The organism is Halopseudomonas salina (assembly GCF_008641105.1).
Map to the genome: position 1 here is coordinate 1 of NZ_VTTI01000001.1, position 56,789 is coordinate 56,789.

A 56,789-nucleotide genomic window follows, 5' to 3' on the forward strand; every position below is an offset into this window, starting at 1 on the left:
CTTATTGAGGCCAATACGCTATCACCTGTTACCTATGTGCCCGGTTTGATCTGTAACCCATGTGCCCGGTTAGTACCCCCCATCCAGTCATTCCCGCGAAGGCGGGAATCCATTTTGACCTTGGGGTTTGGGGGTGAGTTTTTTTCTTGCAGCTTGCAGCTTGAAGCTTGAAGCTTGAAGCTTGAAGCTTGGCGTTTCGCTTGAGGCTACCGAGGACACAAGGCCCGATGTCATCCACATATAAAACCTATCTGGTCGGCGGTGCTGTGCGTGACCAGTTGCTTGGACATCCGTTCAGCGACTACGACTGGGTGGTAGTTGGCGCTACGCCAGAGATCATGCTCGATGCCGGCTTTCGGCCAGTCGGCCAGGACTTCCCGGTTTTTTTGCATCCGAAAACCGGTGAGGAATATGCTCTGGCACGCACCGAGCGCAAGAGCGGCCAGGGGTATGGCGGCTTCACCTTTCACACCAGTCCGGACGTCACGCTGGAACAGGACCTGATCCGCCGCGATCTGACCGTGAATGCGATGGCCATGGACAGCGATTGCCAGGTGATAGATCCCTATGGCGGCCAGCGGGATCTGGCTGCGCGCTTGCTGCGCCACGTCTCACCCGCCTTTGTCGAAGACCCCATGCGCGTGCTGCGCGTCGCCCGTTACGCTGCCCGTTACCACCGCATGAGCTTTACTGTCGCGCCGGAAACCATGGCGCTGATGCGTGAACTGGCTGAAAGCGGGGAGCTGCAGGCGCTGACGGCAGAGCGAAGCTGGAAGGAGATCAGCCGTGCGCTAATGGAACCCAATCCGGAAATTTTTATTCGGGTACTGCATGATTGCGGCGCCCTGGCTGAGCTACTACCTGAAGTAGACCGCCTGTTTGGCGTGCCCCAACCCAAGACGCATCACCCGGAGGTAGATACCGGCGAACACCTGCTGTTGGTGCTGCACACTGCCGCCCTGATGCAATTACCGCTGCCTGCCCGCTGGGCCTGCCTGCTCCATGACCTGGGCAAGGGCCTGACTGATCCGGCCCATTGGCCAAAGCACCATGGCCATGAGACCAAGGGCATAGCCGCAGTTAAAGCGGTCAACAAACGCTGCAAGGTGCCCCGCGACTGTCAGGACCTGGCTCTGCTGACGTGCGAATACCATACCCATTGTCATCGGGCACTGGAACTCAAGCCCGGCACCCTGCTCAAGCTTTTCAAGGCCTTCGATATTTACCGCAGACCGGAGCGATTCGAGCAGTTTCTCGGCACCTGCGAAGCCGACGCCCGCGGCCGCACCGGCCTGGAGAACGAGCCCTACCCCCAGGCAGATTACTTACGCGCGGCGGCCCAGGCAGCGCGAGACGTCAATGTCGAATCACTTTTGGCCCAAGGCCTGGAAGGAGCCGAACTGGGAAAGGGGCTGGAGCGAGAACGGGAAAAAGCCATTGCCGACTTCAAGGCAGCTTTCACCCACAACTGAATAACGCAGGTCTCGAAGCAGCTAGCCGCCGATCCGCGCCCGCAGAGCCTGCGCTTCCAGCAATGCCGGCGACGTGAGCGCCCGGCCCTTCCATTCAAAGGATACAGGCCACAATTGCTGCTCCCCCTGCCAGCCAGCCCAAAGCTCGGCATAACTCTGACTACTGCCGGGTAACACCGCGTGGGGCGCCAGCAGGGCCAACGGCCAAAGCACAAAGGCATTGCGCACCACCTCGGGACGCGGCAAGGTCTGGCCTGCGTGCACACCCGTCAGATCCCCAAAGCTGAGAATGTCGATATCCAGGGTGATCCGCCCGGGGGATGGTGAATCCCTCCGTCCACAGGCAGCTTCAATTGCTTTCAGAGCGGCATTCAGGTCAACCAGTGAAAGATGCGTCTCGGCACCGACCACCATATTGTAGAAACGCCGACCCAATACACCGACGGCATCACTTTCGAAAACAGGTGACAGATCCAGCGGGCCCAGCAACTGGTTCAGGGCATCCAGCCCACGGCGCAGATGCTGTTCCCGATCACTATTGCTACCGATGCCCAGGAAGATAACCGTCATGCGGTGCGCACTCCACGTTCGATCAATACACCGACGCCGCCAGACGCCTCGCTGACCGCACCTGGCTTGGTCACCCGCAAGCGCAACCAGGGCACCGAGAACTCCTCCATGATCAGCGCAGCCAGACGTTCAGCCAGCGACTCGACAAGTTGAAATTGACTGGTACCGACGTACTCCAGCACCCGCTGGCTGACCGCCGCGTAATCCAGAGTCGCGCTCAGGTCATCGCCGGCAGCCGCTGCGCGGATATCCCAACCCAGATCAAGGTCGAGCACCAGCGGCTGGAGAATTGTGCGCTCCCAGTCGTAAACGCCAATCACGGCCTCTACCGACAACCCCTTGATAAATACCTGGTCCACACACCACTCCACTGTCGACTACAATCGGGTTTTGATCACGGCCAAGGCCATGTCCATCGAACTCATACTGCTACTGTGCACCTCATATCTTCTCGGGTCGATATCCTTTGCCGTGGCATTCAGCAAGCTTGGCAAACTACCCGATCCACGCAGTTTCGGTTCCGGTAATCCCGGGGCGAGCAACATGCTGCGCATGGGTAGTCGCTCGTTGGCACTGGCCACCCTGCTAGGCGATCTGGGCAAAGGCGCACTCGCCATCTGGCTGGCCAGCCTCTGGAACATGGGCCCGGCCGCTCTCGGCTGGATGGGACTCGCTGCTGTATGCGGGCATATTCTGCCTGTATTCCATCGCCTGCAGGGCGGCAAAGGTGTCGCGACTGCGGCCGGAGTGCTACTGATGCTTTCCTGGCCGGCTGCGCTGATAGCTGCAGCACTCTGGCTAGGCGTATTCGCCTGGCGCCGCATCGCCTCACTCGCTTCACTGGCCGCCTGCGTCGGATTGTTGCCCTGGCTTGCCTGGCAGCAACCCGAACTGCTGCTACCCTGCGGCTTGATGGTCGCACTGATCATGCTCCGTCATCGAGTCAATATCGGTCGATTGCTCGATGGCAGCGAAAATCACTTCAAGCGTTGAGCGGCGGTAGCTGTTCCATAGGCCAGCGCGCTCGGGCTTCAATACCCGCCTGGTCATGCTGCCCGGCCATCAGGCGCTGGCAGCCTGCATAGGCAATCATCGCGCCGTTATCCGTACAGAACGCCGGTCGTGCATAAAACAATTCACCTTTAAGACCGCTGGCCATCTTATCCAGGGACTGGCGCAGTTGCTGGTTGGCGCTGACACCACCGGCAATCACCAGGGTCTTCAAACCGGTCGCCTTGAGCGCACGGCGGCACTTGATTGTCAGCGTATCGACCACTGCCTGCTCAAAGGCCAGGGCTACATCACAGCGCGTCTGTTCGCTGTCATCGGCATTGGTCACGCACTGCTGCCAGGCATTGAGGGTGGCTGTTTTAAGCCCGCTGAAACTGAAATCCAGGCCCGGGCGATCAGTCATCGGCCGCGGGAAGGTAAAACGTCCCGGCACACCCGAGGCTGCCAGCCTGGCGATCTCCGGCCCGCCAGGGTATGGCAGCCCCATCAGCTTGGCAGTCTTGTCGAAAGCTTCACCGGCAGCGTCATCCAGGGATTCCCCCAGAAGCTGGTACTGACCAATGCCATCGACACGCACCAACTGGGTGTGGCCGCCAGACACCAACAGTGCGACGAACGGGAATGCCGGTGGATTTTCCTCCAGCATAGGCGCCAGCAGGTGGCCTTCCATATGATGCACACCCAGCGCCGGCACACCCCAGGCAAAGGCAAGCGCGCGGGCGCATGCACCCCCCACAAGCAGCGCGCCCACCAGGCCGGGGCCTGCGGTATAGACCACGCCATCGACATCACCTTCCTCGACCCCGGCGCTGGCAAACACTTCGCGCATAAGAGGGATCAGCCGTTTGACATGATCGCGTGACGCCAGCTCGGGCACTACCCCGCCATAAACGCGGTGCAGATCGATCTGACTGAACAGGGCGTCAGCCAGCAGGCCTCGCTCGCTGTCATACAGTGCAATACCGGTTTCATCACAGGAGGTTTCAATACCCAGAACGCGCATAGGGTCCTTGCTGCAATCAGCTGTTGGAATGGCTGCGCATGATAATATTCCTGCCAGCTGCGGGCCAGTTTTTCCGGCCTGACATCGCACTCTGAACGCACCGCTCGTCCGGAAGCTGATCAACACTCCCTCGCTTTCATCCAATCTTGTTTTGCATTTCCCGTTTATTGGGGTTAACATCCGCTCCCCTTGAAATGCAATCGCTTCTGGCCAAGGCCCGGAGCATGACTCACAGTTAAACTTTGAGAAAAGGTACGAAATGCCTGCCGTCAAACTGAAAGAGAACGAACCCTTCGACGTAGCTCTGCGCCGCTTCAAGCGCTCCTGCGAAAAAGCTGGCGTGTTGGCTGAAGTCCGCCGCCGCGAGTTTTATGAAAAGCCCACTACCGAGCGCAAGCGTAAGGCTGCTGCCGCTGTAAAGCGTCACGCCAAGAAGTTGCAACGCGAACAGCGTCGCCACGTACGCCTGTACTAAGTACCGGACTATCCGTCTACGGGCCAGAACAGGCCCGCCGAGTCACAGCCCACGCGGCCTGATTCATACGGATTGAAAATATCTGGTTCTGCGCATCTGTCCGGCCTCCCGAAGCATAGGGAAATGGCTGGATTTTTGCGTTGCGCGGCGTTAATGCACTGCTATAGTGCTCCGGCCGGCTCGGGCGCTGCCTGCCTGGCATGCGCTACGACTACCAACTCGACGACTTCGCAGGGCAGCTCCGATGGCGGGATTGATTCCCCAAGGCTTCATTGACGATCTTCTCGGCCGGACTGACATCCTCGAGGTGGTTGGCTCGCGCCTGAAGCTCAAGAAGACTGGAAAGAACTTCTCCGCCCTCTGCCCGTTCCACAACGAAAAGTCACCATCGTTCAGTGTCAGCCCGGACAAGCAGTTCTATTACTGTTTCGGCTGCGGCGCAGGCGGAAACGCCCTGAGCTTCGTGATGGACTTCGAGCGCCTGGACTTCCCTCAGGCAGTAGAAGAGCTGGCGCGACAGGCCGGTGTCGACGTACCCCGCGAAGAAACCCGCCCAGGCTCACGCGAATCACGCAAACCGCGCCAGGATAATCCGCTCTATGCATTGCTTGAGCAGGCCGCGGCGTTTTACCGACAGCAATTGCGCCATCATCCCAAAAAGGAGCGCGCGGTCAGCTATCTGAAACAACGCGGACTCACCGGCCAGATCGCCAAGCGTTACGACATCGGTTTCGCCCCGCCCGGCTGGGACAACCTGATGGGACATCTGACCACAGACTCTACGGAGGTCAAGGCGCTGATTGAAGCCGGCCTGGTGGTCGAAAACCCCGACAGCGGCAAACGCTACGACCGCTTTCGCGACCGAATCATTTTTCCGATTCGCGACAGCCGTGGCCGCACCCTCGGGTTCGGTGGCCGGGTATTGGGTGACGACAAGCCTAAATACCTGAACAGCCCGGAAACGCCGGTATATCACAAGGGCCAGGAGCTGTACGGGCTGTATGAAGCTCGCCAGGCCAACCGGCAACTGGATGACGTATTGGTCGTCGAAGGCTACATGGATGTAATCGCCCTGGCCCAGCACGGAGTGACCAATGCGGTGGCCACCCTGGGCACAGCGACCAGCGAAGAGCACCTCAAGCGGCTCTTTCGGATTGTTAATGCAGTGGTGTTCTGCTTTGACGGCGACCGAGCTGGCGTGCAAGCCGCTTGGCGCGCACTGAATGCCTGCCTGCCGGTGATGGAAGATGGGCGGCACGTGCGCTTTCTTTTCCTGCCCGACGGCCAGGACCCGGATTCACTGATACGCAGCGAAGGTCAGGATGCGTTCCGGGCACGCATGGTGCAGCAGGCACAGCCGCTGACCGACTACCTGTTCCGACACCTGGCAGAGGAGGCCAACCCGGACAGCCTGGAAGGCAAGGCGCACCTGGCCACCCTGGCGTTACCGCTGATCGAGCAGGTCCCGGGCAGCATGCTGCGACGCCTGCTACGCCAGCAACTGGAAAAACTGACCGGCATGGATCTGGATACAGTGCCCCGGCAGCCGACCCCGACTGTCGGTTATGAGACGGGCAATTATGACAACATGCCCGATGCAATGATGGGCGAGCACGATGATGGGGATTATTACTCTCCGCAAGCCTGGCAACCGGCGCCCAGGCAACGCTCCCCTGAAACCCGACCCCCTCGCAAACGCGGTACCGAGCGCAGCGGGGTAGAAAGCCCACTGCTGACTGCCGCCCGCACACTGCTGCACCATCCGCAACTGGCAGGCCTGGTGGAAGGAGCCAGCCAGTTTGCCAATGAAGAGAGCGAGCAGGCGCAATTGCTGGTCGCATTAATTGATGCCCTGCAGAAAACGCCTACACTCAGTACTGTTCAACTACTGGCCCGCTGGCACGGCACCGAAATGGGAGAGCAGCTTGGTCAACTGGCCGAGAAGGAATGGCTCCTGAATATTCCCAGCGCCAACCTTGAACAACAGTTTTTCGACACCATTAACAACCTGGTATCGCAACAAACTGACAGACGTATCCAGAAACTTCTCGACCAGTCTGCGCAAATGCCGCTGACCACCGAGGAAAAGCAGGAACTGCGCGAGCTTCTGACACGAGGCTCCACGCACATCACCGACAAGTAAACCGGCACCCCAACTGGCTTTGCAGCTTGCAATCAGGGTATAATCCGCAGCTTGTTTTTTTGTATACCACGGCATCCACAAGGGTTGTTATGTCCGGAAAAGCGCAACAGCAATCCCGTCTCAAAGAGCTCATCGCACGCGGTCGCGAACAGGGCTTCTTGACCTATGCGGAAGTCAACGACCATCTCCCGGAAGATATTTCCGATCCGGAGCAGGTCGAAGACATCATTCGCATGATCAACGATATGGGAATCACCGTCTTCGAGACAGCACCCGATGCCGATGCTCTGCTTCTGGCAGACAACGACGCCGATGAAGCTGCTGCCGAAGAGGCCGCAGCCGCCCTCGCCGCGGTCGAAAGCGACATCGGCCGGACCACTGACCCAGTGCGCATGTACATGCGCGAAATGGGTACCGTGGAACTGCTGACCCGCGAAGGCGAAATCGAAATTGCCAAACGCATCGAGGAAGGCATCCGTGAAGTCATGGCCGCTATCTCGATGTTCCCCGGCACTGTTGACGGCATCCTCGCCGACTACCATCGCGTAGTCGAAGAGAGCGGCCGTCTGACCGAAATATTCAGCGGTTATATCGACCCCGATGACGACGGCTTGTCCGGCACTGGTGGACCTGCAGCCGAACAGGCTCCAGCACCAGCAGCCAAATCCGACAAGGATGACAAGGACGACGACGAGGAAGATGACGACAGCGCCGAAGAAGAAGGCGATGGCGGCCCGGATCCGGAAGTTGCTCGTCAACGCTTCACGGCGATTGGCGATCAACTGGCCAAAACCAAGAAGGCTCTGAAGAAGCACGGTCGCGGCAGCAAGCAGGCAACTGCAGAGCTGGAAGAGCTGGCACTGCTGTTCATGCCAATCAAACTGATACCCAAGCAATACGAGGCGCTGGTTCAGCGCGTACGTGGCGTCCAGGATCAGATCCGCGCCCAGGAGCGGGCGATCATGCAGCTGTGCGTTCGTGACGTTCGCATGCCGCGTGCCGACTTCCTTCGCGGCTTCCCCGGTAACGAAATCAATACCGAGTGGGTCGACGCATTGCTGGCTGACAAGCCGCGCTATGCCGAAGCCCTTGAAGAGCGCAAGCCCGACATCATTCGTGCTCAGAAGAAGCTGGCGGCACTGGCCCAGGAAGCCGAACTCACGATTTCCGAGGTCAAGGACATCAACCGTCGCATGTCGATCGGTGAAGCCCGCGCCCGTCGCGCCAAGAAGGAAATGGTCGAGGCCAACCTGCGCCTGGTTATCTCGATCGCCAAGAAGTACACCAACCGCGGCTTGCAGTTCCTCGACCTGATCCAGGAAGGCAACATCGGCCTGATGAAGGCCGTCGACAAGTTCGAATACCGCCGCGGTTACAAGTTCTCGACCTATGCCACCTGGTGGATTCGGCAGGCTATCACCCGCTCGATCGCTGACCAGGCGCGCACCATCCGTATTCCGGTGCACATGATCGAGACGATCAACAAGCTCAACCGTATCTCTCGCCAGATGCTGCAGGAGATGGGTCGCGAACCGACACCAGAAGAACTTGGCGAGCGCATGGAGATGCCCGAGGACAAGATCCGCAAGGTGCTCAAGATCGCCAAGGAACCAATCTCCATGGAGACGCCGATTGGTGACGACGAGGATTCGCATCTGGGCGACTTCATAGAGGACTCGACCATGGAATCGCCGATCGATATGGCGACCGTGGAAAGCCTCAAGGAAGCTACCCGCGACGTGCTCTCCGGCCTTACCGCACGGGAAGCCAAGGTCCTGCGCATGCGCTTCGGTATCGACATGAATACCGACCATACGCTGGAAGAAGTCGGCAAGCAGTTCGACGTGACCCGCGAGCGGATCCGTCAGATCGAGGCCAAGGCGCTGCGCAAATTGCGGCACCCCACTCGCAGCGATCACCTGCGCAGCTTCCTCGACGAGTAAGTGCTTAGCAGTAACCAAAACGCCCGGTAATGCCGGGCGTTTTTATTTCCATAGTGCATAACTATGGTCAGCGGCCGCCTCAATACGTATAATTCGCGGCGTTCGTACTTTAGTGGGCCCATAGCTCAGTTGGTCAGAGCAGGCGACTCATAATCGCTTGGTCGTAGGTTCAAGTCCTACTGGGCCCACCACTTTCTACGCTGTAACCCCTCCGTCTTGCCTTTGCAACCATTCCGATAGTCACGGTATCCAACGTCGTGCCAGCTTGGTAGCAGAACCAACGCACAAAAGGATCGGCTCACCGCGTGACGTCTGTCTGCCTGTAAAAATACAAGTCTGCTCTAATGGCCAACCAGCCCAACTGGATAGCTTAATGGACGCGCACTGCTATATTTGATCCAGACAGGCACCTACGGCCACCCCTCCTCCACTCTCCCAGGCCATACGATGAACACTGACGAACTCGGCGAAAAAGGCATCGATGGTAAGCGGGAGGCACTTGACCTCCGAAAGCCCTACAAAAGCTTCCAACTTGGGGCCTGCGGTGAAAAACACGCGCGCAAGAGTATTACGCGCCCCTTTAATCCGGGGACAGGAAAGGGCTTGAAGGCTGGATCTCTATTCGTGTTGCTACCCCTGATCGTGCTGTTGACAGCCTGTGGAGGACAGGCGCGGCTGCCGTCGCAAGCCGTTACCGGCGCCGGGCCGGAACTACCAGAGCCCAGGCCCAGGCTGATTCCTGTCATCAAGATCGCGCCGGCAGTCGGCTGGGAAGATGGCGCCACCCCAACCCCAGCCGCAAACCTGAAGGTGTCGGTCTTTGCCGAGGGCCTCGACCACCCACGCTGGCTGTACGTCCTGCCAAATGGCGACGTACTGGTCGCCGAGACTAATGCACCACCGGGGAAAAGCGGGATCGACGGCATCAAGGGTTGGATGATGAAACTGGTCATGAAGCGCGCCGGAGCGGCAGTACCGAGCGCCAATCGCATCACCCTGTTGCGCGATACAGACGGAGACGGCAAGGCTGACTTGCACGAGGTATTTCTCCAGGGCTTGCATTCGCCATTCGGTATGGCCCTAGTCGGGGACACCTTGTATGTGGCCAATGCCGATGCCTTGTTGAAAGTGCCCTATCAAAGCGGTCAGACGAGCATCACTGCAGTTCCTGCCAAGCTTACCGACCTACCAGGCAAGGGTAATGAGCTGAACCACCACTGGACCAAGAGTCTGCTCGCCAGTGCCGATGGGGAGCACCTGTATGTAGGCGTCGGATCCAATAGCAACGTCGGCGAAAATGGTATGCAGGTAGAGCATATGCGCGCCGTAATACTCGAGGTCGATACTGCTTCCGGCGCTACGCGGGTATTCGCTTCAGGGCTCCGCAACCCGGTCGGCCTGGACTGGGAACCCCACAAAGGCGAACTGTGGGCAGTTGTTAACGAACGCGACGAACTTGGTAGTGACCTGGTGCCCGACTACCTGACTTCAGTCCGTCGCGAGGCTTTCTACGGCTGGCCCTACAGCTACTTCGGCCAGAATATCGACGAACGCGTAAGCCCTCAGCAACCCGAGCAGGTAGCCCGTGCAATCGCCCCGGATTTTGCCCTGGGTACACACGTGGCCCCTCTGGGGCTGGCTTTCAACAACGGGAACGTCACTGGTTTTGATGAAGGTGCGTTCGTTGGTCTGCATGGGTCCTGGAATCGGCGGCCCTTGAATGGCTACGAAGTCGTCTTTGTCCCTTTCGCTGATGGCCGCCCCACAGGCTCCATGCAAACCCTGTTGTCGGGCTTTGTGGGCAACAGCGGCAATGCCCGCGGTCGGCCCGTAGGGGTTATAGCGGATGGACGTGGCGGTTTACTGGTCGCCGATGACGTTGGCAACGCAATATGGCGAGTAACGTCAAAGCTTTAGGCTGATTCCAACAGCCGGCATTCAGAAGGATGAACCAATGATATTTCGACAGTTATTCGAGCCCGTTTCCAGCACCTATACCTATTTGCTGGGCTGCGAAGCTACCGGTAAGGCCGTACTGATCGACCCGGTGATCGCGACCCTGGATCGCGACCTCAGAGAGGTCAGCAGCCTGGGTCTGACACTGGCATACAGTCTGGACACCCACATACACGCGGACCACATAACCGCCGCCCTGGAGCTCAAGAAGCGCGTCGGCAGCAAAATCGCCGCGCCGGCATTCGACAATCTGCCCTGCGCCGACATCGGTATCGAAGAAGGCCGCCCTTTCAGCGTCGGCAGCCTGACCATCGCTCCACTGCACACCCCCGGTCACACCGACGGCCATTTCGCCTACTTGCTGGGTGATCGCCTGTTTACCGGAGATGCCTTGTTGATCGATGGCTGCGGACGTACCGACTTTCAGAATGGCGACGCCAAATCTCTGTACAAGAGCGTTCGGGAAAAGCTGTTCATTCTGCCTGACGATTATCTGGTCTACCCGGCCCACGACTATCAGGACCGGCGTGTAACTACCATCGCCCAGGAGAAAAAGCGCAATCCACGCCTTGGCATGGACAAGACTCTGGAGGAGTTCATGGTCATCATGGCTGACCTGAACCTCCCCTACCCCAAGTTCATCGACCACGCGGTGCCTGGCAACAAACAATGCGGCGTCTGCCCCACCGACCTGCCGGAACACCTCGCACACTATTGCGAACAGATCGCGCAATCACCGCAGGGCTAGTACCCCCGGATCAGCTCATTTGCGGGGGATGAGGTTGCTTGATCGAAGCCGCTCGAAGACATTGAAAAAGGCCTCATCACTTGGCTGATAGGCCAGAAAACCGAGCTTGCGGCTTTTCGACATATCGGTCACTACTTCAATCGGGCGGCCCAGATCAGCATCTGTATGCCATGGCGATATGAGTCTCTGGATATCTGGCTCAGCCAGGTGAAACTGCTTTGACATGTCCTTCCATATGTCAGCGTCGTCGGCCATTTGCTGTTCAAGCGGTGCAGGTGTGCCGTCAAACGGCGCAGGGGCAATGCCGAACCAATCGGCGATACGCGCCCACATCCATTTCCAGCGAAATACATCACCGTTCACTACGTTGAATGCCTCGTTGGCCGCCGCAGGTGTCGTCGCGGCCCAGAGCATGTGTCGGGCCAGCTGTCCGGCATCGGTCATGTCGGTAAGACTGTTCCATTGCACGCCAGAACCCGGGAAGCGGAAGGGCCGCCCGGTGAAGCGGCAAATGGATGCGTAGACCGCCAGTGTCGTAGCCATGTTCATTGCGTTTCCCACCGCAACCCCTGTGACGGTGTGCGGCCGGTGAACACTCCAGGTAAAACCATCACGCTTGGCGGCGGCGAAGAGTTCATCCTCCTGGGCATAATAGAAATTCGGGACATCCAGGCGCCCCTGTTCTTCCCGGAACGGCGTTTGCGGAAGCGCGCCCTGGCCATAGGCTTCGAACGGCCCAAGGTAGTGCTTGAGGCCGGTCGACAGGGCCACATGACGAACCGAGCCAGACCTACCAACAGCATCAAGCACATTCCTGAGCATTTCTGCGTTGACCCTAATATTCTCGGCCTCACTCGACTGGCGCGCCCAGGTTGTCAGAAATACATGGGTCGGCTCAATATCTGCCAAAGCCATCTTCAACTGATGAGGATCCAACAGATCTGCGCTGATTGGTGTTATACCTGCTGCCACATCGGGACGACGAGCAAGGCCCGCGACGGCCCAGTGCTCTTCGGCCAGCAGGTGCGACACAGCGCTACCGATAATGCCACTCGCGCCTACAACCAAGGCTTGATTTTTCATGTTGCCAACTCCAAAAAGGATATAGGCAACCACCTTAACCACTCGCACTCGCCGATCCTAGTCGGCACCAAATGGTAACCACCCCCAATGCAGACCGGATCAGAAGAAGCACAATGGCGTGAAGACTGCGCACCACGGCGCGTTCTCGAGCTTTTCTCCACGAAGTGGACCAGCATGATATTGCATACGCTGCAGGTCCGACATGACGGGATAGCACGGACCGGATCCTTGCACCGATCCTTGCCCGGCATTTCCAAAAAGATGCTGATCCAGACCCTCCGTGAGCTGGAAGCCAGCGGACTGATCGAGCGACAAGTGCAGGACACCGTGCCGCCAGCAGTGAGTTATGCCCTATCGCCGCTCGGCAAGCTCATGGTCCAACCTATCGAAATGATTTACGAGTGGGCGCGAGCCAATTCGAACGCGCTGGACCAGTTGCAGGTGCGCCCAACGTCCAGGAGACGCCCCTGAATCGGGTCGGGCAGCGCTGTATCCGGGAAGCTGAAGCAGGCTCAGGATTTATTGACAGCGCCCGGATCTACCGAAGCGCCCGCGCCCAGCTCGGCACGCACCTTGGCCAGGCGGGTACCCTCGGCAGCAGTGATACTGAACAGGCGAGCAGGATCGGCAACCCGCATCTGCAGTGCGCCCAGCTCCATACCCTCGGCCACGACAATGTCGTGTTGTCGCGTGCTCAATCCGTCAAGAATGGTTTGCGCAGCCACGCCAGGGTCGATGCCGTTATCGATATTGGCGTCTGAGCGGCCTCGAGCCGCGCCGCTGCCTTCCAGCGCATTCGTAGCGATCGACGTACGCACAGAGCCCGGCAGAATAATACTGACGCCAATACCGTACGCATCCTCGACTTCAGCCCGTAGCGCCTCGAAATAGCCCACCACCCCATGCTTGGCACCGCAATAGCCGGTTCTGAGCGCTGTGCCAACCTTGCCCGCCACGGAACTGACCACCGCGAGCTGTCCGCTGCCCTGCTCCACCATGCGCGGGAGCAGCGCCTGGGTCAGCGCCAGTGGCGCCAGATAGTCGACTTCCATCAATTGCCGATACACATCAAATGAGGTATCCAACGCCAGACTGCGCTGACTGATGCCGGCATTGTTGATCAGCAGGTCAATACGCCCACGCCAGGTCCAGGCCTGCTCGACCAGATCCGGCAAGCTGTCGTATTCCGTGGTCTCAAAGGGTAGCACCAGTGTCCGCTCGGGAGCCTGCGCCGCCACAGCCTGCAAGGCCTCGGCGCGACGGCCGGAGAGTATTACCTCTGCCCCCTGGGCAAGCAATGCGTTGGCCAGTGCCTCACCGATCCCTGAAGACGCACCGGTAATCCAGACCACTTTGGATGCAAATGACATAGCTTGTATCTCCATTGTCGGCGGGCGACGGCTGTCCCGCGCAGCAATGCAAAATAGCCTTATCCGGGCGTTCTGTCTGTCTCGATTTTGACAGTCGGCCCGGCGACAGGCTTCTATCGGGAGATCAGAAGATTGTCCTGTGACCACTCGCCGAGAAAGGGCTGTTTCAAGAGGATATTGGCATCACCGACCAGCGGATAACGACTCTTGAACAGCGCAACATCACGCTCACTGCGATCGCGAATCTCTGGTAGCAGGTTGTTGATTACCGGTTGGCCGAGGACGTTCTTAGCCATCTCGACATGCACGTGCAAATTACCCAGATACAGGGCCTTGCCGGGCTCTACGATGAATTTGATTTCTGGAACGGGCTTGGCTGATGAATACTGCGTGACGCCATGGGTAAGCGACCAGTACGTCAGACTATTGGGCCCCACGGGAAGCTCCACGGCGATCAGGCGACCGAAATCTCCCTCAAGCTCACTGGGCTTGAGATTGAGACCTGCAATCTGCTCTTGCCGGGAATTTACAAAGCCGCCCTGGCTGAAGCTGAAGGTGGCGATGGGGGCATCTCCACCCTCAGCTCCGGTACTCAGGCTGGCAAACACCAGCCCGGTTTTGCTCAGCTGACTCGGATCAAGCCCCTGATTGGCATTTTTGGCCGCGCATCCGGCGAGTAACAAGATCGCCAGCAAGGCAAGGTACTTCCATGTAATACGGATCAACGGTGACCTCCAGTCAATTGCAGCGCACGCAAAAACGATGGCTGAGCAGCGGTTCATTCCACCCAGCAAGGGAGGTGCCTGCACATTCCTTTGCTTGCGGGAAGCTTAGCCAAACCACCCGGTACTGTCGACAGAATTCAGCTCTTTGCGCTGTATTGGCGGTGAGCTCTGGTGAGGGCGTTAATAGACGTCCTCCAGATACTGCCCACGACTTCTGAGGGTTTCGACATCGATACGTAACGGCCTGACGATTTCGTCCAAAACCAGCCTGACCCCCGACGCCATGCCCCGGCCACCACAGACCAGTATTTGTGCCCCCCTCTCTATCATCTGACGTACAGCGACCTGGTCTTCCATTAACTTGTCCTGAACATAGGCGTGCTCAACTGATCTGGAAAACGCCGTATTCAACCCTGTCAGTCGGTGGTCCTCAAGGTAGCACCCCAACTCGGGCTGATAGAGAAAATCCGATTGCGGACTGCGTCCGCCCCAGTACAAAAACATGGGGTTGCGCCGGGTATTCTTTCGAATGAACCCCGTCAGCGGACCTATTCCTGCACCCGCGCCTATCAGAATAACAGGGGCGCTTCCGACAGCAGGACGAAAGCCCGGGTTCTGACGGATAAAGCCCTCGATCCGATCACCGCGCTTGAGTTGGTGCAAGAAACCGGAGCACAAACCGTCGGGCTGCTTGCGAACACATATCTCAATGACACCGTCAGAAGTAGAAGAGGCCAGGGAGTATAATCGTGGGCTATGCCCCCCAGGCGGCATAACACCTAACAAGTCTCCAGCCTCAAAATCCGGCAAACTGCCGCGACTCGCTTTGAAAAAGGCTTGCCACCAGCTACGACCCAACCTGGACTGCCGGAAACGCAGAATACTGGTCGGCGCCTGCACCGCGACCCCGTAATCCGCCCGTTCAACAAGCTCCAGCGTCACCGTTGCCGGAGGCAATGGCTCGTAGCTCAGCGAAAGTGGCCTTCCAATGAGCTCACTGATCCTGCCTCCCCACTGGTTGAATTGCGTACCGGAACAACGATCTATCAGTTCGATCTTGTGTATGCGGGACAGCCCTTTGGCGGCGAGCGCGGCATCCACCTCCAGGGCAAACTGGCAGAACGTCGAGAACTGCTTGTCCCCAAAACCCAGCACGGCATATCTCAACGTCTCCCCACCCCTGAAATAAGCGAGTCTGGACATGAATCGGCGTGCTGAAGCCGGCGCGTCGCCGTCACCATAGGTCGAGGTGAGTATAAAAAGCATGGATGCCTGCGGATAAGTCTCAGCTAACGCGTTCATCTCGCTGCAATGCACCTGGATACCTGCCTTGTTCAGTCCGGATTGGAGTTCCCGGGCAAAGCCCCAGGTAGCATTGTTTTCGGATCCGACAAGGATAATGGCGTCAGCCCTGGAGATACTGACATTGTTCGCCAACTGCGCTGAAGAACGGCGTCGCCGCCACCAGACTGTTATGCCAGTCAGTGACAGGGCCGGAACCGTCAGCGCCGTTGCTCCGAGAACCAAGCCCAGCCACCAAAGGCCTTCGCCGGTGTGCAAGCGGACCATCCACTTCTGGAAAACGCTAGCGGCGGCCCGTGGCTGAAACTTCAGCAGCTCCCCGGTCGCCTGATCAACAAAACCGGCACCCTCGCTGGTGGTCAGCGAGTACGCGTCCTGCCGGTCATCGGGATAGGGAAACACCAGTTCCCGCAACTCGCCTAGGTCAATATCCGATAGGGCCGCCAGGGTCGCTACCGGAGCCGGTTGCCCCCCAGATACTTCAGCAGGGAAAGTCGGTCCGGTTTCGGGCGGTTCGGGCAGCAGGCCGAAACGCAATGCCGACATATAACCACCGGTCAACGCCGACAGCAGCAAGCCGAGTATGGCAAATCGGGCCAGTTCTGCGTGAATCCGTGTGCTGCCCGAGCCTGTGAACGGCCGCAACAACGCACGCCAGCCGCCTGTCCGACGGACCAGCAGCAGGGTGCCGGAGATACAGACAAGGAGCATTACCACCGCCATCAACCCGGCCAACATTCGACCAGGGCTATCCAGCAGAAACGAGCGATGCAAATCCTTGATCCAGATAAAAAAAGCCGATGGCTCGTAGGGCGCCATGCCCTCGCCGGTAAGAGGGTTGACCAGATCTGCCCCAGGCTGGCCGTCGCGATTGTAATAGACAATCACGCCGCCGGAAGCGCCACGCACAATCTGTTCGGCGCCGGGATAATGGTCAACGACACGCCCGGCCAGCTCAGCCACACTCACCTCACCAGCAGCGGGGATCAGCGTTGCTGCCCTGTCCATTGCAGGCACCAAGGACAGAATCGCGCCGGTGACTGCAAGCGTCATCAGAAATATCGCCGCGAACAGGCCGGGTAGGCCGTGAATTTTACGCAACATCACTTTTGCCCCTCCAGTTCGTCAAAAATCGTAGCGAAAGGAGCGAACATACCCATCACCGGCAACCGGTTTGCCGGAACCGTCACTCGTCAGTGGAACGGCGACTTCCGCCCGATGATCGCGCTTGTCTTCAACTGCGGTGTCGACCCGCACTACATAGCCCTTATCGATCAACGCATCATCCAGGTCCAGGGTGACTTTCAGAGTGCGCCCACTGGTTACGCTGGCCCCAGCGATGCCATCGTATTCAGCCGGATCCAGACCACTACCACGAGCCCAACCGCTCAGGTGCTTGTAATATTTGGATTTTTTCCCAGCAACCCAGAGTGTCTTCTCATATCTACCGGCAGCATCCGTCAGGTACAGCGCCACATAGGCGCCATCGCCTCGGTATTTGAGCAATTGGGTCGTGAAGGTCACCTCACGCGCCTGAGCCATGCCGGGTACAGCGATCGCCAGGCCCAAAGCAAACAGGAACATTTTCATACAGTCTCTCCAGTAAAAACATGAACAGCATCAGAGCTGAACGGGCTAGGTCGGCGGGTTACTCGATAGTTACGCTTGGGCGACCCTCGACGCTGTCGGAGCGTCTTACTGGCGCCGCGGCTGAGCCCTTCGTGTTCTTGCCCCTTTTAGTACCGTGACGGCCATCGTCATCGTCATCTTCGCGCTCCAGCTCCATCAACAGCAGGGAGGCGGGCGCAAAGGACGCCTCTGCTCGATACCCCTCCGGGGCCAGCCCCTTTACCTCATAGCAGCCGTCATCGACCTTGATGCGGTAAACAGTCCAGCCTTCGGCTTCCAATTTCTGACGCAGGTTTTCCCGGGGCTGCCAACTGGCCACCGGATCATCACAGTCGTCGTCTGCCAATACCGACGTACTCAAAAAAACGAGCACAAGGCTGACAAACAAGGGCTTGGTTTTCATGGCGTGTCTCCTGTTGAACTCTCACAGCGGACTCTATGAGCTTTTCCTGACACGGGCCTTAACGGGGTCAGAAGAAGATCAGAAAACCGCAGAAGTGTTTTTATGGACGCGCAGCCCACGGAAGAGAACAATGACCATGTCATTCAGGCTGTTGTCAGGAAGCAGCGGTAGCATCCTCAATTCATGACTGAAAAAGAGAGCACCATGCGAGTACTGCTGGTTGAGGATACGGTCGGACTGGGCGAGGCGGTGCGGGATCAGATCGCCGATGACGGTCACGCAGTAGACTGGGTGCAGACTCTGAGCTTCGCCGAGGCCAGTGTGCAGGCCACTACCTATGATCTCATCCTGCTCGATCTGATGCTCCCGGATGGGCATGGCATTGGCTTTCTTAGAAAGCAAAGGGCAGTTGGAAACTCGACACCGGTCATCATTCTTACCGCCCGGGATCAGGTATCTGACCGGATTGAAGGGCTGAATGCCGGCGCCGACGACTATCTGGTCAAGCCCTTTGACCTTTCCGAGCTGTCGGCCCGCGTGTCTGCAGTAGCACGACGTTACCGCGGCGATCCAAACCCGCTGATACGCGTTGGCGATCTGGAAATCGACCTGGGTGATCATCTAATCAATCGCTGCGGTAAACAGGTAGAGCTGACCGCTCGCGAGTGGGCACTGTTCGAAGGCTTTATCCAGCGGCCTGGCATGTTGCTATCGCGCGCACAGCTGGAAGATCGCCTCTATGCTTTCGGGGCAGAAATCGAAAGCAATACCATCGAGGTGTATATCAGCCGTATGCGCAAAAAGCTGGGGCGTGATGCCATTGTAACCGTCAGGGGTATGGGCTACCGCCTGGAAACACATGAGTAGCAGAGCCAGCCTGCAAAAAAGCCTGGGGATCGGCCTCACGCTGGGGGTCACTCTGCTCTGGCTAATGGGGGTGATCGCCTCGGGCCTGGTCGCCCAGCACGAAATGAATGAAGTTTTCGACAGCGCGCTTGAGGAAACCGCGCAGCGCATTCTACCCCTGGCTGTGACCGACATACTGAACCGGGAGAATCGCGCCAGCAATCTTCGGGCGCCGGCTCTGAAGGAGCATGACGAATATCTCACCTACCTGGTACGGGATGGCGAGGGCAACCTCCTGCTCCAGTCCCACGATGCCAACCCAGGTGACTTTAGGTCACACCCCAGTGAAGGCTTTTCGAACACGCCCTCGCACCGAATCTACGGTGTATCCGCAGTAAGCGAGACCATCTATCTTGAAATAGCCGAGCCCCTGGCTCACCGCCGTGAGGCTGCGCTGGAGGCCGGCGTAGCGCTGCTCTTGCCCTTGTTCCTGCTGATACCGGTCAGTTTTCTGGGTGTCTGGTGGATCGTTCGCTTTACCTTGCGCCAAGTGGTTGAATTCCAGAAATCCATAGAATCTAGAGGCGCAGGAGACCTCTCTCCGGTAGCAACGGATCGATTACCAGTCGAGTTCGAGCCTATTGCCACAGCGGTCAATCAACTGCTGGAACGACTACACCGCGCCCTCGAGTCCGAGCGCAGCTTCACCGCTAATAGCGCCCACGAGTTACGCACACCTTTGGCAACCGCACTGGCCAAGGTGCAGAGGCTTAAAGGTCAGATGGATGGCGATCCATTGAAAAAAACCGTTATTCAGATCGAGGATGCATTGCGCAGCCTGTCGACCCTGTCCGGAAAACTACTCGAGCTGGCAAAAGCAGAGGGCGGTGGGGCAATAGCGCAGAATCCTCAGAATCTCGTGCCGATACTGGAGATGGTAGTTAAGGATTTTGCGAGCCAGGCGCAAGGACGCATTGTGCTGAGCCTGCCAGATAATGCAGTGGATTCATTCCTTGATCCGGATACCTTTGCCATATTGGTCCGTAATCTGATTGAGAACGCGATCAAGCATGGTGACCCGGCGCAACTGATAGAAATCAGCATGCACGACAACGGCACCCTGAAGGTGTGCAATGGCGGAGGCATTGTTTCACCAGCCCAGCTCGACCTGCTCCGAAACCGGTTTGTACGTTCAACAACCGGTGCAAGCGGATCCGGTCTGGGTCTCGCTATTGCAGATGCGATTGCCAAAGGTGCAGGCATGACATTGCATTTGCGTTCTCCGGCAAGGGAACGGCAGGACGGTTTCGAAGCAGAGATCAACCTGAGGAACCGCCAGTGAGCAGTTTGAATACGTCACATTAAATGAGAATCAATTTCAACAAACGGTAATATCTTTGCCGCCAAGACGTCACAGCTCTTGCTGAATATATTCGCTCCGACCATTCCATATCGAGAGCAAAAATGACGTTACGGTATAGCTGTATTGGGATCCTTCTCGGCACCACCCTCCTAAGCGGGTGCCTGTCCAGTAGTAACAGCAGTTCAGATGATACTCCCGCCACTCCACCATCCACGCCTCCACCGGCGCAGGTTAGCAGTCTAAAAGTAGGTTTTTTACCAGATACCCAGGGTGGTGGGGCCAACACCTCCATTCATCCAATGCGCGCCTTGCTGGAGTTTTATCGTGAGCAAGCGGTGGACGTAGTGCTGGTCGTTGGCGACCTTTCAGAAACAGCAACCCCTGAAGAATACGCACAATGGCGCAGCGTGGCAGAGGATTACAAGAACGACTTTACCTTGCTACCGGTACAGGGCAACCACGACATCAAAGGTGCGGACCTTGACTGGGTCGAGAACGTGTCAGATCTGGTACCCGCTGATGCCACCCATATGCCAGGGCAAGAATACAAAACCTATGCTCTTGTGCGCGACAACGTTTTGATGATCAACATTTCCTATGGCCACATGCCATTCACCTACGACTTTGTCCGACAGACTATCGAGACAAATCGAGACAAGGTCGATCACATCATTGTTTCAACGCACAACACCATGGTGGGATCGCGCTACGGTTACATTCGTGAGAAAGCGGTCGAAGCCTATGATACCTCTGCCTCTGACCAGCAGTTTCTTCAAGTGCATGAAGACTACCGCCAGCTCTTTGCCGATAACGACGTTATCTACGTAGCCGGCCACGAGCATCAGTACGTACGTAGCCTGGTGGCCGGCAATTTTGGTGGCCATTACACCGAGATAGTCAGCGGAAACGCTTCCTATAAAGGGTACGACAGCCGCTTCGGAGAAAGTGAGCAGATTCAGAACGTACTGATGGTCAAGGTAAATGATTCAGGAGCCACCGGGCAACTGGACGTGAACGCGTCAATTCTCACCTTCAATGGTGATCTGGTCGATTACGCCTCCTATTTCGAGAATCACACAATCACTTCCAACGCAGATGGGATGAAGGAACTGGAACGCCCGAACTGGAAATTGATGGACCGCTTCAGCCGCACCACTGATCGTTGTGACAAGGTTGTTTTCCCCTCCAGCATTCCTGCGGGGAACCAGCTGAACATGACCCACGACAAACGCTACAACACCAGCGCGTGCGTGTCTGCGAACGGGTTTGAAGCAAAAATAATCGACGGTGAAAACAACATCTTCAACCGCTATGAGACTCGCACCCGGACCACCGACGTGGAACCCGGTGTCAATACGGCCACCAGTAATACTGCACTGGCGGCACGCTACTACCGTTGGTTGCATATCCCGCACGCCAGCTATAGCCCCAACCTGAACAACAATCAGCGGGTACGCCTGATTAATGCGGGAACAGCTGATGAAGAAGTGCAGATCCGCGAAACGACCATCGACCTGAAAAAGCAGGTATCACTGAGCTGGGTGGCTCCGATCGCCGGCGCACTGTCGGACGCCCTGATCATCAGCGGGATACAAGGTCAGGATGGCACCTACATAAACGCACGTGGTGTAGCGAAAAACATTCAGGCCGACATTGGCCTCCCAGGCAGTTTTGGCGACGGCAGTGAATCAGGCAAGCAACCAGTGACCCTGCCAGCCGGACGGGTCAACAGCAACTGGATTCTGGACGACGATAGCGAAGGCGATGACTATGTGTTGCAAATGAATCTCCCCGCCGATCTGGATCCGCAAACGCTTACACTGGGTCGCTGGAACGCCCAGACTGAACAGTGGACACCAGTGGCAGCAACTGAGTGCCTGAGCCAGCAGAGTTACGACCCAGGCTATATTAGTGACCTACCTGGCGATGTGGAAGCAAGCTGTCCTACGGCAATCGGTGTTGTAACGGTAGGCGTTCAGCATGTATGGGCAAGGCTCGATCAAGACGGCATCTATGCTTTGATTGAAAGATAAAACCCTGGCATCCAACGAAGACAGTTTACATGTGCACACACATGCACATATATTACTTCGATGAATAAGCCACTCACCCGAAACCAGGCAATTGAAGCCGCTATCGACTCTCTTGATAGCGGCTTTTTCAAAGCATTGTGCGAACCCACCCGTGTCGCTGTGCTCAAGCGCGTCATGCAGCTGGGTAGAGCAGACGTAAGCGCAATTGCAGCGCAGCTGCCGCAAGAGCGTTCGGTTGTGTCCCGCCATCTGCAAATTCTCCTTGAAGCCGAAATAGTCCGTGCCACCAAGGTGGGCAGACAGGTGTTCTACGAAGTTGACGGGGCAGCAATCATCGGGCGTCTTGAAGGTATTCTCAGCCACACCAAAAGCCTCACTCCACTGTGCTGCCCAAACACATCGAGCTGAAACATTTACCCAATTAGGTGCATAGGTGTGCATTTATGAACATGAATAGGGACCTATACGCTGAACCGGTAATCGGTGGCGACCTGGCAGGCAGTGGAATCGAGCCGATCACTGCAAGTTGGGGGACCCGATCATGGCCTTGAGCCTCGCCTCAACGCAAATCAACAGATTCAACCTGGTATGCGCACTGGGTGTTGCCCAGATTCTGGCCTGGGGCACCACCTACTACCTGCCAGCGGTTCTTGCTACTCCCATTGCAGAAAATACGGGATGGTCAATTACCTTCGTTGTTATGGGTCTGGCGTGGGGGTTACTGACTGCGGGAGCCTGCTCACCTCTTGCAGGCCGGCTGATCGACCGGCTTGGTGGTCGTTCGGTGCTCGCCGCCAGCTCAGGCTTGCTGGCCATGGGCTTGCTACTAATGGGGCTTGCTACTAATGGGGCTGGCCCCCAATCTGCCAACCTATTACCTGGCATGGACGTTTATCGGTGCGGGCATGGCTGCGGGCTTGTATGACGCGGCCTTTTCTACTCTGGGCCGTCTGCTGGGAAGCGACGCACGCGCATCGATCACAGGCCTCACGTTGCTTGGCGGGTTCGCCAGTACCCTGGGCTGGCCACTGATCACCGGAATGGAGCACCAGTTCGGCTGGCGTCATACCTGCTTTGTTCTTGCTACCGTTCATCTGGTCATTGGCTTGCCGATCCATCTTTTGGCAATACCCCGCAGCCCCTCACTAACAGCCGAGGGTGTATCCACCCCCGATAACCCGGCAGAATCAGGTGTACCGGATAAATCAGGCTCCCGGCTTCTGCTGTTACTCGCCGTGCTGCTGACCACTCAATCGCTGGTGGCTTCCACCATGTCAGTTCACCTGCTGGATGTGCTCGAACTGCTTGGCATCACTACGGCAACAGCTCTGGCGATCGGAATGATGGTCGGCCCCTCTCAGGTCGCCGCAAGGCTGGCTGAGTTTTCCATAGCACGTTATTTGCATCCTACCTGGTCCACGCGCATAGCTGTCGTGCTCTGCGGACTGGGTATCGGGTTGTTGTTGCTTGCCACGCCGTGGCTGGCCTTTGTGGCAATGGGTCTGTACGGGGCAGGTATCGGCATACTCACCATAGCGCGCGGTACGCTGCCCCTGGCTCTCTTCGGCCCCGCGGATTACGGCACGCGCATGGGCCTGCTTGCACGCCCCATGCTGCTGGCTCAGGCCTTGGGGCCTGTCGTCGCCGCGCTCATTCTTGAAAGGTCTGGCTCATCCCTCTTGCTGATCGTAATGTGCGCACTCGTTGCAGTAAGCCTGGCTGTAAGCTTTACCCTTCCGGACAAATGAAGCACCCCTACGGACCAACAGGCTATATTCGCTGACACTGCATATCACTAACAGCAGCGACTCAAGGCGCCAAGAACGGATTCTGAGGCAGCCATACGCCCAGGAACGGCTGTTTGGCAATGATGTCAGCGTCACTCACTCGAGAATATCGGCTTTTGAACATCGCCAGGTCCCGCTCACTGCGATCCCTTATCTCTGGCAGCAGATCTCCAACCACAGGCTGATTCAGGAAGTTGCTACCCATATCCACATTCATATGCAAATTGCCCAGGTACAAAGCCTTGCCGGATTCGACCGTGAATTTGATCTCGGGTACGGGCTGTGCGGGTGTGTAGCGGGCCATGCCATGGGTCAGTTGCCAGTATCTCAAGCTGTTTGGGCCGACTGGCATTTCCAGTACAACCAGACGACCGGAATCCTCTTCCAGTTCACTAGGCTTGAGAGTGGCGCCGGGGATATGCTCTTCCCGCGACTCCACATAACCACCTTCGGTAAAATAAAAAAGAGCAACGGGACCAAAACCGCTCTCGACTGAGGTACTCACGCTGGCAAACACGAGCCCGGTATCTACCATCTGGCCAGGATCAACACCCTGATTAACGTTTTTTGTGGCGCAGCCAACCAGCATCAGCATGGCTAGCAGGCAAAGGGACTTCCATGTACCAAGAATCACGGTGACCTCCTGTCGTAAATGATACTGCTTTCAAAATCATAGCCAGCATACAAAGTGCAGTCGACAAAAATGTGATGGCATGCATCGCACAGACTAAAACTCTTCAGCGCACTATTTCGTTACAGCAAGTCGACGTGAGGCGAACAGCAGAACACAGGTAATAATTATTTCCGCGGCAATCATGTCGGTCGCAAAGGCGGCGTCGTGAACAGCCCAAGCCAGTATTCTGCCAAAGGCTGCAATACCCAGCAGCATGCACGCCGGGTAATACCATGTGCGCTGCGAGGTAATCAAAGCGAGCAGAATCGATATTCCCAGGGCCAGGAAGAACGCAGTCATGTCACCAATCTGCGTACTGCGCCCCAAGCCGTCGAGCAGCGGCATACCCAGGGCTCCCGCCGCTGCGGCGGGGTCCACCAGCCAGCGCAAGCCGATTGCCAAGAAAAGCACACCGAGCAACGCAACAACAACGCTTAATACTCTATTCATTATTACCTCCGACGTTCAGGCAAGCGCTGGATATCGAGTCCTGCTTTTCCCGACGATCCCGGCGCTCGATGAATTTCAACCCGAAAAGCAGTAACGCACCAAGCATCATCACCGCGGCAGCGCACCAAAGCCCCACCGCATAGCCCCCGAAGCGGGTCGCCAATATACCCGTCAACGCCGGCCCGATAATCTGGGCCACACCGTAGGCCAGGGTCATGCGTCCCATCATGCGTGCCGGGCGCGTGGGGTAGTAGCGGCCAGCCATGGTCAGGACCAGACTGACCATGCCGATAAAAGTCGCGCCAAACAGCCAGGCGCCGCCCAATGCCGCCCAAAGGCCGTGATGCAGTACCGGCAGGAGAATGCCAACCACCTGCAGTAGTGCAGCCGTAATCAACGCGTTGAGGTCGCCGAACCTGCGCGCAATCAGGTCCCAGAGAATACAGGCTGGCGCTGCGCCGATGCCGAGCAGCAGAAACGCCAGGTTACCCCGCCCGCTCAGACCCGGAAGTTGCTCGACAATCGCCACTATGAAAGTAGCACTGACTACATAGCCAATACCGGCGCAAAAATACGCTGCCATGAAAACCTGCAAGTACAGACGACTGGGCGGACTGTCTGTCATCGCCATGCCACTGGTAGTCTTGCCACTGGTATCAGGCGGCGGCAACCAACGCAACGCGGGTACCGCCAGCAAAACGGCCAGCGCACTGAACGCAAGCCACTCACCGCGCCAGTCAAGCCACTGATTTAACAACGCGATCAGCGCAGCGCACAGGGCGATACCAATCCCGATACCGGAGAACTGGATGCCCAGTTCACTCCGCTGACCGTGGCGCATCAACCAGTTGAGAACCAGGGCGCTACCCAGCAGCATGCCTGCGGCGCTGGACAGACCAGCGACATAACGTGAAATACCCCATACCCACAGGTTGGTACTGGTAGCCATTATCACTGTGCTGAACACCGCAAGCAGGATACCAAGCCGGTACAACCGATCTTTGTATCGCAGGTCACTGATGAAAGAGGCCAGCAAGGCACCACTGAGGTATCCGGCATAGTTGATTGCCGCAAGCCACCCAGCATCAGCCACGCCAAGGCCGGCCTGGGCCTGCATTTGCGGCAACATGGGGGTATAGGCAAAACGCGCTACGCCGAGCGTCAGCATAAGGCTGAAGATGCCGGAGCAGAGCACTTGCAGGCGTTGGGTGGCAAGAGTCATGGCATGAGTATGCATGCCATGACTGCCGCCCGCCAGGGCATTGATGTGGGTGATAGGGTCAGTTGCTTTGCTGATGCATCTGGTGCAGCTCACGCAGGCGCTCGCTGCCGTCTTCGGCCTGGGCCAGGGTGCAGGTAAGTGCAGAAATGGAAAGCAGAATGGCGAATACGATTTTCATGTAATTAACCCTTTGTACAGTGATTAGCGGTGGCGAGTGCCGCCGCTTGACCTGCACAGGATATGAAAACCGTCCCGGCGCCAGCATGACGCGGTCATTACAAAGTTGTCATGTGCTTTACACCCTGGCCGGGGCTGGAAAATACAGCTCGAAACAGACCCCGTCGCTGATATTGGACACGCGAACGAATCCGCCATGCAGGCCCATGATTGCCTCAACGATCGCCAGTCCCAGCCCACCGCTATCACCCGGCTCACTTCTCGAGGGATCTGCCCGGTAAAAGCGCTCGAACAATCTGGGCAGGTGTTCCGGCGCGATGCCGGGCCCGCGGTTATGCACGCTGATAACGGTGTGCGCTGCTTCGGTCCAGCTGGTGATGTTGATCGCAGTACCTGTGTTGGCATGGCGGATGGCATTGGCAATCAGATTTGCCAGGGCCCGGGTCAGCATCTCCGGCTCTACCCACAAGACACCGTTGCAGCGATTTACCAGCGTCAGCTGCCGTTCCTCGGCCATACCCTCGAAATAGTCACAGAGCCCTTCAACGCTTGTATGTAGCTCGGTCAAGCGGCGCTGAAGGCTCTGCTTGGGCTGCACGCAGCGGGCCAGGAACAGCAGGCTATCGATCATCCGTGCCAAGCGCTCGAACTCCTCCAGATTGGACTCCAGCAACTGTTCATGCTGTTCGGCCGAACGTGGCAGGCTGAGTGTCTGCTGGGTTTGACCGATGAGATTATTCAAGGGCGTGCGCATCTCGTGGGCCAGGTCGCCCGAGAATCGCGACAGTTGCTCAAAGCCTTCTTCCAGCCTTCCCAGGGCCTGGTTGAAACTGCTGACCAGGGTATCCAGTTCGTTGTAGCGGTTGACGGTGTGCAGACGCAGATGCAGGTGTTGGCTGTCGATCGCCCCCGCCTGCAACGCCAGTCGTCTCAATGGTCGCAGACCCCGCTGGCTGATCCAGAACCCCAACAGGAACGACAGCACGCTACCGGCACTGAGCACAGCGATCAGGTTTGACCGGTACGCCGTCAGCATCAATTGCCGTTCAGCTAACAGGTGCCCGGCGATTAACGTCAAGGCTCTCCCGTTCACCCTGATCTGCTGAGTAACCAGGCGATAGGTCTGAGCTTCATCCTGATGAAAAATCGGCTCGCCGGTGACCGGCAATGCAGGCATGGGCAAGCCGGTCGGATTTATGCTGACCAACCTGCGATTGTTGTCATCGAGTACCCAGAGAAAATGCTGAGTATTGCCCAGCATGTTGGCGTAAAGCTCCGGCCGGTCGGTTGGTGCGGTCAGATCAGGACTGTTTTCCAGCAATAACTGCACCCGCTCGAGGCGCCCGAGCAAGCTTTGGTCATCGCGCCAGGCAATTTCACGCTGCAGTGACTGATACAGGTATAAACCGATACTGCCCAGCAGCAACGTGCCGACCAGAGCAAAAGCCAGGCCCAGTCGCAGGCTCAGGGAACGCATCAGAAAATTCACGGAGAGCCGTCCAGCTTGTATCCCATACCCCTTACCGTATGCACCAGCTTGTGCTGGAAGGGATCATCTACCTTGGCGCGCAGCCTTCGAATAGCAACGTCGACCACATTCGTGTCGCTGTCGAAGTTGATATTCCAGACCTCCGAGGCGATGCGACTGCGTGACATCACTTCCCCCGGATGACTGATCAGCAATTGCAACAGGGCAAACTCCTTGTTGGTCAACGTAATACGCTTACCCCCACGGCTGACCTGGCGACGCAGCACATCCACTTCCAGATCCTCCAGCCGGTGATGCTCAACCTCGCGCAGGGGTGCGCGGCGCAACAGGCTGCGCACGCGGGCGAGCAGCTCTGAATAGGAGAACGGCTTGACCAGATAATCATCCGCACCCAGCTCCAGACCCTTTACCCGGTCTTCAACGCTATCGCGTGCCGTCAAAAACAGGACCGGCGTCTGTCCGCGCAGGCGGATCAGTTTGATCAGTTGCCAACCGTCAATGCCAGGCAGCATGACGTCGAGAATAATCAGGTCAAAGTGGTCTTCTTCGATCAGATGCCGTGCATCCAGCCCATCAAGGGCCACTGCCACCTGATAACCAGATTCCCCCAAACCTCTCTGCAGATACTCGGCGGCCTTGCGTTCGTCCTCAACAACCAGAATGCGCATGTTCTTCTCCAGATGCATGCCGCCAGATTAGAGCCAAACTCCAGGCATGCCCATTACAAATACGTAATGAAGTAGCAATGCGGGTGACCGTTCCGGTAAAGCAACATGCAGCCGTACTCACATGCACCCCGGAACACGGAGATACCCACATGCTGCATAAACTTTCCCTAATGACGCTGTTTATCGGCAGCCTGGCGGCGGGCGCTGCCCAAGCCGATAGCGCCGGCATAGCAGAACGAAAGGACCTGACCCTCGCACTCGGTAACCAGTTGGCGGCAGCCACCCTGACTGCCTGCCATGCCCAGAATCGCAGCGCCGTGGTTGCCGTGGTGGATCGCTCAGGCCATCTGGTTGCGCTGCAACGCGATGACAACGTCGGCCCCCATAACACCCTGGCAGCCCAACGAAAGGCGTTCACCGCCCTGTCTACCAAGACCGCCACCAGCGAGCTGGCCAAGCGCGCCCAGAGCGACCCGAGCTCGGCCAACCTCAACACCCTTGATGAGTTGCTGCTACTGGGCGGCGGTGTTCCGGTGCTGGTTGATGGACAGGTAATCGGTGCCCTGGGAGTAGCCGGGGCTGGCGGCTCCAGTATCGACGAGGGCTGCGCCAACAGCTCAATAGAACAATTGATCCAATCAGATGAGTAAGGAAAAAACCATGAAGCTAATTCCGCGTTACACCCTGGCATTACTGCTGACTGGCATGGCCGGTATTGCGCTTGCCGCAGAAAACCCACTCAGCGTTCACGTGCTGAATCTGGAAGACGGATTACCCTCACCTCAGGTGCGTGTCACCCTGGAGCAGCTCCAAGGCGCAGGCTGGCAAGCCCTGAACGAAGGCGTTACCAACCAACAGGGCCGCATCACAGAATTGTTCCCGGCGGGCAAGACGCTGCAGAGCGGCACTTACAAGGTGACCTTCAAGACTGGTGACTGGTTTGCCATGCATCAGGCACCCACTTTCTTCCCGGAGGTGCCGGTGATTTTCGAAGTGGATGGTGGGGTAGATCACTACCATATTCCACTATTGCTCAGCCCCTACGGTTACTCGACCTACCGCGGTAACTGAGCCTCCGTAACGTACAGGCGTTGATTACCCGTTGTACGCCCTGTCGCCTGCAGCATTCAGGTTCTGAAATTGCTGTAGGCATGACAGTACATCCTCCGCCACTCATCACTGATACTGCCGCTGCTCCGACACTGACCTTTTAGCCACTGCTGTGCACCTTTGCGGCAATCACGGTACGAGAGCGAGCCTTTGCCCAGGTTCAGACAAAAACTGCTGTTATCTATACGGTTATTGTGAAAATCAAAGGTGGTTTTCCACCGGGATGTGTTTCCTCTGGCATCCTCCCAGAGAATGGACGCCGCCTTGGAGCCAGAGAGTCCTTGCGCTCGGGTTCTGGTTGATCGCCGCGTAGATTCAACAGGTACCGACTGAATGATATTGACCTGTTTAGGAGGCATGTAGTTGGTGTCGTTAAAGGTCGTCTGCCTGGCGACCACCTCGCGTTCAGGATCAGGGGGCACGGTTGTCGCTTGCCTCTTGCGATCCCGCTCTACATGCTCCCAAAACGTCATTTCTGCCGTGGGTCGCGGCGGCTGAGGCGCTGCCTCGACAGCAACCGATTGTGCCGGCTGACTGGGGGCTGGCCGTTCTGTTTCGACAACATTCTCCTGATGACCTGAATCAACCTGGCTTGGCGTCGGGTCCCGGCCGTTACCGTTCAGGTATAGAAGCAAGCCGCCCCCAAGCACGGCGGTAATAATGACTGCGCGCTTGGTGGAATTATTGCGCGCGCCCCTGTTGAGCCTGCGCGGCCCATCATCCCTGTCAGCTCTCATGACTTTCTCCTTGTCCTGCCGGCCCATTCACCGCCCCGGCAATCCTTGTAGCGCCCCTTTATCTGCTCAGGTCAACCACGACCCCATGAACATCATGGCATTCTTGCCCGCCCCTGGCTGCGTCCATGCTTTCCATCTGTGGCGCAGGTCACACTGTCGCAGCGGCACTCCATACGCCAAAAGCGGCCAGACTGTGTTTGGCAGAGAAGCATCGGCTGCGTGGAAACAAAATAGCTCAACGCCTGACCCACACCTCGACCCGACCGTTGCGCTTTGTACCGGCTTCCCCACCCGCAGAGCCCACGGGCATGTAATGGCCGTAGCCGGTGCGCCCCTGCACCTTGGTACCCAGCTCTCGGAGGGCCTTGCTGGCGGACAATGCTCGCAGCTCAGAGATCATTTGAGCCTGGAGCTCGTCCCCCTGCTGATCCGCAAAACCAATAAGCATCAGATCTCTGCCGGTTTTGCCAGTTTCCTTGAGATACGCCTGAATTCGCAGCAGGTCCCGATTAGCCTTGTTGTCGAGTTTGGTGCGTCCCTCAGCAAAGCGAATATTCACAGATAGCCGCTGATAACGCTCGGTCAGGCGCTTGAAGGTGTCGGGCACGCTAGCATCATGCACCGGGTCGACCGCAAAGGGGTTCTGGGAGAAAAATCCGGATTTGGCCACAATATCCTGTCCGGCCGGGCTCTGCGCGAACTCGATAAAGGCCTGGGTCAGCGGCTTGCCAGTGTTGCCAGTGGTGTAAAAGTACAACCGGCGAGATAGTGCATAGTCTTCAGTCGCCACCGACAGCTTGCTGGGCTTGAGGGCCGCCGCGTTACCGTCGGCAATAGCCAGAAGCTTGCTGGTCCCCGCCGAAGCGAAACCGGCAAAACCAATGGCAGCCGGGTCCTGGCTGACATCCGCTGACAACTGGTCGTTCGACTCGTAGCGCAGAGCTCGGTCGGTCAGCGTATAGGCCCCCGCCAGAACCAGCTCCTTGAAGGTGTCCCAGGTTCCTGACCGGTCATCGCGGGCGTACACGGTAATAGCTCTGTCGGGCCCACCAACGGAAGACCAGTTGATAATCTCTCCGGCAAAGATCTTCGCCAGGGACTCTATGCTGAGCTGCTCAACCGGATTTGACGGGTGAACCAGTATTGCCAGCCCGTCTATGGCAATAACATGCTCACTATCGGCATGAACCATGTCGGCCCGTGCCGCCATGGCAGTGACTTCGCTGGCTTTGACCCGCCGCGAAGCCGCCCATATATCTGCCCTGTTGGACACCATCGAAGTGAAGCCGGTGCTGGTACCGTGTGCCGCTACCAACACCGTCAATGGTGTGGCTTTGTCCGTAACGCTGAGTACGGTCTCGTTTTCGTTCCCTGTGGCGGTTGCGGTCACAGCCTCTCCGGTTAGTTGCTCCAGGAAACCTGTCATCAGCATGGGCGCGAGGGTGGCACCAATGGTGTTGGAGCCATGGATCTCCAGGTCGTGGGCAGAAACCAGGCCTGGAAGAATAGTCAGCGTGAGCCACAAGCGGCATAGTAGGTAACGGCAAATGAATGACATGGTTGGTCTCATTGAAATCGGACATGCAAGTTCGGGCGGCTAGAATGCGACCAAAAGATGTCAACTGGATTACAACAAGGTTACGCCCATACTGCGAAGAGCAACGCTCCCGAAGTGAAGCCCGGGACACAGATGGGGCTTTCAACCGTCGGATTTGTTGCATTCTTGCAGCCCGATCTGGCCTCTCACATCGTGCCAGAAGCAAGGCGCACAACTAAGCTTTCAGATTGCCATGCCACACCGGCAAATCGAGATCCTCGGGTTCCTCGACAGGGCCCCCTGTCCGGCTTTTGAAGGCCCCCTCCTCAATGGGTATCCGGAACAATGCGGTGGCCTTGCGCTCCTTCGCATTGGGTGCCCGCACCTTGTCCCAGCGGCCGGGTTCGATGTCGTTGATGACCGCTCTGAAAGCCGCATCAAAGTCATCCTCATTCACTACCCGCTCCGCCCTGCCAAACAGCACCAGTGATTGATAGTTGGCGCTGTGGTTGTAGGCAGACTTGCTCATCACCCACTCCTCGGTCACAGCAAAGGACAGACACAGTTGTATGCCCGCATCCAGCCGCTCTGCCAGCCTGCCACCGTTTAGCGTATGTACGTACAGGTCATCGCCCACGCGCCAGGCGGTGATTGGAATGATGCGCGGCTCACCCTCCTCAACGAAGGCCAGGTGGGCGGTTTTCAGCCGGTCAATCAGAGCATAGGCCGGTGCGCGTTCGTAACTCGCACGTTTGGCGGCTCGCTTGACCTTGCTGCGCGGGCAACAGCTCAGCGGATCTGAAGAGGTTGTGTTGTTGTCAGTCTGTGACATGGGAGCTCCATTGGAAGGTAACTGTCCTGGGCTCCATTTAAGGCTTTATCTGATACTCTCAAAAGATCCAGATTGTGAAATCTAACAGGACCAGTTGCCGTGATTGACGATATTCGCCTGGACGGCCCAGAGCCACTCCAGCAGCAGCTATACCAACAGCTTGCCGAGCGCATTATCGACCGCCGCTATCCGGCGGGCAGCCGCCTGCCATCCAGCCGGCAACTTGCGCTGGATATGGGCATCAGCCGCAATACGGTAAATGCAGTTTACGATCAGCTGAAAGCAGAGGGCTTTGTGCAAAGCCAGCCCGGCAAGGGTTTGTTCGTACATCAGCGCATCCACTCGGACACGCTCCAGCGCATCGGGCGGCCTGTCCTGCAACCCGATGGGGTGGCATTGCTGCCTCCCATACCGAAGCTGCAAGCCAGCAAGTACGACAGAGCTGGAGATGTCAGCCTGCCCTTTCAACCTGGCTTACCCGATCTGGATGCCTTTCCGATTCGCAGTTGGAATCGCATCCTGCATCATCAGGAAAGTCGCAAAAGGCTGCGCGGTTACGACAGCAGCCAGGGTTACCTGCCGCTGCGCCACGCCATTGCCGAGTACCTGCGCTCGGCCCGGGGCGTGCGTTGTCAGGAGCATCAGGTGATTATTACCAACGGCGCTCAACAGGCACTATCACTGGTTATGGATGTGCTGCTGAAACCCGGCGACCGGGTATTCAGTGAGAATCCCGGCTACCGCGGTGCCAGATACGCCCTCGCCTCCCGTGGCAACCCGGTAACCTCGGTGCCGCTAAAAAGACAGGTGCTGGACGTCGACGCGCTGCCCGCGTTGGGGCCGGCCAGATTGCTGTTCTGCACCCCCACACATCAATATCCCATGGGTGGCATTCTCGACATTTCCCAGCGCATGGCGTTATTGCGATGGGCGCAACAAAACCAGACGTGGCTTATCGAGGACGACTACGACAGCGAATTCCATTTCTACAACAAGCCCTTTGCCGCTATGCAGGGCATGTTCGACCACGCGCCAGTACTCTACGTCGGCAGTTTCAGCAAGACCCTTCTGCCTGCCCTACGCGTGGGCTATCTGGTTGTACCGGAACCGCTGGTTGACCATTTTGTGCAGGCCAAGCAGGTTAATGGCGGAGAGAGCCCACTACTCATTCAGGCGACCATTGCGGAGTTCATGGAGACCGGGCAGTTCACCCGCCACGTGCGCCGGATGCGTCAGTTGTACCGCGACAAGTGGCTGCACTTTCAGGCACGGGTAGCCGCAGAGCTGGACGGGCTGGTAACGCCGGTGGCCGAAAGCGCCGGCATGCATCTGGTGCTGGAAGGAGACTTCGACGATCAGGAACTGAGCCTTTGGCTCAGAACCAGAGGTTTTGGCAGTACACCGCTGAGCTCGCATTTCTTTGGCGAGGGGAATAGAACCGGCCTGGTCATGGGCTTTGCCAGCGCCAGCGAACATGAAATCGAAACATGCGTCGCTCTATTGAGGGAGCGACTCGGATCAAGCCCGGTCGCTCGATGACCCGGCAAAGGTCACCAGAGCATCGTTCACCTGCGCGCAGGCTTCGCTCTGCACCCAGTGTCCTATATCCGGCAGCATCACAATGTCCAACTGAGGAATGCGCGGAGCCATTCGCTTTCTCAGCTGTTCTTCACTGGCACCGCGTATGACGCTGTCGGCACTACCGACCAGAAACAGCACCGGACAGGTAATCTGCATATCGCGATACGGCTGCATCAGCCGCCAATTCTCGTCCAGGTTGCGGTAATAGTTGATGCCACCTGCAAAACCACTGCGGCGATAAGCATCAACGTAGTAAGCCAGCGCTGCGTCGGCAAGCCATTCCGGCTGCTCGCGCGGCTTGCCCAGCCGGCCTGTCCAGCCACCACCCTCCGTTATCGACCGCCCAAGCACGGGCGGATCGCGCGGCGTATCCGGCGAACAGTAAAGCGCACGCAAAATGCCCTCTGGATCGGCATCGAACTCAGCCTCGGCCACACCCGGTTTCTGGAAGTACAACTGGTAGAAGAAATCGTCGCCAAAATGCTCGCGCAAAAGGGTCATTGGCGGACGATCAGCAATGGGGTGCAGCGGGACGCTCATGTTCGCCAGCAGCGATACCCGATCCGGGTGGCGCAGCGTGAATTGCCAGCAATTGATTGCTCCCCAGTCATGACCAACCAGCAGCACCGGTTGTGCTCCACTGGCCTGCGTCACCAGATCGGCCATGAATTCGCAGATCCGCACCACGTTGTAATCTGCAATTGCCGGGAGGCCATCGGTCTCGCCGAATCCGGGCATGTCCGGCGCGATGGCGCGGTACCCTGCATTGGCCAGGGCAACCATCTGCTCTCGCCAGGTAAACCAGCATTCCGGCCAGCCATGAATGAAAAGCGCCACCGGCCCCTGACCGACACTAGCAACGCGGGTACGCAAACCGGTGACAGACCAGGATTCAAGGGTGATGTCTTCGAGTGCGAACATATTGACTCCCTGACAGGACAACTGATTGTGCTGGGGCTTGCTCAGCAGGTCAAAAGTAGAAAAGCATAGCAGCAGGCAATCAAACACCTAACCTGTACTTCGACATAAGACTATCCAGCAGGCTAATCAATGAACACACGTATCGAAATCGCATTAAATCCGGGGGACGCTGAACGCACAGCTATTCTTCAGCCTCTCAACGCTTACAACATAGCGCAGGCAGGTGACCCCAAATCGGAAGCAGTCGCCCTGCTGGTCCGCGACGAAGATACCAACGACATCCTTGGCGGCCTGTATGGCAACATTTTCTATCGCTGGCTATTCATCGAATTGTTGGCGGTGCCAGAGCAAACCAGGGGCCAGGGTACAGGGTACAGGCTCAAAGTTGCTTGAGATGGCCGAAAAACTGGCACTGGAGAAAGGCTACATCGGCATCTGGCTGGACACTTTCGATTTTCAGGCTCCCGAGTTCTATCCGAAACACGGTTTTACCCGGTTCGGACAAATCGACGATTTTCCTCCGGGACATCAGCGCTACTTCTTTCAGAAACGGTTGGACTGATGCGCAGGGGTAAGCCACAGTTTCGCTGTCTGGATAAGATCATCGAAGAGGAAAACTTCTGCGCAGAAAATAGATTTGTATTCTTTTAATCTATTCTCTCAACAACGCAAAAGGAATCAGATCAAGCTAGCGGATAACTTCTATCTCCACGCGCAACAAACCCTCCGAGGCGCGCCCTATGCTTTCGAAGGCCGCACGGGACAAGTCTATGATCCGGCCTCTGACGAAGGGGCCGCGGTCATTTATTCGCACCACGACACTCTTGCCATTCTTGAGATTGGTTACGCGAACCATCGAACCAAAAGGCAGAGTCCTGTGCGCGGCTGTATTCTCTCCGGCCTGATAAAGCTCGCCACTGGCGGTCGGCCTGGCAAGGTACCTGTCCGCGTAGTAGGACGCCTGGCCGGTTTCGGTATGGCCAACCCATTTATCGTTCGCACTGGCCTGACTGGTACTGCAGCCGCTGACCGCGAAAAGCAGCAATAACAGCCAGAACGTTCTGGTTAACCCTTGCATACGCCATCTCCCTATAGGTGGCACTTAAGCAGCAATCCCATGCAGGAACCGCCGTTCAGCATACGCGATACAGGCAAGAACGCAGAATAAAGCCGCCATTGTCAGATCGCAGCGGCCGCTGGGCTCCGCTCACCCTGGACATGCTGCGCCAGTATGGCGGCAAGCAAACCTGGAAAACGCTCATCCAGTTCGGCGCGGCGAAGTGAGTTCATATGCGTGGTGCCGACGCTCTTGGTGCAGACCAGACCGGCGTCGCGCAGCACCCGGAAGTGGTGGGACATACTGGATTTGGGCCGGCCACCGTCAAGCTCCCCGCAACTGGCCTCGTCCACCTCCGCCAGGCGCTGAACGACTTCCAGGCGCACGGGGTCACTCAAGGCGTAGAGCACGCGCTCAAGATTGAAGTCACTGACGGGGGGATGTTTAAAAGGTCGCATGGGCTGAATCATACACTCGGCTTTACTTATGATCCATAGTTCGAATATTATCGAACAACTGAACCAAGCCATCATTCACTATCACTTCACGGAAGCTCCCATGTCTGCACTGTTTCAACCCTTCAGCCTGAAAGACGTCACCCTGCGCAACCGCATCGCGGTTCCGCCCATGTGCCAATACTCGGCCACCGACGGTCTGATCAACGACTGGCACATGGCCAACTACACGGGCATGGCCCGCGGCGGCGCTGGTCTGGTGATCGTCGAAGCCACAGCAGTATCGCCGGAAGGTCGTATTACCCCCGGCTGCGCCGGCATCTGGAACGATCAGCTGGCCGAGGCATTCATTCCGGTAGTGCGCAGCATCAAGGCCCACGGCGCTGTTGCGGGCATCCAGATTGCCCATGCCGGCCGCAAGGCCAGTGCCAACCGCCCCTGGGAAGGTGACGACCACATCGGCAACGATGACGCACGCGGCTGGCAGACCATTGGCCCGTCCGCTATTCCCTTTGGCGCCCACCTGCCCAAGGTGCCCGATGCAATGACCCTGGACGATATTGCCCGGGTAAAGGCTGACTTCGTTGCCGCCGCAAAGCGTGCCCTGGACGTGGGATTTGAATGGCTGGAGCTGCATTTCGCCCACGGCTATCTGGCCCAGAGCTTTTTCTCCGAGCATGCCAATCAGCGCACCGATGCCTATGGCGGCAGCTTCGAGAACCGTAGCCGTTTTCTGCTGGAAACCCTGGCCGCCGTACGCGAGGTCTGGCCACAGAACCTGCCGCTGACCATTCGTTTTGGTGTGATCGAGTTTGATGGGCGCGACGAGCAGACGCTGAACGAATCCATCGAGCTGACGCGTCAGTTCAAGGCCGCCGGCATGGACATGATGAGTGTCAGCATGGGCTTCGACACCCCCACCGCAAATATTCCCTGGGCGCCCGGTTTCATGGGGCCGATTGCCCAGCGCGTGCGTGACGAGGCAGGTGTGCCGGTGTCTTCCGCCTGGGGCTTTGGCGAGCCGCATATTGCGGAAAAGGCAGTAAGCGATGGTCAACTGGATCTGGTGATGGTCGGCAAGGCCCATCTGGCCAACCCGCACTGGACCTATCTGGCCGCACGAGAGCTGAAAATCGACAAGCCTTCATGGACCCTGCCGGCACCTTACGCGCATTGGCTGGAACGCTACTGAGCAAGGCGCAAGCGGGTAACTGCTAGCGCCCCGGCAGCTCAAGCCGAAGTATCAGGCTTGCGCTGCTGGAGGCTGGCCAGCCATGCGGGATCCAACCGGTACTGGTCGATCGAAAGGCCCGTCTCAAGCATCGCCTGACGATGCTTTTCCAACGGCCCACTGAGCTCATCCGCTGCCTGTGGGTGGCCATCGAGCCGATGCATTTCCACCTGACCCAAGTGATAGAACCGGAGCAGCTTCATGGCCTCTGGCAAGCCTGCCTGCACGCCCGCTTCCACCTGATGCATCACGTTGGTAACGCTCATCAAGCTGCGCTTGAGCTGCCAGCCATATACCGCAGGCTGCATCCAGCTCTGATGCCAGAAAACGTAGCGCACCAGCACTATGGTGAGGGCCACACCCAGCAGCACACCACCCAGATTCCAGCGAAAATTACTGCCCTCCGTGCTACCAAACAGAGCGACTGCAAGCGCTGACAATGACATCGCCAAAACGGCAAAAATCACCACTATAACCAGCGTGCTCTTGCGCGTCTGCTGACGATAGCGCTGCGGGTCGAGATGTTGGATCTCAAACATGGGAGTTGACCTGATCCTGTGTCTTCGAGGCCCGGCGGGCAGCTAACCAACTGCGGGCGTTATCCCCCAGCACCAGCATGCAGGGGGTAATGAACAGTGTCAGTACGGTCGCGACGGTAAGACCGCCGGCAATCGCGCTGGAGAGCTGGGTCCACCATTGGGTGGAGGGCGCGCCAAAGCCCAGGCTGGGTTCCAGCAGGTTGACGTTGACGGCCAGCACCATGGGCATCAGGCCCAATACCGTGGTGATGGAGGTGAGCAACACCGGGCGCAACCTCAGGCAACCGGTCTCCCAGGCGGCATCGACAGCCGAGGCGCCGTCTGCGCGGATCTGGTTGTAGGTGTCGATCAGTACGATGTTGTTGTTCACCACGATGCCCGACAAGCCGATGATGCCCATCCCCACCATGACAATGCCGAATGGCTGACTGTTGACCAGCAGGCCCATCAATACGCCGGCTGTGGAAAACACGATCGCCGACATGACCAGCATGGCCTGGTACCAGCTGTTGAACTGCACCAGCAGGATCAACAGCATCAGGAAAATCGCCACCACAAAGGCAGTACCCAAAAAGCTGGCAGCTTCCTGCTGGTCTGCGCCTTCGCCAGCGGTATTGACCTGCACCCCTGGTGGCAGGTCCAGATCGCTGTTGAGCAGTGCGTTGAGGCGCTCGCCGACCTGGGCGTCGCCGGTCAGATCGGATTTGATGGTCACCGCACGATTACCATCGATACGGTTGATCACGCTCGTCTTGGGTGCAGGCTCGACGGTGACAAAGTTGCCGATGGGCACCTGCCCTCTGGGCGTCTGGACGGTGAGACGCGTAAGCTCCTCCACCGAACGCCAGCTCTCGGGAAAACGCACGCGTATGTCGACCTCATCACTGGCATACTCCGGCCGGAATTTCGCCAGCAATAATCCGTTGGTAACCATTTGCACGGCATTGCCCACGGTCATCACGTCGGCACCAAACCGGGCTGCGGCGGCGCGATCAACGTTCACTCGCCATTCGATACCCGGCAGACTGCGGTCATCTTCGATATCTACAAAGCCGCCCAGCCGGTTCATTTCCTTCACCATGAGCTCAACGGCCTTATCAATCGCGTCCTGGTCTTCTCCAGTGACCTGGAGCTCGATCGGTTTGCCCGCCGCAGGGCCGTTCTCCTGCTTGCGAAAATCCAGAATGATCCCGGGGATGTCCGCCGTCAGGTCGCGCATATCATCCAGAATGGCATTGGCGCGGCGTCTCTCGTCCCAGTCAATGAACTGGAACTGGATAGTGCCGACCACATCAGGTGGCAGCTCGTTGCTGGCAGAAACCAGGGAGCGCGCGTACAGCGCCTTGACCTCGGAAAGTCCGAGCAAACGCTGCTCTACCTGTTGCAGCAGATCATCGCGTTCATGAATAGACAGGTCGCCCCGAGCGCGCACCAGCACCTGAGCCGACTCCGGCTCGACCTCGGGAAAGAATTCCACGCCGTGGTTGAAGTTGGCATAGGTAATAAAGATCACCATCATGACGAGCAACATGCCGCCAAAGGTCAGGCCTGGACGCAGCAACAATTTTTTCAGCAATCGGCCGTAGGCTCTTCCCGTGCGGCTGCCCCCCTCTGCCGGAACGGCAGGCTGGTGGCGCTTGAGTGAACCCAGTACCGGCAGAAATATGAGCGCCATGACCAACGAGGCCAGCAGTGCGATGATCACCGTGGCCGGCAAATAACTCATGAACTGGCCGACCACACCTGGCCAGAACAGCAACGGCCCGAACACCGCAATGGTCGTCGCGGTAGACGCAATTATGGGCCAGGCCATACGTTCTGCAGCGTTACCCCAGGCCTCTTTCGGCGGCTGCCCCTCGGAGATATTCCGATCAGCCAACTCGCTGACCACAATCGCACCGTCCACCAGCATGCCGGCCACCAGAATCAGTGCAAACAGCACAATGATATTCATGGTGAAACCGATCAGGTAAAGCACCAGAATCGCAGCCAGAAAGGCGCCTGGAATGGTGATACCCACCAGCAACGCCGAGCGCAGACCCATGGTGGCGACAATCAGAATCAACACCAGCACCACGGCCGTCAGTACGTTATTGAGCAGATCCGACAACATGGTTTCGACCTGGTCGGACTCATCCATGATGTAGTGCACTTCCAGGCCTTCGGGGAAGTACTCACTGGCTTGCTCGATCAGCGCCCGGGTCTGCTCGGTGGTCGAGATGATGTTGGCGCCAGCGCGTTTTTTCACTTCCAGCACCATGGCGGGCTGGCCGTTGATCCGGGCAAACCCCATCGGATCCTTGAAACCGCGGTTGATGGTGGCCACATCGGCAAAGGTAACGACGGTATCGCCGTCTACTTTAACCGGCATATTCAGCACATCATCGAGATTTTCAATCACGCCAGGCACCTTGATGGACATGCGTCCCTCGCCGGTATCCAGGCTCCCTGCTGCAACCAGGCGGTTGTTGTTGGAGACCAGATTGAACAGTTCCGTATAATCCAGGCCGTAGGTCTCCAGGGCTTGGGGGTCGACGACGATTTCCAGCAGGTCCTCACGATCACCGCCGATTTCGACTTCCAGCACTTCCGGTATCGCCTCGATATTTTCCTGCAGCTGCCGGGCGATGAATACCAGTTCGCTCTGGGATATCGGGCCCGCCAGACCGATCGACATCACCGGGAACAGGGCGACGTTGATCTCGTTGACGGTGGGCTCATCCGCTTCGCTGGGAAGTTTGCTACGACCGGCGTCAACCTTCTCGCGCACGTCGGTCAGAGCCTTGTCTGCATCAAAGCCGGCATCGAACTCGAGCATGACCGAGGCATGGCCTTCGCTGGATACCGAGGTCATCTTCTTTATGCCTTCGAGTGACCGCAGCTCGTGCTCCATGGGGCGGACCAGCAATCGTTCGGCGTCTTCCGGGCTGATACCATCCAGGGTCATCGAGACGTACATCATCGGAATGGTGACGTCGGGGTTGGCTTCCTTGGGAATCGCGTTATAGGCGACCAGGCCACCGATAAACAGAAAGATCAGCAAGGTGATGACCGCCCGGCTGCGGTCTATCGCAGCGTGGATCATCGCACTCATTCAGCGGCTCCCTGGCCCGGCAGAGGTCCGCTTTGCGCAGCCCCGGGCTGAAATTCGTTACTGGCCTTCGCATCAGCTGTCTCGTCCTCGGGTACCACCTCGGTGCGCACCTGTTGTCCAGGATCAACGAATCCCGCGCCCTGGGTAATAACCTGGAGTCTCTCCGGCAAGCCTTCCACCGTCGCACCTTCGTTGGTGATAGCCACGACCCGGACCGGGTAGTTGATGACGCGTCCATCTTCATCCACAGCATGCACACCCAGATTGCCATCCGGGCCAAGACGCAGCAGCGCTGGCGAAAACTGATGAGCCATCACCTCCGGCAACTGGATCCGCAGCGTGGCGCTGCCACCTGCCACACGCCAGAGCTCGGGGTTGGCCAACTCTGCTTCCACGTAGAAACTGCGGGTCTGCGGATCGGCAGCCAGACTGATAAAGCGCACTTCACCCTCCAGTTCCCGGCCGTCGAGCAGGCGCAGTTTCACTGCCTGGCCTTCCGCTACGCGGCCCGCATCCTGCTGCGGAATCTGCGCGGTCGCTTTCAGGCGGGAAACGTTCACCAGCGACATCAGCTCGGCGCCTGGCTGCACCAGCTCGCCTATCTCCACATGATGGCGGTCGACCACCCCATCAAAGGGTGCAACCGGTGAGTTGTATTCCACCGCCAGTTGCGCCGCACTCAGATCAGCCTGGGCGCGCGCCACCTCGCCCTCAAGACGGATGATTTCATTTTCGGTGACGTAATTGGACGCGCGCAGTTTGCGTGCGCCATCGAGCTCTTTCTGGCGCAGGCGATAGATGGCTCGGGCCTGGGTCAGTTGCTGGCTACGCCCCTCGTCGGACAGCTCCAGCAGTGGCTCGCCAGCCGAGATAATATCACCCTGCTGCTTGAGCAGCTTTGCGACCCGACCGGATACCTGCGCCATGACCTGCACCTGCTGCCAGGGCAGTAACTGGCCCTGGAGCACCTGTTCACGGGTCAGCGGCTGGGCCTGGGACCAACGGGTTTCCACTTCATGCATTTGCTCCTCTGCCTGCTCCTCCGGCGGCGGGGCGGTGTCCTTGGCGCTCCGGGTATCACCCAGCAACAGCCATATGACCAGCGCTACCGCCATCAGGATGGCTAGCGCCACCGGTGAGATACCTCGACGGAGTTTGTTCTTCAAAGAAGCAGTCACGGACATTCCTTACCAGAGAGCCTGAATAATAAGCGGCGAATGCAGTTGGGGCGCCTGCACGCCCGGCAGTATATCCGCCAATAGCACTGCGTGCTTGAGCTCAGTTGACAGTATTGTGCAGGGAGAAGTTGCGATTCATGTCATGCGCAGGGCAGGACTCAGACGCAACATATCCAGAATACTGTCAGCCAGGGTTTCTGCCTTGGCATACAGATCCAGCCCTTCGGGCACCAGCAGGCACTGATCCAGCATGCCGGTGATAAATGCGTGCACACACCGACTGGCAACCGGCAGATCCAGATCGTCAGGCAACTGCCCCCTGGTTACCGCATTGCGCAAACTGAGCTCGATGTTGTGGTCGTATTCCCGGCGAAAATCCTGCATCCATTGGCGCATGTTGCCCAGATCTTCGGTGTATTCACATTTGTGAAACATGATCTCGCCGACTCGACGTACCTCCGGGTCACTCCCGGCGCGCTGAAACATCTTTATGAGCAACTCACGGAGGCGACCAAGCGGGTCTGGTTCATGGGGATCGCGACTGGCTTCACTGAGGGGCTGGAGTGGCATATGTACCCGCTCGAGCAAGGCGCCCACCAGCTCGGACTTATCCTGAAAGTGCCAGTAAATAGCGCCCCGGGTCACGCCCGCAGCGGTGGCAATTTCCGACAGTGAGGTACGGGAAATACCCTTGCGGTAAAAGCACAGCTCCGCTGCAGCAAGAATGTCACTACGGGTTTCCTGCGCTTCCTCTTTTGTTCGCCTGACCATCCGCCATTTCATCCAATCGGTTTCATGAATCGTGCGGCCTGACCGGGCAGGTCCGCGAATGCTGCTTATGTTAACTAATGTTATCTCTGTTTACAAACATTCATGAATGTAAGTATATTGTTCGCCAACCCGGTCATCTGCGCTCCCGACGCCCACGCACAATGACCAACGAAACCAGTACTGCGCTCTGCGAGGACCCTGTCATGCCCCATCTGAATACTGCGCGCTTCGCGCTACCCTCCCTATTGGCGTTGCTTACGCTACTAAGCGCCTGTGAAAAACAGAGCAGCGTCGCTCCAGACCAAGCTCAGGTGCAGCAGGTGCTTGAGGTGGGTGTGGTTACCCTGGCCGCGGAACCCTTTGAACTGACAACCGATCTGCCAGGGCGTACCGCACCCTTTCGCATTGCCGAAGTAAGGCCGCAGGTGAATGGGCTGATCGAAAAGCGGCTGTTCAACGAAGGTAGTGAGGTCAAGGCTGGCGAGCAGCTGTATCAGATAGACGACTCGGTGTATCAGTCAGCCCTCAACAGCGCAAAAGCTTCGCACCTGTCGAGCACATCTTTAAGTGATCGCTATGAGCAACTGATCGAGGATCAGGCCGTGAGCCGTCAGGCCTATGACGAAGCTCGTGCGACCAGCCTGCAAACCCAGGCTGCTCTGGAGCGCGCGCAGATCGACCTGCGCTACACCCAGGTCAGAGCGCCAATCGATGGCCGTATCGGTCGTTCAGCCGTCAGCGAGGGTGCACTGGTTACCAATGGCCAGGAAGCCGCAATGGCAACTATCCAGCAACTCGATCCGATCTACGTGGATGTAACCCAGCCGGCCCGCGACCTGCTGGCACTACGTCGTGATCTGGAAGAAGGCCGCCTGCAGAAGGTTGGGGACAATGCCGCCCAGGTTACCTTGCAACTGGAGGATGGTAGCGCCTATCCGCACCAGGGCACGCTGGAGTTCTCTGAGGTATCGGTGGACGCCGGGACAGGTTCAGTGACCCTGCGGGCCATCTTTCCCAACCCTGACAATATGCTGCTGCCAGGCATGTTTGTACACGCACAACTCGTGGCCGGCACCCGATCCGAGGCCATTCTGGCGCCTCAACAAGGCATTACCCGCACCCCTCGCGGGCAAGCCACTGCGCTGGTGGTTAATGCCGACGACATCGTCGAACTGCGAGAAGTTCGTACCGAACGCACTGTAGGAAATCGCTGGTTGATCAGTGATGGACTCAATGACGGTGACCGGCTGATCACCGAGGGTCTGCAGTTTGTTCAGCCAGGCGTCAAGGTCAAGGCTGTGCCAGCTGGCAACGTTGCCGAACCTGTTTCCACTGCCAGACAGGAAGGATAAATCCATGCCACGCTTTTTTATTGACCGCCCTATCTTCGCCTGGGTCATTGCCCTGGTGATCATGCTGGCCGGGGGGCTCTCGGTGCTGAGCCTTCCCGTGAACCAATACCCGAGTATCGCCCCGCCCGCGGTCGGCATCTCGGTCAGTTACCCCGGCGCTTCCGCGCAAACTGTGCAGGACACCGTGGTGCAGGTAATCGAACAGCAGCTTAATGGCATTGATGGCCTGCGCTATATCCGCTCGGACAGCAACTCCGACGGCAGCATGGAAATAACCGTAACATTTGACCAGGGCGTTGACCCGGACATCGCTCAGGTACAGGTTCAGAACAAGCTGCAACTGGCCACCCCCCTGCTACCCCAGGAAGTACAGCAACAGGGGATTCGGGTGACCAAATCAGTGAGTAACTTCCTGATGGTCATTGGCGTGGTCTCAACCGACGGCAGCATGAACCGCGACGACCTGGCCGACTACATTATTTCAAACCTGCAGGATCCGATCTCCCGGACCGAAGGTGTTGGCGACTTTCAGGTGTTCGGCGCGCCCTATGCGATGCGCATCTGGCTGGACCCGGCAAAGCTCAACAACTTCAAGCTGACCCCTACCGATGTCAGCGCTGCAATTCAGGCCCAGAATGTGCAGATCTCCTCCGGTCAGTTCGGTGGCTTGCCCGCCGTACCAGGCCAACAACTCAGCGCCACCATTGTCGGCAAGACCCGTCTTCAGAGTCCGGAGCAGTTCCGCGAGATACTGCTCCGGGCCAACCCGGACGGCTCCCAGGTTCGACTGAAAGATGTTGCCCGCGTTGAGCTGGGTGCGCAAAACGCGAACGTTTCTGCGCAGTACAACGGGTTGCCGGCCTCCGGGCTGGCGATCAAGCTGGCCACCGGGGCCAATGCGCTGGATACCGCTACCGCAGTCAAGCAAACCATTTCCGACCTTGAGCCCTTCTTCCCGCCCGGGCTGGAGATTGAATACCCGTACGAAACCGCACCGGTGGTCTCCGCTTCCATTACCGGCGTGGTGCATACCTTGCTGGAAGCTGTGGTGCTGGTGTTCCTGGTGATGTATCTGTTTCTGCAGAACTTCCGCGCCACCTTGATTCCTACCCTGGCCGTTCCAGTGGTCATTCTGGGTACCTTTGGCGTGCTTTCCCTATTCGGCTTCACCATCAATATTCTGACCATGTTCGCGATGGTGCTGGCTATCGGCCTGCTGGTGGATGACGCCATCGTGGTGGTGGAGAACGTCGAACGGGTGATGGCAGAAGAAGGACTCTCTCCGGTCGAAGCCACACGCAAATCCATGGACCAGATCCAGGGTGCGCTGGTTGGTATCGGCCTGGTGCTTTCAGCTGTATTCATTCCAATGGCCTTTTTCGGCGGCTCAACCGGTGTCATTTACCGTCAGTTCGCAATCACGATTGCGTCAGCGATGACGCTCTCGGTACTGGTGGCGCTGATATTCACTCCGGCGCTGTGCGCCACCATGCTCAAACCGATCCCCAAGGGCGGTCAGCATGAAAAGCGCGGGTTCTTTGGTTGGTTCAACCGGACCTTTGACCGCGGCGTAGGCCGATACGAGCGCGGCGTGGCCAGCATGCTGCGGCGCAAGACCCCTTACCTGCTGCTCTATGTAGTCATAGCCGCGGTCATGGCGGTGCTCTTTACCCGTGTACCTTCGGCCTTTTTGCCGGACGAAGACCAGGGGGTACTCTTCGCCCAGGTGCAGACACCAGCGGGCTCTACCGCAGAACGCACCCAACAGACCGTAGACCAGATGCGCGATTACCTGCTGGAAGAAGAAAGTGATGTGGTGAACTCGGTGTTTACCGTGACCGGCTTCAACTTTGCTGGCCGCGGACAAAACTCGGGCATGGCCTTTATTGGCCTTAAGCCCTGGGACGAGCGCACTGAACCCCAGCAGAGTGTATTTGCCTTGGCCGAACGGGCCCAGGCGAAGTTCGACACCTACCGCGACGCGATGGTCTTTGCTTTTGCACCGCCTGCGGTGATGGAGCTGGGCAACGCGACCGGCTTCAACCTGTTCCTGCAGGACAACGCCGGCGTTGGTCACGACACCTTGATGCAAGCGCGTAATCAATTGCTCGGCATGGCAGCGCAACATCCCGCGCTGATGGCCGTGCGCCCCAACGGGCTGGACGATGAGCCGCAATACCAGTTGACCGTGGACGACGAAAAGGCCCGTGTACTCGGGGTATCGCTGAGCGAAGTGAACAGCACTCAGTCGATTGCCTGGGGCTCCAGCTACGTCAATGACTTTATCGACCGCGGCCGGGTCAAGCGCGTTTATATGCAGGGCGAAGCCAGCGCACGCATGAGCCCGGAGGATCTGGGCAAGTGGTTCGTACGTAACAGCAGCGGCGAGATGGTGCCCTTCGATGCCATCGCCAGTGGTGAGTGGATCTACGGCTCGCCCAAGCTGTCGCGATACAACGGTGTGGCAGCGATGGAAATCATGGGTGAAGCCGCGCCCGGCTACAGCACTGGCGACGCCATGGCCGCGATAGAGGAAATCGCCCAGAAGCTGCCCCAGGGCATCGGCGTAGCCTGGACCGGACTGTCCTATGAAGAACGCATTTCCGGGGACCAGGCGCCCATGCTCTATGCGCTGTCCCTGCTCGTGGTTTTTCTCTGTCTGGCAGCACTGTATGAAAGCTGGTCGATACCTCTAGTAGTCATGTTGGTGGTCCCCCTGGGTGTGATCGGTGCGCTGATGGCGACCCTGGGCCGCGGGCTGACCAACGATGTGTTCTTCCAGGTCGGCCTTCTGACCACCGTGGGACTCACCGCAAAAAACGCCATTCTGATTGTCGAGTTCGCCAAGGATCTGCACGAGCAGGGTATGAGTCTGTTCGACGCTGCAGTGGAAGCCTGCCGCATGCGCCTGCGGCCGATCATCATGACCTCCCTGGCCTTCACCCTTGGCGTGGTGCCCCTGGCGCTGGCCAGTGGGGCTGGCGCTGGCAGCTCACACGCCATCGGGACCGGTGTGATCGGCGGGATGATCACCGCCACGGTGTTGGCAATTTTCTGGGTGCCCCTGTTCTTCGTGATGGTTTCATCGCTATTCGCAGGCAAGAAAGTCAAGACCGACGACTCCGATCCGACCACCAGGGAGATCACCCCATGAAGCGCAGCATGATTACCAGGAACATGATGGGCATCAGCCTGATTCTGGCGCTGACTGGCTGCTCAATGATCCCGGAGTATGAGCGCCCGGCCTCGCCGGTAGCCGACGGCTGGCCGAGAGGCGAGGCCTACGAGGCTACCTCTGCTGAATCCAGCGTCACGCCACCGGCGTGGCAAAGCTTCTTCCGCGATCCAGAGTTACGCGAACTGATAGCAGCTGCACTGGAAAACAACCGGGATCTTCGCGTGGCAGCCCTCAATGTAGCAGCCACCCGCGAGCTCTACCGGATTCAACGGGCTGACCGCTTGCCCACCCTCAGCGCGGACGGCAGCGGTAGTCGTGCGCGTACACCCGCCGGCCTCAATGGCAGTACGCAAAGCGGGATCAACAGCCAGTACAGCGCCACCCTGGGCGTTGCCTGGGAGGTCGACCTGTTCGGCCGCGTGGACAGCCTGCAGCAACAAGCGCTGGAAGAGTATCTGGCCACGGAAGCCGCGGAACGCAGCGTGCAGGTCAGCCTGATCGCCAGCGTAGCCAATACCTACCTGCGCTGGCAGGCTGATCAGGCGCTGCTTCAAGCTACACAGGAGACCTTGCAGACCTATGAAGACAGTCTGCGACTGACCCAGCGCAGCTTCGATGTAGGGATCGCCTCGACGCTGGAGCTGACCCAGGCCCGCACAGCGGTGGAAACGGCTCGCAGCAGTCTGGCCGCATACAGGCGACTGGTTGCTGAAGACCGCAACGCCCTGACCCTGCTGCTGGGCCAGCAGGCGCCGGCTTTACCCGGCGCAAAACCGGAGCTAGGGACCGACCTGCTCGCCGAGTTACCGGCGGGCTTGTCCTCGGAGGTGCTGTTGCAGCGCCCGGATATTCTGCAGGCCGAGTATGCGCTGCGCGAAGCCAACGCCAATATCGGCGCGGCACGGGCGGCGTTCTTCCCCAGCATCAGCCTGACAGCCAACGCCGGCAGCGCCAGCAACCAGCTGTCTGGCCTGTTCGACAGCGGCTCGGAGTACTGGAATTTCTCGCCGAGCATCAGCCTGCCGATCTTCAACGCTGGGCGCCTGCAGGCGAACCTGAACTACGCAGAGGTCATTCGTGATGTGCGTGTAGCCGAATACGAAAAGTCGATCCAGGTGGCTTTCAGCGAAGTCGCCGATGGCCTTGCCGCACGGGAGACCTACGTGGATCAGGTCGCCGCGCAACAGCGTCTGCTCAGCGCCAGCGAAGACTATTTCCAGATCGCCGAGCGTCGTTACCGCAGCGGCGTGGACAGTTACCTGACCTTGCTCGACGCCCAGCGCCAGCTCTTCACTGCTCGCCAGCAACTGATCACCGATCGGCTGAATCAGTTGACCAGTGAAGTGGAGCTGTTTCGCGCGTTGGGGGGAGGTTGGACCATGCCGACGGATCAGACTGAGTAACCAATGAAGGGCCGGGCAGCCAACCCCGGCCTTATGGTCCACCCATACAAGCACTGGCTTACTTATTCTTAATCGATATAACGTTATAACTATTAAACAGTTATGATTTATCTTAATTGAGTATTTCAAGCCCAGTAATGGAGTGTGATCATGCAACCTCTTGTAGAAGCTTTCTTCGACCAGGCGACCTTCACCTACAGCTATGTTGTGAGTGACCCTGCCACTAAACGCTGCGCTATCGTTGACTCCGTACTCGACTACGATCCAGCATCTGGCAGAACCTCCCACAACAGTGCAGATCGCCTGATCGCCCATGTGGGCGAGCAGGGCCTTCAAGTCGATTGGCTGCTGGAGACCCATGTGCACGCCGACCATCTCTCTGCTGCGCCCTATTTGAAGCGTGAAGTGGGCGGGCAACTGGCGATCGGCGAAAACATCACTGTCGTGCAGGATACCTTCGGCAAGCTATTCAATGCCGGCACCGAGTTCGCCACCGATGGGCGCCAGTTTGATCACCTGTTCAAGGACGGCGATACCTTTCAGATAGGTAACATCGAAGCCCGCGCCATCCATACCCCTGGCCATACGCCGGCCTGTATGACCTACCTGATCGGCGACGCCGGTTTTGTCGGCGACACTCTGTTCATGCCTGACTATGGCACCGCTCGCTGCGACTTCCCGGGCGGTGATGCGCGAGTGCTGTTCCAGTCGATTCGCAAGCTGTTTGCGCTACCCGATGAGACGCGGTTGTTCATGTGCCACGACTACAAGGCTCCTGGCCGGGATGACTTTCGCTACGAGACCACGGTGGCCGAAGAGCGCGCGCATAACGTGCACGTTCATGAGGGAATCCAGGAATCAGATTTCGTTACCATGCGCAGCGACCGTGATGCCACATTGGGTATGCCGACGCTGATTTTGCCGTCAGTGCAGATCAACATGCGAGCGGGCCAGTTGCCACCCGCCGAAGATAACGGCATCCGCTATCTGAAAATCCCCCTCGACGTGCTGTGAGGAGATAACCATGGACTCGCTCAAGCGCCTTAGCCCTTTCATTGCCGTGGCGGCCCAGTTGCAACCGGCGGATATGGGCACCCTGGCTGCCGCAGGATATCGCACTGTTATCAACAACCGTCCCGACAACGAAGAGGAGGGGCAACCCACCTCGGCCGAGATGCACGCGGCCGCCAGGGCCAGCGGACTTGAATACCATCACCTGCCAGTCACTTCGGGGCAGATCACGGATACCGACGTAGCTGGCTTTACCGAGCTGCTCAATCAGGTACGCGGACCGGTTCTGGCTTTTTGCCGAACAGGTACCCGCTCCATCTCGCTTTGGGCATTGAGTGAAGCGCACCATATTGACCCTTTGGCGCTATTGGCCGCCGCTCGGGGGCAGGGTTACGACCTTACCGGTCTTGCTCCCCGGCTGGAGCTGTATTCGCAAACCACCCCAGGCCCCACGCCTACCGCGAGCATCAGCGCTACCCAACGCTACGACGTACTGGTGGTCGGGGGCGGTGCCGCCGGCTGCGCCGTGACGGCGAGCCTGTTGAAGCGCGATCCACACCTGCGCATTGCGGTGGTTGAACCACGGGAGCAGCACTATTACCAGCCAGGCTGGACCCTGGTCGGCGCTGGCATTTTTGACCGGGCTCAGACCGAGCGACCCATGGGCAAGTGCATTCCCCAGGCTGCCCAGTGGATACGCTCGGCGGTGGCGGCTTTCGAGCCGGACCAGCAGCGGGTGGTGTTGGAGGACGGCAACCGTCTCGGCTACCGGACCCTGGTCGTGTGCCCCGGTCTCAGCCTGAACTGGGATGCCGTCGAAGGACTCAGGGAAACCCTGGGCAAGAACGGGGTGACCTCGAACTACAAGTTCGAACTGGCGCCCTATACCTGGCAGCTGGTACAGAATCTGCGGCGCGGCCGCGCCCTCTTCACTCAGCCGCCCATGCCGATCAAGTGCGCCGGCGCGCCACAGAAAGCCATGTATCTGTCCTGCGACTGGTGGCAGAAACAAGGCGTGCTGTCTGACATCGATGTGGAGTTCTGCTCGTCCGGGGCCGTGCTCTTTGGTGTTTCCACCTTCGTGCCACCGCTGATGAACTACATCGAACGCTACGGAGCGCAGCTCAGTTTCAATACCACGCTGACCGCAGTCGACGGCCCTGCGCACAAGGCCTGGTTCAAGCAGGTGGATGCTCAGGGCAACAGCCAGACAGTCGAGAAGTCATTCGATTTTCTGCATGTGGTGCCCCACCAACAGGCGCCCGCCTTTGTCAGTCAGAGCCCCCTGGCGAACGCTGATGGCTGGGTGGAGGCTGACCACGAAACCCTGCGCCACCCGCGCTATGGCAACATCTTCAGTCTGGGCGATGTGTGTGCCGCACCGAATGCCAAAACAGCTGCAGCTGTGCGCAAACAGGCCCCGGTAGTGGCCGAGAACGTGATTGCGGTTCTGGCGGGCAAAGGCCCTCGCGCCCTGTATGACGGCTACGGATCCTGCCCGCTAACCGTTGAGCGAGGCAAGGTGATACTTGCCGAATTCGGTTATGGCGGAAAGCTCCTACCCACCTTTCCGCTGGACCCTGTCGTCCCGCGGCGGCTGGCCTGGGACCTGAAAGTGAAAATGATGCCGGGCATCTACTTCGACATGATGCTGCGTGGCCGCGAATGGCTGGCCCACCCCAAGCACCTGCCCCACGAACCGCTGGCGGTTGAGGCGCCCCCGGCATGCGATTTTGGCAAGGAACAGGGCAAATGAAACTACGCCATTGGTTACCCTGGCTGGACTGGGGCCGCCAATACAATCGAACCACCGCCGCCCAGGATGGCCTGGCGGCGGTGATCGTAACGCTGATGCTGATCCCGCAGAGTCTGGCCTACGCCATGCTCGCAGGCCTGCCCCCGGTCACAGGTTTGTATGCCAGCATCCTGCCCCTGCTGGCCTATGCCCTGTTCGGCTCCAGCCGCGCTTTGGCCGTGGGCCCTGTCGCTGTGGTGTCTTTGATGACCGCTGCGGCACTGGGCCCGCTGTTTCCCGCAGGCAGCGCAGAATACATCGGCGCGGCTATGCTCCTGGCGTTGCTCTCGGGCGTGATCCTGAGTCTCATGGCGGTGTTGCGCCTGGGCTTTCTGGCCAATTTCCTCAGTCATCCGGTTATCTCGGGCTTTATCAGTGCATCCGGCATTCTGATCGCAGTGGGACAGCTCAAACATATATTCGGCGTTTCTGGTTCAGGCGGGAACCTGCTACAGATCTCATCGTCGTTATGGCAGTCGCTTCCGCAGATTCATCTACAGACGCTGCTGATCGGCCTTCTCAGCCTGGCATGGCTATGGTGGGCACGGAGCCGGCTCAAACCGCTGCTGCAACACCTGGGTCTGGGCGCCGGAATGGCGGGCAACCTGACCAAAGCCGGGCCTGTACTGGCCATCATCACCGCCATTTTGGTGGTGACTGTTCTGCAACTGGATGACTCCGGGGTAAAGGTGGTGGGAGTTATTCCCCAGGGTCTACCGGGGATGATGACCCCAACGCTGGATCTGCAACTGGCGATAGTCTTGTTGCCGGCGGCGCTCCTCATCAGCCTGGTAGGCTTTGTCGAATCCGTCTCCGTGGGGCAGACCCTGGCCGCCAAACGGCGCCAACGGATCGAACCCGATAGCGAATTACTCGGCCTGGGAGCGGCGAATCTGAGCGCGGCTTTCAGTGGCGGGTATCCGGTTACCGGCGGCTTTGCCCGCTCGGTGGTGAACTATGATGCAGGCGCCCAGACACCCATGGCAGGGGTTTTTACTGCTGCCGGCATTGGCCTCAGCGTCATGTTGTTGACCCCGTTACTGCACAATCTGCCACAGGCGGTGCTGGCGGCCACGATTATTATTGCGGTGCTGAGCCTGGTCGATCTCGAATCGCTGAAACGCACTTGGCGCTACTCGCGTCCGGATGGGGCCGCGCAGGCAGCGACTCTGTTGGGCGTGCTGCTCATCGGAGTGGAAGCAGGCATCCTGCTGGGCGTCGGGCTTTCGCTGATGCTTTTTCTCTGGCGCACCAGTCAGCCCCACATGGCGGTAGTCGGCCAGGTGCCGGGGAGCGAACACTTTCGCAATATCGAGCGTTTTGCGGTGGTCGAATCGCCCGATGTACTGTCGCTGCGGGTCGATGAAAGCTTGTACTTCCCCAATTCCCGCTATCTGGAAGAGCGCATTGCCGAGCTGATTGCTGCCCGGCCGCAGGTACGCCATCTGGTGTTGATGTGCCCCGGGGTGAATCTGATCGACGCCAGCGCGCTGGACTCGCTGGAAAATATCGTAGAGAGACTTCGCACCGCGGGGGTTCAGTTGCACCTTTCCGAGGTCAAGGGCCCGGTAATGGACCAACTCAAGCGCTCGAGTTTTCTGCAGGATTTTGGCGGCCAGGTATTTATCAGCCAGTTCCAGGCTCTGCAGACGCTTTCACCGCAAATCGCCCTGGATACCCTGAAGCAGGGAGCGCATATTGCTCATCTACCCACTCAACTCGAGAGGCAAGCGCCATGAAAAATGCACATGACCTGGTAACCGATGCCAAGACCCGAATTCAGGAGGTGTCCATACAGGACGCCGAGGCGGCAATTCGCGACGCGGACGCGCTGATTGACGTGCGCGAAAGCGACGAATTTGCTGCCGGGCATATTCCCGGAGCAGTGCACATCCCACGGGGCATGCTGGAGTTCAAACTGAGCAATGCGCCAGAGCTGTCAGCGCGCGATCTCAAGCTGGTGCTCTACTGCAAGACCAGCGGACGCGCCGCACTGGCCGCCTGCTCTCTACAAGAGATGGGCTACATGAATGTGCAGTCCATCAGTGGCGGCTTTGACGCCTGGAGCGAAGCAGGCAAACCGGTTGTAACGCCGAGCCTGCCCTCTTTCGACTGAGACCTCTCTCAGCACTGCAACAGCACCGCGTGGTGCTTAGAGAGGTACCCGCTCCCACGCCCAGACTGTGCCAGTCAGCGCGACGACGGCCACCCCGATCGGCATCACTACTCGCTGATAAATCCACTGATTGCGCAGCAGAAAAATCACCGGCACCACCGCTAGCACTACCGCCAATTGAGCCAGCTCAACTCCAACATTGAAGCTGGCCAGGGCGACTAGCCGAGATGACGTGTCACTCAAGAAATCACCCAGCACGCTGGCAAAGCCAAAGCCATGAATCAGACCGAAACCAAAACCGACGAGATATCTTCTGTGCCCCAGAAACGGCCAGATGATATTCACCGCAGCAGCAACGATGGACAATGCGATGAAGGTTTCCACCCAGGCGATGGGCAAGCGGACCACACCCAGGGTGGCGATGACCAGGGTCACCGAATGAGCAGCGGTAAAGGCGGTCACGATCAACGCCACGTCCTTGACTGCAGCCCCGAGCCGGTCTTCTACCACCCAATGGCCCTTTTCACGCCGCACCGCAGCGGGCAACAACAACGCCAGCAGAAATAGCATATGGTCGTAGCCGATCCACAGGTGCACCATCCCTTCCCAGATGAAGTCACCTGCGGTTTGCCAGACACTGGGCACTTCGGCAAAGGTCAGGGTGCGTTGGTCAGGGCTCAGTACCGCCAACCGGTCATTGCCCTCGATCCGCGTCATCACCAGAGCACGATGCAATGGGTCCTGATCAAAAAATACGTTGTATTTCAACTGTGACGGAGCGACTTCCGAATGCAGGCAGTCAGGACGAAATTCCACGGCCAGGTAATTGCCGTCGCTGTGACGGGTGATCCCCGCCAGGCGCAAATCCAGCGGACACTCCAGATCACCAGACATAACCTGTAGTCGCGAAGCGAGGTAATTTCTTACGCTGGCTTGCCGATCCACCACTTCGCCCCAGAGCACCTGACCGTCGCCATTGCCGTCTAGCGGAACGGCGCGCGCCAGGTCAACCAGTGCTATATCCAGCCGACCGGGAGCCTCGACGAAAGCCGGTTGCCAATACAGGAAGCTGTCGCTGGCCTTATGTGCATGTGCCGCGCCCGCCATGACGAAACTGAGAATCACCAGGATGATTGAGCTTTTCATAACGTACTTTCCCCATCACGCAGCTCAACAGCAAAATTGGGGCTCTTACCCGCTCTGGCCGCAGCACGTATCAGAAGTTCACGATCTGGATGAGCACGCTGAGTCTCCCAGTTGGCAAGGGCCATTTCCAGAGCCGCATCGGCATCGCCTTTTACGTCCAACAGAAAACGTGCGTATTCCCAATGGTGCAGGTTTTCTCCACGCCAACGCGCCTCCCTGAAACGCTCATCAAGCTCGGAAACCAGGCCAGGCTGCTGGGGATCATCGAGGCGGGTCAAGGCGATAGCCCGTAATACCGCAAGGGTGTCTATCTCATTGAATCCGTCCGTAATCACGAGAACTTCCGCGGGCCTGCCCTGGGCCAATAGCCAGTCGGCGTAGCGTGCCCGACGATACAAATCATCAGGGGCCTGCAGCAGACCGCGCTGCCAGTAACCATCGGCCTCGGGCAGACCGAGCCGTGAAGCCATTTCCGCCAGTGTAATGAGCGCGTAGTCACGCTCGATAGCGCCAGCAGAACCAGAGACATCGAGCCTCTGGCGTAAAAGATCATAAGCCTGACGGGGCTGAGCCCCGAGGCTGGCCAGCTCCTGAGTGCAGCTTGCAGACAACAGACCTGGCCGGGGCTGAGCGAGCTTGTTACAGGCAAGCTCAGCCGCCACAAGATCGTTGCGTACCATGGCGATGCTATAGCGGGTAAGCCAGGCTTGACGATTATCGGGCTGGGCCTTTAGCACCCGTGCGAGATCCGCTTCCGCCTGATCAAACCGGTGCAGCCGTTGGTGGATGGTTGCCCGCATGAGGTATACATCCGGGGTCCATCGATCCTGCGGCAGTTGGTTCAGCAAACCCACGGCCAACCCCAACGGGCGCGGACTGCCGGTAGTTCGGGACAGATCGATAAGGCCGCGTAGCTCCTTGGCCAACCTGTCCGGTGAGCGCAAGGCCACTGGCAATACAGCGCTGGCCGCGGTTGCCGCCGCAGTTTCCTTGACGGAGAGAACAACGGCATCACGGGCAGGCAGCTTGATCTCGGTACCTATCGCACCCGCCCATCCAGCAAGAGGAAAACACAGCATACCCAGGATGGGGAAAACGCCGGGGCGCAAGCCCCGGCCTCCCTTATTGCTGACTGAGAAGATCATCAAACGCTCCTTCGTTTTCCTGATCGTCATAGGTAATGGTGAGGTCGTTGATGGCAACG

Annotated in this window: 52 protein-coding genes, 1 tRNA gene and 1 pseudogene (1 of these 54 running past the window's edge); 27 read left to right on the forward strand and 27 right to left on the reverse strand. The window is 58.3% G+C overall.

Going from position 1 to position 56,789, the window contains the following annotated elements; all coding sequences use genetic code 11:
- Nucleotides 1-227: 227 nt before the first annotated feature.
- Entirely contained in the window at nucleotides 228-1,472 is a 1,245-nt protein-coding gene (locus tag FZF01_RS00005) for a multifunctional CCA addition/repair protein (RefSeq protein ID WP_150276064.1), read from the forward strand.
- Nucleotides 1,473-1,493: 21 nt separating this feature from the next.
- Here FZF01_RS00005 and folK read toward each other — a convergent pair whose 3' ends face one another.
- Nucleotides 1,494-2,042: a 2-amino-4-hydroxy-6-hydroxymethyldihydropteridine diphosphokinase gene (folK, locus tag FZF01_RS00010; protein ID WP_150276065.1), complete on the reverse strand. Its 549-nt coding sequence runs from the start codon at nucleotides 2,040-2,042 to the stop codon at nucleotides 1,494-1,496.
- Complete coding sequence (gene folB / locus FZF01_RS00015; RefSeq protein ID WP_150276066.1) at nucleotides 2,039-2,401, reverse strand: dihydroneopterin aldolase; 363 nt, start codon at nucleotides 2,399-2,401, stop codon at nucleotides 2,039-2,041. The genes folK and folB overlap by 4 nt, the downstream gene beginning before the upstream one ends.
- Nucleotides 2,402-2,450: 49 nt before the next feature.
- Here folB and plsY point away from each other — a divergent pair, with 49 nt between their 5' ends.
- Complete coding sequence (gene plsY, locus FZF01_RS00020) at nucleotides 2,451-3,035, forward strand: glycerol-3-phosphate 1-O-acyltransferase PlsY (protein WP_150276067.1); 585 nt, start codon at nucleotides 2,451-2,453, stop codon at nucleotides 3,033-3,035.
- Here the strand turns inward: plsY and tsaD are convergent.
- Entirely contained in the window at nucleotides 3,025-4,056 is a 1,032-nt protein-coding gene (tsaD, locus tag FZF01_RS00025) for a tRNA (adenosine(37)-N6)-threonylcarbamoyltransferase complex transferase subunit TsaD (RefSeq protein WP_150276068.1), read from the reverse strand. The genes plsY and tsaD overlap by 11 nt on opposite strands.
- Nucleotides 4,057-4,315: 259 nt before the next feature.
- Between tsaD and rpsU the strand changes: the two genes are divergently transcribed.
- The 6 genes from rpsU (at nucleotide 4,316) to FZF01_RS00055 (ending at nucleotide 11,321) form a co-directional block, all read left to right on the forward strand.
- On the forward strand, nucleotides 4,316-4,531 hold the full coding sequence (rpsU, locus tag FZF01_RS00030) for a 30S ribosomal protein S21 (RefSeq protein ID WP_022961595.1): 216 nt from the start codon (nucleotides 4,316-4,318) through the stop codon (nucleotides 4,529-4,531).
- Nucleotides 4,532-4,775: 244 nt separating this feature from the next.
- Nucleotides 4,776-6,674, forward strand: coding sequence for a DNA primase (gene dnaG, locus FZF01_RS00035; protein ID WP_150276069.1), 1,899 nt, complete (start codon nucleotides 4,776-4,778; stop codon nucleotides 6,672-6,674).
- A gap of 89 nt (nucleotides 6,675-6,763) precedes the next feature.
- On the forward strand, nucleotides 6,764-8,617 hold the full coding sequence (gene rpoD / locus FZF01_RS00040) for an RNA polymerase sigma factor RpoD (RefSeq protein ID WP_150276070.1): 1,854 nt from the start codon (nucleotides 6,764-6,766) through the stop codon (nucleotides 8,615-8,617).
- Nucleotides 8,618-8,731: 114 nt separating this feature from the next.
- Nucleotides 8,732-8,808, forward strand: a tRNA-Ile gene (locus FZF01_RS00045).
- 412 nt (nucleotides 8,809-9,220) lie between these two features.
- On the forward strand, nucleotides 9,221-10,534 hold the full coding sequence (locus FZF01_RS00050; protein ID WP_373286421.1) for a PQQ-dependent sugar dehydrogenase: 1,314 nt from the start codon (nucleotides 9,221-9,223) through the stop codon (nucleotides 10,532-10,534).
- 37 nt (nucleotides 10,535-10,571) lie between these two features.
- Entirely contained in the window at nucleotides 10,572-11,321 is a 750-nt protein-coding gene (locus tag FZF01_RS00055; protein ID WP_150276072.1) for an MBL fold metallo-hydrolase, read from the forward strand.
- A gap of 15 nt (nucleotides 11,322-11,336) precedes the next feature.
- On the opposite strand, the gene FZF01_RS00060 is transcribed toward FZF01_RS00055, so the two are convergent.
- Entirely contained in the window at nucleotides 11,337-12,404 is a 1,068-nt protein-coding gene (locus FZF01_RS00060) for an SDR family oxidoreductase (RefSeq protein WP_150276073.1), read from the reverse strand.
- An 87-nt stretch (nucleotides 12,405-12,491) separates the two neighbouring features.
- On the opposite strand from FZF01_RS00060, the gene FZF01_RS00065 reads away from it, so the two are divergent.
- A complete protein-coding gene (locus FZF01_RS00065; protein ID WP_150276074.1) occupies nucleotides 12,492-12,875 on the forward strand; it encodes a winged helix-turn-helix transcriptional regulator in 384 nt (127 codons plus the stop codon).
- 41 nt (nucleotides 12,876-12,916) lie between these two features.
- Here the strand turns inward: FZF01_RS00065 and FZF01_RS00070 are convergent, their stop codons facing one another.
- The 5 genes from FZF01_RS00070 to FZF01_RS00090 all read right to left on the reverse strand — a co-directional run bounded on the left by FZF01_RS00070 (nucleotide 12,917) and on the right by FZF01_RS00090 (nucleotide 17,833).
- Nucleotides 12,917-13,774 carry an SDR family NAD(P)-dependent oxidoreductase gene (locus tag FZF01_RS00070; protein WP_150276075.1) on the reverse strand — a complete coding sequence of 286 codons (858 nt, stop codon included), beginning with the start codon at nucleotides 13,772-13,774 and terminating at the stop codon, nucleotides 12,917-12,919.
- A 113-nt stretch (nucleotides 13,775-13,887) separates the two neighbouring features.
- Nucleotides 13,888-14,499, reverse strand: coding sequence for a hypothetical protein (locus tag FZF01_RS00075; RefSeq protein WP_150276076.1), 612 nt, complete (start codon nucleotides 14,497-14,499; stop codon nucleotides 13,888-13,890).
- Nucleotides 14,500-14,679: 180 nt separating this feature from the next.
- On the reverse strand, nucleotides 14,680-16,905 hold the full coding sequence (locus FZF01_RS00080; RefSeq protein ID WP_150276077.1) for a PepSY domain-containing protein: 2,226 nt from the start codon (nucleotides 16,903-16,905) through the stop codon (nucleotides 14,680-14,682).
- A gap of 21 nt (nucleotides 16,906-16,926) precedes the next feature.
- On the reverse strand, nucleotides 16,927-17,391 hold the full coding sequence (locus tag FZF01_RS00085) for a DUF2271 domain-containing protein (protein WP_150276078.1): 465 nt from the start codon (nucleotides 17,389-17,391) through the stop codon (nucleotides 16,927-16,929).
- 58 nt (nucleotides 17,392-17,449) lie between these two features.
- On the reverse strand, nucleotides 17,450-17,833 hold the full coding sequence (locus FZF01_RS00090) for a PepSY domain-containing protein (RefSeq protein WP_150276079.1): 384 nt from the start codon (nucleotides 17,831-17,833) through the stop codon (nucleotides 17,450-17,452).
- A 204-nt stretch (nucleotides 17,834-18,037) separates the two neighbouring features.
- Between FZF01_RS00090 and FZF01_RS00095 the strand changes: the two genes are divergently transcribed.
- The 6 genes from FZF01_RS00095 to FZF01_RS00115 all read left to right on the forward strand — a co-directional run bounded on the left by FZF01_RS00095 (nucleotide 18,038) and on the right by FZF01_RS00115 (nucleotide 23,823).
- Nucleotides 18,038-18,700 (forward strand): response regulator, encoded by a 663-nt coding sequence (locus FZF01_RS00095; protein ID WP_150276080.1) that lies wholly within the window; start codon nucleotides 18,038-18,040, stop codon nucleotides 18,698-18,700.
- Nucleotides 18,693-20,021 carry an ATP-binding protein gene (locus FZF01_RS00100; RefSeq protein ID WP_150276081.1) on the forward strand — a complete coding sequence of 443 codons (1,329 nt, stop codon included), beginning with the start codon at nucleotides 18,693-18,695 and terminating at the stop codon, nucleotides 20,019-20,021. The genes FZF01_RS00095 and FZF01_RS00100 overlap by 8 nt, the downstream gene beginning before the upstream one ends.
- Nucleotides 20,022-20,143: 122 nt before the next feature.
- Entirely contained in the window at nucleotides 20,144-22,075 is a 1,932-nt protein-coding gene (locus FZF01_RS00105; protein WP_150276082.1) for a metallophosphoesterase family protein, read from the forward strand.
- Nucleotides 22,076-22,135: 60 nt separating this feature from the next.
- Nucleotides 22,136-22,483: an ArsR/SmtB family transcription factor gene (locus FZF01_RS00110; RefSeq protein WP_150276083.1), complete on the forward strand. Its 348-nt coding sequence runs from the start codon at nucleotides 22,136-22,138 to the stop codon at nucleotides 22,481-22,483.
- A 133-nt stretch (nucleotides 22,484-22,616) separates the two neighbouring features.
- A complete protein-coding gene (locus tag FZF01_RS19665; protein WP_229734520.1) occupies nucleotides 22,617-23,000 on the forward strand; it encodes a hypothetical protein in 384 nt (127 codons plus the stop codon).
- Nucleotides 22,921-23,823, forward strand: coding sequence for an MFS transporter (locus FZF01_RS00115; RefSeq protein WP_229734521.1), 903 nt, complete (start codon nucleotides 22,921-22,923; stop codon nucleotides 23,821-23,823). The genes FZF01_RS19665 and FZF01_RS00115 overlap by 80 nt, the downstream gene beginning before the upstream one ends.
- A 61-nt stretch (nucleotides 23,824-23,884) precedes the next feature.
- On the opposite strand, the gene FZF01_RS00120 is transcribed toward FZF01_RS00115, so the two are convergent.
- From FZF01_RS00120 to FZF01_RS00140, 5 genes are all read right to left on the reverse strand, one after another.
- Nucleotides 23,885-24,496, reverse strand: a complete 612-nt coding sequence (locus FZF01_RS00120) for a hypothetical protein (RefSeq protein WP_150276084.1) — start codon at nucleotides 24,494-24,496, stop codon at nucleotides 23,885-23,887.
- Between the two features lie 111 nt (nucleotides 24,497-24,607).
- A complete protein-coding gene (locus FZF01_RS00125) occupies nucleotides 24,608-24,985 on the reverse strand; it encodes a hypothetical protein (RefSeq protein WP_150276085.1) in 378 nt (125 codons plus the stop codon).
- The gene (locus FZF01_RS00130; protein ID WP_223825328.1) at nucleotides 24,978-26,222 is read right to left on the reverse strand and encodes a YbfB/YjiJ family MFS transporter; all 1,245 of its coding nucleotides are present in this window, start codon (nucleotides 26,220-26,222) and stop codon (nucleotides 24,978-24,980) included. Before FZF01_RS00130 ends, FZF01_RS00125 begins: the two co-directional genes overlap by 8 nt.
- Before the next feature lie 280 nt (nucleotides 26,223-26,502).
- Nucleotides 26,503-27,873: a heavy metal sensor histidine kinase gene (locus FZF01_RS00135; protein ID WP_150276086.1), complete on the reverse strand. Its 1,371-nt coding sequence runs from the start codon at nucleotides 27,871-27,873 to the stop codon at nucleotides 26,503-26,505.
- Entirely contained in the window at nucleotides 27,870-28,541 is a 672-nt protein-coding gene (locus FZF01_RS00140) for a heavy metal response regulator transcription factor (RefSeq protein ID WP_150276087.1), read from the reverse strand. The genes FZF01_RS00135 and FZF01_RS00140 overlap by 4 nt, the downstream gene beginning before the upstream one ends.
- Before the next feature lie 149 nt (nucleotides 28,542-28,690).
- Here FZF01_RS00140 and FZF01_RS00145 point away from each other — a divergent pair, with 149 nt between their 5' ends.
- Together FZF01_RS00145 and uraH are read left to right on the forward strand one after the other, a co-directional pair.
- A complete protein-coding gene (locus FZF01_RS00145; RefSeq protein ID WP_150276088.1) occupies nucleotides 28,691-29,191 on the forward strand; it encodes a GlcG/HbpS family heme-binding protein in 501 nt (166 codons plus the stop codon).
- 10 nt (nucleotides 29,192-29,201) lie between these two features.
- Nucleotides 29,202-29,612 (forward strand): hydroxyisourate hydrolase, encoded by a 411-nt coding sequence (uraH, locus tag FZF01_RS00150; protein WP_150276089.1) that lies wholly within the window; start codon nucleotides 29,202-29,204, stop codon nucleotides 29,610-29,612.
- Nucleotides 29,613-29,668: 56 nt separating this feature from the next.
- On the opposite strand, the gene FZF01_RS00155 is transcribed toward uraH, so the two are convergent.
- The 3 genes from FZF01_RS00155 to FZF01_RS00165 all read right to left on the reverse strand — a co-directional run bounded on the left by FZF01_RS00155 (nucleotide 29,669) and on the right by FZF01_RS00165 (nucleotide 32,757).
- Nucleotides 29,669-30,388 (reverse strand): hypothetical protein, encoded by a 720-nt coding sequence (locus tag FZF01_RS00155; RefSeq protein ID WP_150276090.1) that lies wholly within the window; start codon nucleotides 30,386-30,388, stop codon nucleotides 29,669-29,671.
- A gap of 235 nt (nucleotides 30,389-30,623) precedes the next feature.
- Nucleotides 30,624-31,946 carry a substrate-binding domain-containing protein gene (locus FZF01_RS00160; RefSeq protein ID WP_150276091.1) on the reverse strand — a complete coding sequence of 441 codons (1,323 nt, stop codon included), beginning with the start codon at nucleotides 31,944-31,946 and terminating at the stop codon, nucleotides 30,624-30,626.
- Between the two features lie 214 nt (nucleotides 31,947-32,160).
- Entirely contained in the window at nucleotides 32,161-32,757 is a 597-nt protein-coding gene (locus FZF01_RS00165) for a pyridoxamine 5'-phosphate oxidase family protein (protein ID WP_150276092.1), read from the reverse strand.
- Nucleotides 32,758-32,856: 99 nt separating this feature from the next.
- Between FZF01_RS00165 and pdxR the strand changes: the two genes are divergently transcribed.
- Nucleotides 32,857-34,296 carry a MocR-like pyridoxine biosynthesis transcription factor PdxR gene (pdxR, locus tag FZF01_RS00170; RefSeq protein WP_150276093.1) on the forward strand — a complete coding sequence of 480 codons (1,440 nt, stop codon included), beginning with the start codon at nucleotides 32,857-32,859 and terminating at the stop codon, nucleotides 34,294-34,296.
- Here the strand turns inward: pdxR and FZF01_RS00175 are convergent.
- On the reverse strand, nucleotides 34,276-35,259 hold the full coding sequence (locus FZF01_RS00175) for an alpha/beta fold hydrolase (protein WP_150276094.1): 984 nt from the start codon (nucleotides 35,257-35,259) through the stop codon (nucleotides 34,276-34,278). The genes pdxR and FZF01_RS00175 overlap by 21 nt on opposite strands.
- Nucleotides 35,260-35,388: 129 nt before the next feature.
- Here FZF01_RS00175 and FZF01_RS00180 point away from each other — a divergent pair.
- Nucleotides 35,389-35,821 (forward strand): annotated as a pseudogene (locus tag FZF01_RS00180) (GNAT family N-acetyltransferase).
- Nucleotides 35,822-35,947: 126 nt separating this feature from the next.
- On the opposite strand, the gene FZF01_RS00185 reads toward FZF01_RS00180, so the two are convergent.
- Together FZF01_RS00185 and FZF01_RS00190 are read right to left on the reverse strand one after the other, a co-directional pair.
- The gene (locus FZF01_RS00185) at nucleotides 35,948-36,337 is read right to left on the reverse strand and encodes a septal ring lytic transglycosylase RlpA family protein (RefSeq protein WP_150276095.1); all 390 of its coding nucleotides are present in this window, start codon (nucleotides 36,335-36,337) and stop codon (nucleotides 35,948-35,950) included.
- A 101-nt stretch (nucleotides 36,338-36,438) separates the two neighbouring features.
- Nucleotides 36,439-36,774, reverse strand: a complete 336-nt coding sequence (locus tag FZF01_RS00190) for an ArsR/SmtB family transcription factor (RefSeq protein WP_223825329.1) — start codon at nucleotides 36,772-36,774, stop codon at nucleotides 36,439-36,441.
- 100 nt (nucleotides 36,775-36,874) lie between these two features.
- Between FZF01_RS00190 and FZF01_RS00195 the strand changes: the two genes are divergently transcribed.
- Nucleotides 36,875-37,963, forward strand: coding sequence for an NADH:flavin oxidoreductase/NADH oxidase (locus FZF01_RS00195; RefSeq protein ID WP_150276097.1), 1,089 nt, complete (start codon nucleotides 36,875-36,877; stop codon nucleotides 37,961-37,963).
- A 38-nt stretch (nucleotides 37,964-38,001) separates the two neighbouring features.
- On the opposite strand, the gene FZF01_RS00200 is transcribed toward FZF01_RS00195, so the two are convergent.
- From FZF01_RS00200 to FZF01_RS00215, 4 genes are all read right to left on the reverse strand, one after another.
- Nucleotides 38,002-38,541 carry a DUF3087 family protein gene (locus FZF01_RS00200; protein ID WP_150276098.1) on the reverse strand — a complete coding sequence of 180 codons (540 nt, stop codon included), beginning with the start codon at nucleotides 38,539-38,541 and terminating at the stop codon, nucleotides 38,002-38,004.
- Nucleotides 38,534-41,635 carry an efflux RND transporter permease subunit gene (locus tag FZF01_RS00205; protein ID WP_150276099.1) on the reverse strand — a complete coding sequence of 1,034 codons (3,102 nt, stop codon included), beginning with the start codon at nucleotides 41,633-41,635 and terminating at the stop codon, nucleotides 38,534-38,536. The genes FZF01_RS00200 and FZF01_RS00205 overlap by 8 nt, the downstream gene beginning before the upstream one ends.
- Complete coding sequence (locus FZF01_RS00210; protein ID WP_223825330.1) at nucleotides 41,632-42,813, reverse strand: efflux RND transporter periplasmic adaptor subunit; 1,182 nt, start codon at nucleotides 42,811-42,813, stop codon at nucleotides 41,632-41,634. The genes FZF01_RS00205 and FZF01_RS00210 overlap by 4 nt, the downstream gene beginning before the upstream one ends.
- A gap of 135 nt (nucleotides 42,814-42,948) precedes the next feature.
- Nucleotides 42,949-43,584 (reverse strand): TetR family transcriptional regulator, encoded by a 636-nt coding sequence (locus tag FZF01_RS00215; RefSeq protein ID WP_150276101.1) that lies wholly within the window; start codon nucleotides 43,582-43,584, stop codon nucleotides 42,949-42,951.
- Between the two features lie 203 nt (nucleotides 43,585-43,787).
- Between FZF01_RS00215 and FZF01_RS00220 the strand changes: the two genes are divergently transcribed.
- From FZF01_RS00220 to FZF01_RS00250, 7 genes are all read left to right on the forward strand, one after another.
- On the forward strand, nucleotides 43,788-44,936 hold the full coding sequence (locus FZF01_RS00220) for an efflux RND transporter periplasmic adaptor subunit (protein ID WP_150276102.1): 1,149 nt from the start codon (nucleotides 43,788-43,790) through the stop codon (nucleotides 44,934-44,936).
- Nucleotides 44,937-44,940: 4 nt separating this feature from the next.
- On the forward strand, nucleotides 44,941-48,090 hold the full coding sequence (locus FZF01_RS00225) for an efflux RND transporter permease subunit (protein WP_150276103.1): 3,150 nt from the start codon (nucleotides 44,941-44,943) through the stop codon (nucleotides 48,088-48,090).
- On the forward strand, nucleotides 48,087-49,517 hold the full coding sequence (locus tag FZF01_RS00230; protein ID WP_150276104.1) for an efflux transporter outer membrane subunit: 1,431 nt from the start codon (nucleotides 48,087-48,089) through the stop codon (nucleotides 49,515-49,517). Before FZF01_RS00225 ends, FZF01_RS00230 begins: the two co-directional genes overlap by 4 nt.
- Before the next feature lie 150 nt (nucleotides 49,518-49,667).
- A complete protein-coding gene (locus FZF01_RS00235) occupies nucleotides 49,668-50,531 on the forward strand; it encodes an MBL fold metallo-hydrolase (protein WP_150276105.1) in 864 nt (287 codons plus the stop codon).
- Between the two features lie 10 nt (nucleotides 50,532-50,541).
- On the forward strand, nucleotides 50,542-52,284 hold the full coding sequence (locus FZF01_RS00240; protein ID WP_150276106.1) for a bifunctional protein tyrosine phosphatase family protein/NAD(P)/FAD-dependent oxidoreductase: 1,743 nt from the start codon (nucleotides 50,542-50,544) through the stop codon (nucleotides 52,282-52,284).
- Nucleotides 52,281-54,062 carry a SulP family inorganic anion transporter gene (locus FZF01_RS00245; protein WP_150276107.1) on the forward strand — a complete coding sequence of 594 codons (1,782 nt, stop codon included), beginning with the start codon at nucleotides 52,281-52,283 and terminating at the stop codon, nucleotides 54,060-54,062. Before FZF01_RS00240 ends, FZF01_RS00245 begins: the two co-directional genes overlap by 4 nt.
- Nucleotides 54,059-54,439 (forward strand): rhodanese-like domain-containing protein, encoded by a 381-nt coding sequence (locus FZF01_RS00250; protein ID WP_150276108.1) that lies wholly within the window; start codon nucleotides 54,059-54,061, stop codon nucleotides 54,437-54,439. The genes FZF01_RS00245 and FZF01_RS00250 overlap by 4 nt, the downstream gene beginning before the upstream one ends.
- A 36-nt stretch (nucleotides 54,440-54,475) precedes the next feature.
- On the opposite strand, the gene FZF01_RS00255 is transcribed toward FZF01_RS00250, so the two are convergent.
- The 3 genes in view from FZF01_RS00255 to FZF01_RS19465 are tightly spaced (each overlapping or abutting the next) and all read right to left on the reverse strand, a layout consistent with a single transcriptional unit that may run on beyond the window.
- Entirely contained in the window at nucleotides 54,476-55,585 is a 1,110-nt protein-coding gene (locus FZF01_RS00255; protein ID WP_150276109.1) for a HupE/UreJ family protein, read from the reverse strand.
- Complete coding sequence (locus FZF01_RS00260; protein ID WP_188434317.1) at nucleotides 55,582-56,730, reverse strand: tetratricopeptide repeat protein; 1,149 nt, start codon at nucleotides 56,728-56,730, stop codon at nucleotides 55,582-55,584. Before FZF01_RS00260 ends, FZF01_RS00255 begins: the two co-directional genes overlap by 4 nt.
- Nucleotides 56,708-56,789, reverse strand: the 3' end of a protein-coding gene (locus FZF01_RS19465; RefSeq protein ID WP_223825331.1) for a hypothetical protein. 182 nt of this gene lie beyond the right edge of the window; 82 of the gene's 264 nt are visible here — the last part of the coding sequence; its start codon lies off the right edge, out of view; the stop codon is at nucleotides 56,708-56,710. Before FZF01_RS19465 ends, FZF01_RS00260 begins: the two co-directional genes overlap by 23 nt.

What these genes read in the sequence shown, in the direction of transcription:
- FZF01_RS19665 (WP_229734520.1), top strand. Translation starts at nt 22,617, where the DNA reads ATGGCCTTGAGCCTCGCCTCAACGCAAATCAACAGATTCAACCTGGTA.
- FZF01_RS00055 (WP_150276072.1), top strand. Translation starts at nt 10,572, where the DNA reads ATGATATTTCGACAGTTATTCGAGCCCGTTTCCAGCACCTATACCTAT.
- FZF01_RS00125 (WP_150276085.1), bottom strand. Translation starts at nt 24,985, where the DNA reads ATGAATAGAGTATTAAGCGTTGTTGTTGCGTTGCTCGGTGTGCTTTTC.
- FZF01_RS00060 (WP_150276073.1), bottom strand. Translation starts at nt 12,404, where the DNA reads ATGAAAAATCAAGCCTTGGTTGTAGGCGCGAGTGGCATTATCGGTAGC.
- FZF01_RS00200 (WP_150276098.1), bottom strand. Translation starts at nt 38,541, where the DNA reads ATGTTTGAGATCCAACATCTCGACCCGCAGCGCTATCGTCAGCAGACG.
- rpoD (WP_150276070.1), top strand. Translation starts at nt 6,764, where the DNA reads ATGTCCGGAAAAGCGCAACAGCAATCCCGTCTCAAAGAGCTCATCGCA.
- dnaG (WP_150276069.1), top strand. Translation starts at nt 4,776, where the DNA reads ATGGCGGGATTGATTCCCCAAGGCTTCATTGACGATCTTCTCGGCCGG.
- plsY (WP_150276067.1), top strand. Translation starts at nt 2,451, where the DNA reads ATGTCCATCGAACTCATACTGCTACTGTGCACCTCATATCTTCTCGGG.
- rpsU (WP_022961595.1), top strand. Translation starts at nt 4,316, where the DNA reads ATGCCTGCCGTCAAACTGAAAGAGAACGAACCCTTCGACGTAGCTCTG.
- FZF01_RS00225 (WP_150276103.1), top strand. Translation starts at nt 44,941, where the DNA reads ATGCCACGCTTTTTTATTGACCGCCCTATCTTCGCCTGGGTCATTGCC.
- FZF01_RS00250 (WP_150276108.1), top strand. Translation starts at nt 54,059, where the DNA reads ATGAAAAATGCACATGACCTGGTAACCGATGCCAAGACCCGAATTCAG.
- FZF01_RS00140 (WP_150276087.1), bottom strand. Translation starts at nt 28,541, where the DNA reads ATGCGCATTCTGGTTGTTGAGGACGAACGCAAGGCCGCCGAGTATCTG.
- FZF01_RS00090 (WP_150276079.1), bottom strand. Translation starts at nt 17,833, where the DNA reads ATGAAAACCAAGCCCTTGTTTGTCAGCCTTGTGCTCGTTTTTTTGAGT.
- FZF01_RS00100 (WP_150276081.1), top strand. Translation starts at nt 18,693, where the DNA reads ATGAGTAGCAGAGCCAGCCTGCAAAAAAGCCTGGGGATCGGCCTCACG.
- FZF01_RS00245 (WP_150276107.1), top strand. Translation starts at nt 52,281, where the DNA reads ATGAAACTACGCCATTGGTTACCCTGGCTGGACTGGGGCCGCCAATAC.
- FZF01_RS00215 (WP_150276101.1), bottom strand. Translation starts at nt 43,584, where the DNA reads ATGGTCAGGCGAACAAAAGAGGAAGCGCAGGAAACCCGTAGTGACATT.
- FZF01_RS00145 (WP_150276088.1), top strand. Translation starts at nt 28,691, where the DNA reads ATGCTGCATAAACTTTCCCTAATGACGCTGTTTATCGGCAGCCTGGCG.
- FZF01_RS00005 (WP_150276064.1), top strand. Translation starts at nt 228, where the DNA reads ATGTCATCCACATATAAAACCTATCTGGTCGGCGGTGCTGTGCGTGAC.
- FZF01_RS00085 (WP_150276078.1), bottom strand. Translation starts at nt 17,391, where the DNA reads ATGAAAATGTTCCTGTTTGCTTTGGGCCTGGCGATCGCTGTACCCGGC.
- FZF01_RS00185 (WP_150276095.1), bottom strand. Translation starts at nt 36,337, where the DNA reads ATGCAAGGGTTAACCAGAACGTTCTGGCTGTTATTGCTGCTTTTCGCG.
- FZF01_RS00070 (WP_150276075.1), bottom strand. Translation starts at nt 13,774, where the DNA reads ATGTCATTTGCATCCAAAGTGGTCTGGATTACCGGTGCGTCTTCAGGG.
- FZF01_RS00235 (WP_150276105.1), top strand. Translation starts at nt 49,668, where the DNA reads ATGCAACCTCTTGTAGAAGCTTTCTTCGACCAGGCGACCTTCACCTAC.
- FZF01_RS00105 (WP_150276082.1), top strand. Translation starts at nt 20,144, where the DNA reads ATGACGTTACGGTATAGCTGTATTGGGATCCTTCTCGGCACCACCCTC.
- FZF01_RS00165 (WP_150276092.1), bottom strand. Translation starts at nt 32,757, where the DNA reads ATGTCACAGACTGACAACAACACAACCTCTTCAGATCCGCTGAGCTGT.
- tsaD (WP_150276068.1), bottom strand. Translation starts at nt 4,056, where the DNA reads ATGCGCGTTCTGGGTATTGAAACCTCCTGTGATGAAACCGGTATTGCA.
- FZF01_RS00260 (WP_188434317.1), bottom strand. Translation starts at nt 56,730, where the DNA reads ATGATCTTCTCAGTCAGCAATAAGGGAGGCCGGGGCTTGCGCCCCGGC.
- FZF01_RS00130 (WP_223825328.1), bottom strand. Translation starts at nt 26,222, where the DNA reads ATGCATACTCATGCCATGACTCTTGCCACCCAACGCCTGCAAGTGCTC.
- FZF01_RS00240 (WP_150276106.1), top strand. Translation starts at nt 50,542, where the DNA reads ATGGACTCGCTCAAGCGCCTTAGCCCTTTCATTGCCGTGGCGGCCCAG.
- FZF01_RS00080 (WP_150276077.1), bottom strand. Translation starts at nt 16,905, where the DNA reads ATGTTGCGTAAAATTCACGGCCTACCCGGCCTGTTCGCGGCGATATTT.
- FZF01_RS00190 (WP_223825329.1), bottom strand. Translation starts at nt 36,774, where the DNA reads ATGCGACCTTTTAAACATCCCCCCGTCAGTGACTTCAATCTTGAGCGC.
- FZF01_RS00065 (WP_150276074.1), top strand. Translation starts at nt 12,492, where the DNA reads ATGCAGACCGGATCAGAAGAAGCACAATGGCGTGAAGACTGCGCACCA.
- folK (WP_150276065.1), bottom strand. Translation starts at nt 2,042, where the DNA reads ATGACGGTTATCTTCCTGGGCATCGGTAGCAATAGTGATCGGGAACAG.
- FZF01_RS00155 (WP_150276090.1), bottom strand. Translation starts at nt 30,388, where the DNA reads ATGAGAGCTGACAGGGATGATGGGCCGCGCAGGCTCAACAGGGGCGCG.
- FZF01_RS00220 (WP_150276102.1), top strand. Translation starts at nt 43,788, where the DNA reads ATGCCCCATCTGAATACTGCGCGCTTCGCGCTACCCTCCCTATTGGCG.
- FZF01_RS00115 (WP_229734521.1), top strand. Translation starts at nt 22,921, where the DNA reads ATGGGGCTGGCCCCCAATCTGCCAACCTATTACCTGGCATGGACGTTT.
- FZF01_RS00160 (WP_150276091.1), bottom strand. Translation starts at nt 31,946, where the DNA reads ATGTCATTCATTTGCCGTTACCTACTATGCCGCTTGTGGCTCACGCTG.
- FZF01_RS00230 (WP_150276104.1), top strand. Translation starts at nt 48,087, where the DNA reads ATGAAGCGCAGCATGATTACCAGGAACATGATGGGCATCAGCCTGATT.
- uraH (WP_150276089.1), top strand. Translation starts at nt 29,202, where the DNA reads ATGAAGCTAATTCCGCGTTACACCCTGGCATTACTGCTGACTGGCATG.
- FZF01_RS00195 (WP_150276097.1), top strand. Translation starts at nt 36,875, where the DNA reads ATGTCTGCACTGTTTCAACCCTTCAGCCTGAAAGACGTCACCCTGCGC.
- FZF01_RS00175 (WP_150276094.1), bottom strand. Translation starts at nt 35,259, where the DNA reads ATGTTCGCACTCGAAGACATCACCCTTGAATCCTGGTCTGTCACCGGT.
- FZF01_RS00095 (WP_150276080.1), top strand. Translation starts at nt 18,038, where the DNA reads ATGCGAGTACTGCTGGTTGAGGATACGGTCGGACTGGGCGAGGCGGTG.
- FZF01_RS00110 (WP_150276083.1), top strand. Translation starts at nt 22,136, where the DNA reads ATGAATAAGCCACTCACCCGAAACCAGGCAATTGAAGCCGCTATCGAC.
- FZF01_RS00205 (WP_150276099.1), bottom strand. Translation starts at nt 41,635, where the DNA reads ATGAGTGCGATGATCCACGCTGCGATAGACCGCAGCCGGGCGGTCATC.
- FZF01_RS00255 (WP_150276109.1), bottom strand. Translation starts at nt 55,585, where the DNA reads ATGAAAAGCTCAATCATCCTGGTGATTCTCAGTTTCGTCATGGCGGGC.